Below are 54,229 nucleotides of genomic sequence, written 5' to 3' on the forward strand. Positions count from 1 at the left end.
GACCGCGGCGAGGCTGGCGAACATCGGGTCGACCGAGGGCAGGTTGCCGGTCGGCGCGGGCGCCTGCGACAGCCGCGTGGCCGCGCCGCCGTCGGGGAGCGCGTGCGCGACGAGGTGCGCGTCGCCCGGCGCGATCACCACCTCGCCAGGGCGGACGCGGCCATGCTCCTGCGCGATCAGGCTCGGGCGCTTGGCCGAGACGCCGACCTGCGCGGCGAAATAGGGCGAGAAGGACGGCGGCAGATGCTGGGTGACGAGGATCGGCTGGGTCACCGCCGCGGGCACCGCCGCGAGCAGCGAGGCCAGCGCGTGGATGCCGCCGGTGGAGGCGCCGATCGCGATCGCGTCGAAGGCGGGCGCGGCGGCGACGAGCGGCGCTGGCGCGATCACGCGGCGCGCCGGCTCGGGCAGGGCCGCCGGACCGGCGAGCACGTCGAGCCGCGCCAGCAGCGTATCACCGAAGCGGCTGGCGAAGGCGCCCGCGACCGGCTTGACCAGCGTGTCGGCGGCGCCGAGCGCGAGCGCGCGCATCGTCACCTCGGCGCCCTCGGCCGCGGCGCTCGACACGATCAGCACGCGCGCGCCCGCGCCGGCGACGAGCAGCTGCGGCAGCGCGTCGATCCCGCTCTGCCGCGGCATCTCGAGGTCGAGCAGGATCACGTCGACGCGCTGCGTCGCTAGGAAGGCGAGCGCGCGCGAGGCGTCGCCGACAGCGCCGGCCAGCTCGAACCGCCCGCTCGCCTCGACGTAGCGGCCGAGCGCGGCGCGCGCGACCGCGGAATCGTCGACGATCAGCACGCGCGGCACCGTGCCGCGTGGCGGGGCCAGAGAGGACGCGGACTGCGGCATGGCAGCGATCGGCCGGGGGGCGGCGGGTGCTGGCGTCAGGCGACGCCGACGATCTGGAGCTTGCTCTGCAGCGTCTCGCGATCGAACGGCTTCATGACATATTCGTCGGCGCCGGCCTCGATCGCCGCGCGGATGTGCGCCATGCCGTTCTCGGTGGTGCAGAACACCACCTTGGGCCGCGCCGGCAGCGACTCGTCGCCGAGCGCGCGGAGGAACTCCATGCCGCTCATCACGGGCATGTTCCAGTCGAGCAGGATCACGTCGGGGCAGGCGGCGCGGCAGGCGGTGAGCGCCTCGCGCCCGTCGCCCGCCTCGGAAACGGTGAAGTCGAGCGTCTCCAGGATGTGCCGGGCGACCTTGCGGATCACCTTGGAGTCATCGACGATCAGGCAAGTCTTCATCGGGCGGTCCTGCGATACCAAGCGTGGCCTGCTTGTGCGGCGCGAGGGGTAAGTTTGGCGTTAACGGCGACGGGAAAACTGTCGCGGCCGCCTCACCTCGGGGCGCGGCGCGGGGGCGCCACCGCCCTCCCCTCCCGCGCGCGATCGGTCCGCACGGTTCCCAGGCCGCTCAGCGCCTATCGGGTCCGGACCGGAGAGGTCCTCGATACCGTGCGAGGTGGTATGCGGGGAGGCCGGGCGCGCACCGCCTCCCCTCCCCCTCCGTCACCGCGCCCGTGCCCCCGGCCGGCGCCGCGGCGCGGCGTCCGACTGCCGCCGTACCAGCGTATGGTCGAGCACGAGGTCGGGCGCGCTTGCCGCGGCACCGTCGCGGCGCGCGCGCAGCATCTGCGTCAGCATCCGCACCGCGGCGCGGCTCATGTCCGCGATCGGCTGGTGGATCGTGGTGAGCTCGGGCCAGATCGTCGTCGCGAGCGTGCTGTCGTCGAAACCGACCACGGTGAGGTCGCCCGGCACGTCGAGGCCGCGCCGATGCGCCACCGCGACGCTCGCCGCCGCCATGTCGTCGTTGCTGGCGAAGATCGCGCTGGGCGGCTGGGCGAGGTCGAGCAGCTCCTCGGTCGCGTCGAGCCCCGAGCGATAGCTGAACAGCCCGCGCGCCACCAACGCCTCGTCCGCCGGCAGCCCGGCCGCCGCCAGCGCGTCGCGATAGCCTGCCAGCCGCTCCTCGCTCGCGGTGAGATTGGGGTTGCCCGTGATGAAGCCGACCCGCTGGTGCCCGAGCGCGAGCAGGTGCGCGGTCATCGCGTGCGCGGCGGCGCGATCGTCGATCGAGACCCGGCCGATGCCGTCGGGCGAGCTGCTGGTCGCCACCACCACGGTCGGCACCCTCGCGGCGAGCAGCACCTCCAACACCGGCGGCGAGTCGCACAGGGGCGGCGGCAGGATGATGCCGTCGACCCCCGAGGCGACTAGCCGCTCGGCGACCTCGGCCTCGTGCTCGCCGGGATCGCATTTCTGCACCACCAGCTGGATGTCGCCGCGCCCCGCCTCGTCGAGGCTGCCGAGCAGGAAGGCGCTGAGATACGCCTCGCTGGGATTGCTGTAGAGCAGCCCCAGCCGCACCTGCGACGCGCCCGCCAGGCTGCGCGCGGCGCGATTGGGCGCATAGTCGAGCCGCTGGATCGCCTCGCGCACCGCCGCGCGCGTCGCCTCGCGCACGTTGTTCTCGCCGTTGATCACGCGCGACACCGTCATGGTCGAGACGCCGGCGAGCTGTGCCACATGGGCGATCGTCGGCGCCCCGGTCTGGCGCGATCCGCTGCCGCGCGCCCTGCGGATGTCCCCACTCATGGCTGCGTTACGTACCAGTAAAAGCCGCCGCGGCTAGTCGCCGCGACGAAAATGCTGATAGCGTTCTCATCGCCGCGCTTCTATGTTCGTCGCCGTCGCGGGACCGCCGCCTGCTCGGCAGCGGCGGCCCGTCATGGGAGGGGAAGAATGGGGCGTTTCTCGCAGATCTCGCTGGCGCTGCTGCTCGCCGGCAGCGCCACTGCCGGCGTCGCGCAGGTCGCGCATCCCGCGCGCTGGCCCGCGGCCAAGAGCGTCGGCCTGGTCGACGCCGCGACCGAGGCCAAGGTCACCGCGCTGCTGCGGCGGATGACGGTGGAGGAGAAGGTCGGGCAGATGATCCAGGCCGACATCGGCTCGATCAAACCCGAGGACCTGCGCCGCTACCCGCTCGGCTCGATCCTGGCGGGGGGCAGCTCGCCGCCGCTGGGCGCGCCGGACCGCTCGCCCGCCGCCGCCTGGGTCGCCACCTCGCGCGCCTTCAACGCGGTGGCGCTGGAGAAGCGCGCCGGCCACGTCGCCGTCCCGCTGATGTTCGGCGTCGACGCGGTGCACGGCGACAACAACGTCGTCGGCGCGACACTCTTCCCGCACAACAGCGCGCTCGGCGCGACGCGCGATCCCGCGCTGATCCGCCGCATCGGCGCGGTCACCGCCGAGGAGACCGCCGCGGCGGGGATCGACTGGGCGTTCGGCCCGACGCTGGCGGTGCCGCAGGACGATCGCTGGGGCCGCGCGTACGAGGGCTATTCGGAGGACCCCGCGGTGGTCGCCTCCTACGCCGGCGCGATGGTCGAGGGGCTGCAGGGCGTGCCGGGCCAGCAGGGCATCCAGCGCGGCCATGTCGCCGCCAGCCCCAAGCATTTCCTCGGCGACGGCGGCACCAGGGACGGCGTCGACCAGGGCGACGCGCGGGTCGACGAGGACGTGCTGATCAAGGTCCACGCCGCGGGCTACCCGCCCGCGATCAACGCCGGCGCGATGACGGTGATGGCCAGCTTCTCGAGCTGGAACGGCCAGAAGATGCACGGCAACCGCTCGCTGCTGACCGACGTGCTCAAGGGCCGCATGGGTTTCGAGGGCTTCGTCGTCGGCGACTGGAACGGCCACGGCCAGGTGCCGGGCTGCACCAACACCGACTGCCCCGCCACTTTCGCCGCGGGACTGGACATGGCGATGGCGCCGGACAGCTGGAAGGGCATGTACGACACCACGCTCGCGGCGGTGAAGGCAGGCAAGCTGCCGATGACGCGGGTCGACGACGCGGTGCGCCGCATCCTGCGCGTCAAGATGAAGCTCGGGCTGTTCGACCCGGCGCGGCCGTGGGAGGCACGCGGCGCGACGGTCGGCTCTGCCGAGCATCGCGCGGTGGCGCGGGAGGCGGTCGCGAAGAGCCTGGTGCTGCTCAAGAACGACGGCGTGCTGCCGGTCAAGGCGAGCGCCGACATCCTGGTCGTCGGCGACGCCGCGGACGACATCGGCCGCCAGGCGGGCGGCTGGACATTGTCGTGGCAGGGCGACGGCAACACCAACGCCGATTTCCCCGGCGCGACCTCGATCTACGCCGGGATCGCCGCCGCGGCCAAGGCGGGTGGCGGCACCGCGACGCTGTCGCGCGACGGCAGCTTCGCGACGAAGCCCGACGTCGCGATCGTCGTCTTCGGCGAGCAGCCCTATGCCGAGATGCGCGGCGACGTGCGCACGCTCGAGTTCGAGGCCGGCGACAAACAGGCGCTCGGGCTGCTCAAGAAGCTGAAGGCCGCGGGCGTGCCGACCGTCTCGGTGTTCCTCTCGGGCCGGCCGCTGTGGGTCAACCCCGAGCTCAACCAGTCGGACGCCTTCGTCGCCGCCTGGTTCCCCGGTTCGGAGGGCGAGGGCGTCGCCGACGTGCTGGTCGGCGGTCAGCGCGACTTCCACGGCAAGCTCTCCTTCAGCTGGCCCAAGACCGCGGGGCAGTTCACGCTCAACCGCGGCGCGCCCGGCTATGACCCGCTGTTCTCCTTCGGCTACGGGCTGAGCTACGCCAGCGGCGGCAGCGTGCCGACGCTCAGCGAGGAGGCCGGGGTCGATGCCAGCCTGGCGAACACCAGCCTGTTCTTCGCGCGCGGGCGCGTGCCGGCGCCGTTCCAGCTGACGCTCGACCCGACGGTCACCCGCGCCGCGGTGGACAGCGCCACCGCGCAGGAGGGTGCGGTGCAGCTGAGCTGGCGCGGCGCCGGGAGCGCGCGGATCACCGGCCCGGCGCTGTCGCTGGTGCGCGAGACCAACGCCGACCTCAACCTCCAGCTCAGCTACCGCGTCGACAAGGCCGCCAGCGGCCCGGTGACGCTCGCCATGGGCGGCGGCAAGGTCGACGTCGCGCGCGCGCTCGACTCGGCCGCCGGCTGGCACGTGCTGCGCGTGCCGCTGAAATGCTTTCGCACCGCGGGCACCAACATGGAGGCGGTCGACGCGCCGGTGGCGGTAAGTGCGACCGCGCCGTTCGCGGTCGCGATCTCGGATATCCGTCTCGCCACCGACCCCGCCGGTGCGGTATGTCCCGGCGCATGACGATGGACCTGCCCAAGAACCCACCCAGCCGCCGCACCGTGGTCGCCGCGCTCGCCGCCGCGCCGCTCGCCGCTCCCACGCCCGCCTGGGCGCTCGCCGAGGCGGCGCCCGCCGCGTCGGGCGACATACCGGGCGCGACGATCCAGCTCTGGCCCGACGCCGCGCCGGGCGCGCCCGCGACGCTGCCGACGCCCAAGATCGAGCAGCGCTCGAAGGAGGCGGGCGTCAACGACCGCTGGGTCACCGGCGTCGCACGGCCGGGACTGACGGTGCGGCGGCCGGCGCGCGCCAACGGCGCCGCGGTGCTGCTGATCCCGGGCGGCGGCTACGGCTTCATCGCCTGGGACAATGAGGGCGAGGAACAGGCGCGCTGGCTCAACAAGCTGGGCGTCACCTGCTTCATCCTCTCCTATCGCCTGCCAGCGGAAGGCTGGGCCAATCGCGCGCTCGTGCCGCTGCAGGACGCGCAGCGCGCGGTGCGGCTGATCCGCGCGCGCGCCGGCGACCATGGCGTCGACCCGAAGCGGGTCGCGGTGCTCGGCTTCTCCGCGGGCGGGCATCTCGCCGGCAGCCTCGCGACGCGCCACGCCGAGCCCTGCTACGCGCCCGTCGACGCCGCCGATGACCTGTCGGCGCGGCCCGATCTCGCGGGGCTGATCTACCCGGTGGTGACGCTGGCCGAGCCGTTCACCCACGAGGGCTCGCGCGACAACCTGCTCGGCACGCCGTCGGGCGACGCGCAGCGCCGCGACGCCTCGGTCGAGCGCCGCGTCACCGCCGACACGCCGCCGGTCTTCCTCGTCCACGCCAGCGACGACGAGACCGTGCCGATCGCCAACAGCCTGGCCTTGTATCAGGCGCTGCTCGCGGCGAAGCGGCCGGCCGAGCTGCACGCCTTCGACCAGGGCGGCCACGGCTTCGGCACGCGCCTGCCCGACAGCGCGCCGGCGTCGGTGTGGCCCAGGCTGTTCGCCGCTTATGCGGCAAGGCAGCGGGTGTTTCCGACGACGGGGTGACGGCGCGCAGGGGGCGACCCGGTTGGGAACGGCCTCCACGACGGCAACATTCGTCATTCCTGCGAAGGCAGGAATCCAGACACGCTGAGCTTGCGACTAGAAGCGGGACGTTCTCGCGTCTGGATCCACGCCTGCGCGGGGATGACGAACGGTGAGGAGGCGGGAGCGGCAACTCCACACGGCCGCCACTCATCCTGCACTCGCCTGGTGCCCCCCTTCACATCTCCCCGCGCGCGCGCCGGATCGCGAACCAGCGCTTCACGTTGGCGTTATGCTGCTCCAGCGTGTCGGCGAAGACGTGCCCGCCGCTGCCGTCGGCGACGAAATAGAGCGCGCGCGACGGCGCCGGGTCGAGCACCGCGTCGATCGACGCTCGCCCGGGATTGGCGATCGGGCCGACCGGCAGCCCCGCCGAGGCATAGGTGTTGTAGCCGTTCCTCGCGTGGAGCTCGCTCTGGCGGATGCGGCGGCCGAGCGGGCGGCCCTGGGTGATCGGGTAGATCACGGTCGGGTCGGCCTGGAGCGGCATGCCCAGCCGCAGCCGGTTGGAATAGACCGCCGCCACCATGCGCCGCTCGGCGGGCTTGCCGGTCTCCTTCTCGACGATCGAGGCGAGCACCAGCGCCTGCCGCGGCGAGGTCACCGCCGTCGCCGGCCTGCGCCGCGCCCAGGCCGCGGCGATATAGTCGCGCATCGCGCGCTGCATCCGCGACAGCACCGCGGCGCGCGGCTCGCCGCGCTCGAAGGCATAGCCGTCCGGCAGCACCGAGCCCTCCGCGGGCACCGCGACGTCGCCGCTCAGCGCGTCGGCGCGCAGCAGCACGTCGCGCACCATCACCGCGGGCAGCCCCTCGGGGATCACCACCAGCCGCTGCACCACTTTGCCGCTCTGCAGCAGCGCCAGCACCTGCGACGCGCTGGCGCGCGCGGGGATGGCATATTCGCCCGCGCGGATCGGCGTGCCGCTGCCGAACAGCCGCGCCTGAAGGCGGAAGCGCTGCGCCGAGGCGATCACACCGGCGCGCTCGAGCGCCCTGGCCGCGCCAGCGAGCGAGCTACCCTCGGCGACGGTGACGGCGACGTCGCGCCGGAGCGGGCCGGCGCCCTTCCAGCCCTGCGCCACCCACACGCCCGCGCCGAACAGCAGCAGCGCGACGATCAGTCCCAGGCAGCCGAGCCGGCGCATGGCGTCCTACGTCAGATCGACGTCATCACCAGCGAGGCATTCGTCCCGCCGAAGCCGAAGCTGTTGTTGAGCACGGCGCGCACCTGGCGCTTCTTCGCGGTGTGCGGGACGAGATCGACTCCGGTGCAGCTCTCGCTCGGATTGTCGAGGTTGAGCGTCGGCGGCACGATCTGGTCGCGCAGCGCGAGGATGCAGAAGATGCTCTCCACCGCGCCGGCGCCACCCAGCAGATGGCCGATCGCCGACTTGGTCGAGCTCATCGACAGGCCGCCGATATCGTCGCCGAACAGCCGCCGCACCGCGCCGAGCTCGAGCTCGTCGCCGAGCGGGGTGGAGGTGCCGTGCGCGTTGATATAATCGATGTCGGCGAGGCTCAGCCCCGACTTGCGCAGCGCCATCTCCATCGAGCGGTACGCGCCCGACCCCTCCGGGTGCGGCGCGGTGACGTGATAGGCGTCGCCGGACAGGCCGTAGCCGATCACCTCGGCGTAGATCTTGGCGCCGCGCGCCTTGGCCCGCTCATATTCCTCGAGCACCACCACGCCCGCGCCCTCGCCCATGACGAAGCCGTCGCGGTCTCTGTCATAGGGCCGGCTCGCCCTCTCGGGCGTGTCGTTGAAGTTGGTCGACAGCGCGCGCGCCTGCGCGAAGCCGGCGATGCCGAGCGGGCAGATCGCGCCCTCCGCGCCCCCCGCCAGCATCACGTCGGCGTCGTCCATCGCGATCATCCGCGCCGCGTCGCCGATCGAGTGCGCGCCGGTCGAACAGGCGGTCACCACCGCGTGGTTGGGGCCCATCAGCCCGTATTTGATCGTGACCTGGCCGGTGATGAGGTTGATCAGCCGGCCGTGGACGAAATGCGGCGAGACGCGGCTCGGCCCCTTGTTCTCGCACACCAGCGACTCGCTGGCGATGCCCGGCAGGCCGCCGATGCCGGAGCCGATCGAGGCGCCGGCGCGGAAGCGCTCGGCCTCGCTCATCTCGGTTAGTCCGGCGTCCTCGAGCGCCTGGCTGGCGGCGTCGATGCCGTAGACGATGAAGGGGTCTACCTGGCGCTGGATCTTATGGTCCACCCGCTTCGACGCGTCGAAGCCATAATCGTGACCCGCCGGCTTCACCTCGCACGCGATGCGGCACTTCTGGTCCGACGCGTCGAAGCGCGTGATCGGCCCGGCGCCCGACTTGCCGGCGATCAGATTGGCCCAGACGGTCTCCACGTCGGCCCCGAGCGGGGTGACGAGGCCGAGACCGGTGACGACGACACGGCGCATAGACTTTCCTTCTCCCCCGGCGCCGCGTCACGCGTCGCGCCGCCGGTCCTTCCAAACGAAACGGCTCCCCACCCCCTGGCCGAGGACGGAGAGCCGCTCAAATCAGCTCGCGAGAGCGGGAGGACTCCCCCCGTTCCTCAGCCCTTGTGCTCGTCGATATAGGTGATCGCGTCCTTGACGGTCGAGATCTTCTCGGCAGCGTCGTCGGGGATCTCGACGCCGAACTCCTCCTCGAACGCCATCACCAGCTCGACGATGTCGAGGCTGTCCGCGCCCAGATCGTCGATGAAGCTGGCGTCTTCGGTGACCTTGTCGGCCTCGACGCCGAGATGCTCGACGACGATCTTCTTCACGCGGTCGGCGGTCTCGCTCATAGCTTTCCCTCTTTCAATTGGGGGGTAGGTTTCGAATTGCTGAACGCAGGTAGAACGGGCTCGGTCCCGTGGCAAGGGTGCGATTAACCCGCTCCACCCCCCTGCCACCCGCGGTTCGCCGCCCCAGCGGCTCAGACCATCGCCATCCCGCCGTTGACGTGCAGCGTCTGCCCGGTGACGTAGCCGGCCTCGCGCGACGCCAGATACACCACCGCCGCGGCGATGTCCTCGCCGCGGCCGAGGTCGCCCGCGGGGATGCGGCCGAGCAGCGCGCTCTTCTGCGCCTCGGGCAGCACGTCGGTCATGGCCGATCGGATGAAGCCCGGCGCGACGCAGTTCACCGTGATGTTGCGGCTGGCGAGCTCCTGCGCCAGCGCCTTGGACAGGCCGACCAGCCCGGCCTTGGAGGCGGCGTAGTTCGCCTGCCCGGGGTTGCCCGTCTGCCCCACCACCGAGGTGATCGAGATGACCCGCCCGAAGCGCGCCTTCATCATCGGCTTGGCGGCGGCACGGACCAGCCGGAACGCGGCCTCGAGGTTGACGCGGATGACCTGGTCCCACTCGTCGTCCTTCATCCGCATGGCGAGATTGTCGCGCGTGACGCCGGCGTTGTTGACGAGCACGTCGAGCTTGCCGCCCAGCGCCTCGACCGCGCGCGGCACCAGCGCGTCGACCGCGGCGGCGTCGGACAGGTCGCAGGCGAGCGCGACATGGTCACCGCCCAGCTCGGCGCGGAAGCGCTCGAGCTTGTCGGCGTTCGACCCCGACACCGCGAGGCGCGCGCCCTGCGCCGCGAGGCCCTCGGCGATGGCGGAGCCGATCCCGCCGGAGGCGCCGGTGACCAGCGCGGTCATGCCTGTGAGGTCGAACATGCTTCACTCCGTGTTATGGTTCACGCGAAGACGCGAAGACGCGAAGTCGGTGTGGCTGTTGACGATGCGGCGGAGCCCCTCCTTCAACGTGGCGCCGCCAAAATTGATAAGCAATCCTATGGGTCTGTTCGACAATCTGAGATAGGTCAGCAGCTGCTTCATATGAGCGGCATTGAGCCGCTCGACCGACTTGAGCTCGACCACCAACCGCCGCCCGATCAGATGGTCGACGCGAAAGGCGTCTTCGAACCTCATGCCGTCAAACGCGAAGGATATCGGAAGCTGCCGTTGCACCTCGTAGCCGAGCCGTGTCAGCGTCGCGGCGAGGACCGTCTCATAGACGCTCTCGAGTAGACCGGGCCCTAGCTCCCGATGCAAGCGGATCGCTACGTCAATCGTGTCCGCCGCGGCCCGCTCGACATCCACCATCTTCGCGCCTTCGCGTCTTCGCGTGAGATCTCACATCCTTCTTAGCAGCGCCTCGACGTCGTCCATCGACACCACGCTCACCGCCTCGACGTCGGGCGCGATGCGCTTGACCATCGGGCCGAGCACCTTGCCGCCGAACTCGACGAACTCGGTCACGCCGGCCGCGACCATCGCCAGCACCGACTCGCGCCAGCGCACGCGGCCCGTCACCTGCTCCACCAGCAGCCGGCGGATCGCGCCGGGGTCGGCCACCGCGGCGGCGTCGACGTTGGCGTAGACCGGCACCAGCGGCGCGCGCAGCTCGGCCTCGGCCAGCGCCGCCTCCATCGCGCGCGCGGCATCCTCCATCAGCGCGCAGTGGAACGGCGCCGAGACCGGCAGCAGCACCGCGCGCTTGGCGCCGAGTTCCTTGGCCAACGCCACCGCGCGCTCGACCGCGACGCGGTGGCCCGAGATCACCACCTGCGACGGGTCGTTGTCGTTCGCCACGGTGCACACGAGCGGTTCCCCGCCCTCGGCCAGGATCGAGTCGAGCGCGGCGCCCGCGATCGTCTCGGCCTTGGCGACGTCGGCGCCGAGCAGCGCCGCCATCGCCCCCTCGCCCACCGGCACCGCCGCCTGCATCGCGCGACCGCGCAGCCTCAGCAGCCGCGCCGTGGTGGCGAGGTCGAACGTCTCGGCCGCGCACAACGCGCTATATTCCCCGAGCGAGTGGCCGGCGACATAGTCGGCCTTGTCCGCCAGCGTGACGCCGCCCTCGCGTGTCAGCACGCGGAGCGTGGCCAGCGCGTTGGCCATGATCGCGGGCTGCGCGTTCTCGGTCAGCGTCAGCTCGTCGGCCGGCCCCTCGGCCATCAGCCGGCGCAGGTTCTGGCCGAGCGCCTCGTCGACCTCGCCGAACACCTCGCGCGCGACCGGCGAGGCGTCGGCGAGCGCGGCGCCCATGCCGACCGCCTGGCTGCCCTGACCGGGGAAGATGAACGCGCGCATCGTGCCTCTCCTTGGAAAGGCTGCGCTGCTAGGGCGGCGCCCGGTCACGGTCAACCGGCGGGGGACTTGCACGACCGGGCGTTCTGCGCCATAGCGCGCCCACTCGGGGCGGGAGGCTGTTGCTTCTCCCGCCCCTTGCTGTTGCACGACAGCCGGAGGGGCGTGGCACATGGGGTGCCCGTCAGCGATCGGCCAACATAGAGGTACATGCATGGCTCTGTACGAGCATGTGTTCCTTGCGCGCCAGGATCTGGCACAGGCGCAGGTGGACGCGCTGGCGGAGGCCGCGACCAAGGTCGTCACCGACCACGGCGGCACGATCGTCAAGACCGAGACGTGGGGGCTGCGCAGCCTCGCCTATCGCATCGCGAAGAACCGCAAGGCGCATTACGTGATGCTGGAGATCGACGCGCCGGGCGACACCGTCGCCGAGCTGGAGCGTCAGACCAGCATCAACGAGGACGTCATCCGCTACATGACCGTGCGCGTCGACGAGCACGAGCAGGGCCCGACCGTGATGATGCGCAAGCAGGAGCGCGACCGCGAGCGCCGCGGTGAGCGCGGCGAGCGGGGGGACCGCGGGGATCGCGGCGATCGGGGCGACCGTCCGCGTCGCGACCGCGAAGAGGAGAACGCATAATGGCGCGCCCGTTTTTCCGCCGCCGCAAGTCGTGCCCGTTCAGCGCGAAGGACGCGCCGCGGATCGACTATAAGGACGTCCGTCTGCTGCAGGGCTTCGTGTCCGAGCGCGGCAAGATCGTCCCGTCGCGCATCACCTCGGTGAGCGCCAAGAAGCAGCGCGAGCTGGCGCAGGCGATCAAGCGCGCCCGCCACCTGGGCCTGCTGCCCTACGTCGTGAAGTAAGGAGAAGAGCAGATGGACGTCATTCTGCTTGAGCGCGTCGAGAAGCTCGGCGGCATCGGCGACGTGGTGAAGGTGAAGGACGGGTTCGCCCGCAACTTCCTGCTGCCGCGCAAGAAGGCGCTGCGCGCCAACGAGGCCAACCGCAAGGTGTTCGAGGCCAATCGCGCGCGCATCGAGTCCGAGAACGCGTCGCGTCGCTCGGACGCGGAGAAGGAGGCCGGCTCGTTCAAGGACGCGCAGGTCACGCTGATCCGCCAGTCGTCGAACACCGGCCAGCTGTACGGCTCGGTCGCGGTGCGCGACCTGGTGGAGGCGCTCGAGGCCGACGGTCACAAGGTGACCAAGAGCCAGGTCGTGCTCGACCGTCCGATCAAGGCGATCGGCGTGTACGACGTGCGCGTGCAGCTCCACCCCGAGGTGGCGGTGACGGTGAAGGTCAACGTCGCTCGCTCGCCCGAGGAGGCCGAGATGCAGTCGCAGGGCGTCGACGTCATGGCGCAGGTGTTCGAGGAAGGCCGCGACCAGGGCGGCTTCACCGAGGACTATGACCCCAACGCCGAGCCGGGCGCGACCGCCGAGGCGCAGGACGAGCCGGCGCAGGGCTGACCCCGCGCCACCGTCCGAGGTGATACAGAAAGGCCCGCCTGGATCGATCCAGGCGGGCCTTTCCGTTGGGCGCCGCGGCGGGGGGTGGGGGAAGCGACGCCCGGGGGGCTCTCGGTTCAGGGCACCGTGACGACCGCGCCGACTACCGCGGCGAGCGGGACAAGTGCTAGAACTAGCGGCATAATCTTGCTCATGGTGCGACCTGTAGTGCTGGATCGCCGGTGAGAATGCGCGCGGGCCGAGAAGGTTTCCCGGGCCTGAACGAAAAAGCAGCGACGAAGCGTGTCCGCCTGCGACGAGCCGGCGCGCGCCGCGGAACGCGCGCCCGGCGGGCGGGTTGATCCAGCGAGGCGAGCGCCGCGCGTCCCGGTCGGGGGCGGCGAGTCGATAGTATCAGCGTGAGGATTGTGGGTCGTGCAGGCGGCGGATCGAGAGAAGAGAGAGCGGCTCAGCGCGCTCGGCAAGGCGCTGCGATCGAGCGTCACGGTGCCGACCGACACCTATATAACGCAGGACCTCCCGCTGCTGCTGACGCGGCTGTCGCAGGTGCCGGCGAGCGGGACGAAGCGGAAGGAATAGGCGCACACACCCTCACTCGACGGCGTCATCCTGAGCTTGTCTCAGGGTCCACCGGCCCGCAGGCGCCGCCTAGGTCGCTCACGCGGCATCGTGGATCCTGGAACGAGTTCAGGATGACGCCGCGGGAATGACGGAAACGCCCCGCGCCTCACCGCCGCGCGAACAGCTTCTCGATGTCGGTGAAGTCCAGCTTCACCCAGGTCGGGCGGCCGTGGTTGCACTGGCCCGAGTGCGGCGTCGCCTCCATCTCACGCAGGAGCGCGTTCATCTCGGCGGGCGACAGCACGCGCCCGGCGCGGACCGAGCCGTGGCACGCCATCGTCCCCGCCACCGCGTCGAGCCGCTCGCGCAGCGACAGCGCCTCGTCATAGGCGGCGAGCTCGTCGGCGAGATCGGTCACCAGCGCGGTCGGGTCGCCGCTGCCGAGCAGCGCGGGGGTGGCGCGCACCAGCATCGCGCGCGCGCCGAACCGCTCGAGCTCGAGCCCGAAGTCGGCGAGCTCGGCGGCGCGCGCCTCGAGCCGGTCGCAGGCGGGCTCGTCGAGCTCGACTACCTCGGGGATCAGCAGCGCCTGGCTCGCCACGCGCCCGCCCGCGAGCGCGGCGCGCATCCGCTCGAGCACCAGCCGCTCGTGCGCGGCATGCTGGTCGACCAGCACCAGCCCGTCCTGCGCCTCGGCGACGATATAGGTCTTGTTGACCTGCCCGCGCGCGGCGCCGAGCGGGAAGTCGTCGCGCTCGGGCGGGGGCGCCCAGTTCGCCTCGGCGCGCGCCTGCGGTGGCGGCGTCAGGAAGGTGGCGCGGCGGTCGCGCAGCAGCGTCGCAGCCGCGGGATCGTGGCCGCGCGGCGCCGCGTCGTAGCCGAACGACGGCGCCGCGACCGGCGCCACGGTCGGCTCGGCGTGCCACAGCGCGCCGATGTCGGCGGGCGCCGAGTGCGCGACGCGATGCCCCGCGGCGTCGAGCGCGCGGCGCAGTCCCGAGACGATCATGCCGCGTACCAGCGCGGGGTCGCGGAAGCGCACCTCGGTCTTGGCCGGGTGGACGTTGACGTCGACCTCGCTCGCGGGGACGTCGAGGAACAAGGCGACCACGGCGTGGCGGTCGCGCGGCATCATCTCGGCATAGGCGCCGCGGATCGCGCCGATCAGCAGCCGGTCGCGCACGGGCCGGCCGTTGACGAAGAGATATTGATGGTCCGCCACACCGCGGTGGAAGGTCGGCAGCCCGGCCACCCCGCCGAGCACGTGGCCGTCGCGCGCCAGGTCGACCGCCACCGAATTCTCCGCGAGCGCACGGTCGGTCAACGCGGCGACTCGCGCCGGTCGCCCCTCCGCCGCGGGCACCGCCAGCACGCGCCGGCCGTCATGCTCGACCGCGAAGGCGATGTCGGGGCGAGCCATCGCCAGCCGTTTCACCACATCGAGGCAGCTGGCATATTCCGAGCGCGGCGAGCGCAGGAACTTGCGCCGCGCCGGCACGCGCGCGAACAGGCCCTCCACCACCACGCGGGTGCCGGGCGGCAGCGCGGCGGGTCCGTCGCGCTCGACCGCGCCGTTGTCGACGGTGCGCGCCCATCCCTCGGCACCGCGCGGGCGGCTCTCGATCGTCAGCCGCGCCACCGAGGCGATCGAGGGCAGCGCCTCGCCGCGGAAACCCAGCGTCCGGACCGCCTCGATCGCGTCGTCGGGCAGCTTGGAGGTGGCGTGGCGCTCGAGCGCGAGCGCGATCTCGTCCGGCGTCATGCCGCAGCCGTCGTCCGCCACCTCGACGCGCTCGACGCCTCCCGCGGCGAGCACCACCGCGACCCGCGTGGCGCCCGCGTCGATCGCGTTCTCGACCAGCTCCTTCAACGCGCTGGCCGGTCTTTCCACCACTTCGCCCGCCGCGATGCGATTGACCAGATGCGAGGGGAGCCGGCGTATTGACACAGCGCAGCACCTAGCCCAAGCCGCCGCTTCCCGCGAGCCCGCAGATAGAATTGCACGCATGATTCACGGCGGCGGCGCGCGGATCGGATATAGACGAACATGGCCGGTCGCCCCGCCCGGCACGCTGAACAACGGACCCTTACGTCAATGGTATTCTCGCGCTTGTTCAAGATGACCTCGCACGACATGGCGATCGATCTCGGCACCGCGAACACGGTGGTGTACGTGCGCGGGCGCGGCATCGTCCTGAACGAGCCGTCGGTCGTCGCGGTCGAGACCATCAACGGTCAGAAGCGGGTCAAGGCGGTCGGCGAGGACGCCAAGCTGATGATGGGCAAGACCCCCGGCTCGATCGAGGCGATCCGGCCGCTGCGCGACGGCGTCATCGCCGACATCGACGTCGCCGAGCAGATGATCAAATATTTCATCGAGAAGGTGCACGGCCGCCGCCGCTTCATGCGGTGGCCCGAGATCGTGATCTGCGTTCCCTCGGGCTCGACCAAGGTGGAGCGCCGCGCGATCCGCGACGCCGCGCAGAACGCCGGCGCCAGCGCGGTCTATCTGATCGAGGAGCCGATGGCGGCGGCGATCGGCGCCGACATGCCCGTCACCGAGCCGGTCGGCTCGATGGTGGTCGATATCGGCGGCGGCACCACCGAGGTGGCGGTGCTGTCGCTGCGCGGTCTGGCCTACACCACCTCGGTGCGCGTCGGCGGCGACAAGATGGACGACGCGATCGTCAGCTACGTCCGCCGCAACCACAATCTGCTGATCGGTGAGGCCACCGCCGAGCGGATCAAGCAGGAGCTGGGCTGCGCCAAGCCGCCGATCGACGGTATCGGCAAGACGGTGCACATCAAGGGCCGCGACCTGGTCAACGGCGTGCCCAAGGAGATCCAGATCAACCAGGCGCAGATCGCCGAGGCGGTGAGCGAGCCGGTCGCCGCGATCGTCGACGGCGTGCGCATCGCGCTGGAGAATACCGCGCCCGAGCTGGCCGCCGACATCGTCGACCAGGGCATCGTGCTGACCGGGGGCGGCGCGCTGCTCCAGGGACTGGACGAGGTGCTGCGCGACGAGACCGGCCTGCCGGTGACGGTCGCCGACGACCCGCTGATCTGCGTCGCGATCGGGACGGGCCGCGCGCTCGAGGACCCGATGTTCCGCGCGGTTCTCCAGAACGGGTAAGCTCGAGGCGAGGAGATGACGGCAATGGCGCCGTCACGCGATCGGCGCCCGGGCTTCTCGCGGCGCGCACAATATAGCCTGTTCCTCACCTACATCCTCGGCATCGCCGGGGCGGTGGTCGGGGGCGTGCTGCTCGCGCTCTCGACCTTCAACCCGGTCGCGTTCAGCGCGCTGCGCGCGGCGGTGGCGGAGCTGACCGCCCCCCCCGCCGCCCTGCTCGCGGGCGCGGGCAGCCAGATCGCCTCGGTGCCCGACGCGATCGCCTCGCACTTCCAGGTCCGGGGCGAGAACCGCGCGCTGCGCGCGCGGCTCACCCAGGCGCGCGGCGCGCTGCTGGCGGGGCGCCAGGCGCAGATCGAGAACGTGCGGCTGCGCCGGTTGCTGGTGCTGCGCGACCGGCTGCCCGAGACGATCGCGGCGGCGCGGATCGTCAGCACCAGCGCGTCGAGCACGCGCCGCTTCGGCCTGCTCAACGCGGGCAGCTTCCAGGGCGTGGCGGACGGCCAGCCGGTGACGGGACCGGAGGGGCTGATCGGGCGCGTGCTCTACGCCGGCCCCGATACCGCGCGCGTGCTGCTGATCACCGATCCCGAGAGCGTGGTGCCGGTGCGCCGCACGCGCGACGGCCGCCCCGCGCTGGCGGCGGGGCGCGGCGACGGGCTGGTCGACGTGCGCACGATCGACACCGCCGACGGGCGCTTCCGCCCCGGCGACCTCTTCGTCACCTCGGGCACCGGCGGGATCTTCGTCCCCGGCGTGCCGGTCGCCCGGGTGCTGCGCGGCGGTACCGACAGCGCGCCGGCGCGGCCGTTCGCGCGCCCCGACTCGCTCGACGTCGCGCTGGTGCACCGCGCCTTCATGCCGCCGCCCCCCGCCCCGCCACCGCCCGCGCCCAGGCCCTCGCCGACGCCCACGCCCGAGCCGTGACGCTCCCGGCGCGCCCGCTGTTCGAGGAGCCGCTGCCGCCCGGCCGCGCGCGCCTGCTGCCCTGGGCGAGCGTGCTCGCGGGCTCGCTGGCGACGACGCTGCCGTGGAACGCCTCGCTCGGGCTGCTGCCGCCGCTGGGGCTGCTGATGATGCTGTCGTGGCGGCTGCTCGCACCGCTGTCGCTGCGGGTCTGGGCGCCGGCGCTGCTCGGCCTGTTCGACGACCTCGTCTCGGGCCAGCCGCTCGGCAGCGCGACGCTGCTGTGGACGCTCGCCTTCTTCCTGGTCGAGGCGCTGGAGGCGCGGTCGGGGGTGCGCGATTTCGCGCAGAGCTGGGCGATCGCCGCGGTGGCGATCGCGCTCGCGCTGGCGGGGGGACGGCTGTTCGCGAGCCCGCTCTCCGCCTATGTCGACGGCGTGCTCGTGATCCAGATCATCCTCTCCGTCCTCCTCTTCCCCGCCGCCGCCCGGCTGGTGGCGTGGATCGACCTCAAGCGGGCACGCTGATGGCGCGGCCGCCGCGCGTCATGACCGAGGCCGCGCAGGCCTACAGCTTCTCGCGCCGCGCCTGGCTGCTCGGCGCGGGACAGATCGGGCTGGGCGGGCTGCTGATCGGGCGGATGGGCTATCTCGCGATCACGCAGAACGAGCATTACAACCTGCTGTCCGAGCGCAACCGCGTGAGCATGACGATGATCCCGCCAAGGCGCGGCTGGATCGTCGACCGCCACGGCCAGCCGATCGCGAGCAACCGCACCGACTTCCGCGTCGACGTCATCCCCGACCGGCTCGAGGACAAGGACCGTACGCTGGCGCGGCTGCGCGCGCTGCTGGGGCTCGACGACGAGGAGGTGGCGCAGATCGAGGCCGAGCTGAAGCACTCGCCCGGCTTCCGCCCGGTCGAGATCGCCGAGAACATCGACTGGGATCGCTTCGCCGCGGTGCAGGTGCGCCAGCCCGAGCTGCCCGGCGTCGCGCCGTCGCGCGGCTTCGCGCGCCACTATCCGCAGGGCGCCGCGGTGGCGCATCTGATCGGCTACGTCGGCGCCGCGACCGCCGAACAATATAAGAAGGTGCGCGACCCGCTCTATCTCACCCCCGGCTTCAAGCTCGGCAAGGACGGGCTGGAGAAGACGATGGAGCCGCTGCTGCGCGGCACCGCGGGGGCCAAGCGGGTCGAGGTGACCGCGCGCGGCAAACTCGTCAAAGAGCTCGCCACCCGCCCCGACGTGCCCGGGCGCACGCTGCGGCTGACGATCGACGCCGGGCTGCAGGAATATGCGGCGCGGCGGCTCGGCACCAACTCGGGCTCGTGCGTGGTGTTCGACTGCACCAACGGCGAGATGCTCGCGATGGTGTCGATGCCCGCCTACGACCCCAACAGCTTCTCCGAGGGGATCAGCCAGCTCGAGTGGAAGATGCTCAGCGAGAACGACCACGTCCCGCTGATGAACAAGGTGACCCAGGGGCTGTACCCGCCGGGCTCGACGGTGAAGCCGATGAACGGGCTGGCGCTGCTCGCCGCGGGCGTCGACCCGCACGACCGCGTGTTCTGCTCGGGCGCGTTCCAGGTCGGCACCGGCGTGTGGCACTGCCACAAGCGCCACGGCCACGGCCCGCTCGATCTCAAGAACGCCATCATGCAGAGCTGCGACATCTATTTCTACGAGATGGCGCGGCGGGTCGGCTACGATAAGATCGCCCCCGTGGCGCGCGCGCTCGGCCTCGGGCAGAAGTTCGACCTGCCCTTCGCCACGCAGCGCTACGGCACCGTGCCCGACAGCGAGTGGAAGAAGCGCAAGTACAAGACCGAGTGGAAGGTCGCCGACGCGATCAACGCCTCGATCGGCCAGGGCTACGTGCTCGCCAACCCGCTCCAGCTGGCGGTGATGGCGAGCCGGCTCGGCTCGGGGCTGCAGCTCCAGCCCACGCTGATCCGCGACCCGTTCAAGCCGCGCGCCGAGCCGATGGCGATCGACCCCGAGCATTTCCGCCTGATCCGCGAGGCGATGTACGGCGTGGTCAACGCCGGGGGCACCGGCGGCGTGGCGCGGATGCTGGTGCCCGGCGTCGCGATCGCGGGCAAGACCGGCACCGCGCAGGTGCGCCACATCAGCCCGGCGGAGCGGCGCAGCGGCGTGCTCAAGAACGGGCAGCTGCCTTTCAAGCTGCGCGACCACGCCCTGTTCGTCTGCTTCGCGCCCTATGACAACCCGCGCTACGCCGCGGCGGTGGTGCTGGAGCACAACGGCCACACCGTGCGCAACCTCGACACGCCGATGATCGGGCGCGACATCATGACCTATCTGTTCGACCGCGAGCGCGCGCTGAAGAGCCTGGCCGAGGTCGAGCCGACCTGGGGCGGCGACATCCGCACGCGCATGGCGGCGGAGGCGGCGGCCTATCGCGCCGCGCACGCCCCGCCCCCGCCCCAGCCCGACCTCGACGACGTCGCCGCCACCGGCTCCGACGCGGTCGCCGCGGCGACCGACGCCTCCAACGCCACCGCCGAGGCGCAGGCGGCCGACACCGCCGCCGGGGGCGGCCCGGCGCGCAGCGGCTCGCCCGAGCCCGACAGCGAGAACGACCGTGGCGGTGACGCCGGGGCCGGGCGCGAGTGAGCGGCTTCGTCCCCGCCCCGCTCGCGGCGCTGCCGTGGCGCGTGCTGCTGCTGGTCGCGGGAATCGGCGGCTTCGGGCTGATCGTGCTTTACTCGGCCGCGGGGGGCAGCCTGACCCCCTGGGTGGTGCCGCAGGGCGCGCGCTTCCTCGTCTTCCTCGCGGGGTCGGTGGTGCTGTCGCGCGTGCCGCTCGACTGGTGGAAGCGCTCCGCCTTCTGGATCTACGCGGTGATCCTGGTGCTGCTGGTGCTGGTCGAGCTGCTGGGCGCGGTGCGCGGCGGCAGCCAGCGCTGGCTCGGCTTCGGGCCGCTGCGCATCCAGCCGTCCGAGCTGATGAAGCTGGCGATCGTGCTCGCCTGCGCGCGCTTCTACGCGCTGCTGCCCGCGACCGAGACGCGACGCTTCGCCGCACTGTGGCCCGCGGCGGTGCTGATCGGCCTGCCCGCCCTGATCGTCATGGCGCAGCCCGATTTGGGCACCGGGCTGATGATCTGTGCGGGCGGCGCGACCGTGATGTTCCTCGCCGGCATCCCGCTGCGGCTCTTCGTCGGCGGCGCGCTCGCCGCGGCGGTCGCGATCCCCGTCGCCTTCGAGTACGTGCTCCACGACTATCAGCGCCATCGCGTGCTGATCTTCCTCGATCCCGAGAGCGACCCGCTCGGCAGCGGCTATCATATCAGCCAGTCGAAGATCGCGATCGGATCGGGCGGAATCTTCGGCAAGGGCTTCCTCAACGGCACGCAGAGCCACCTCGACTATCTTCCCGAGGGCCACACCGACTTCGTCTTCGCGACGATGGCGGAGGAATGGGGGCTGGCGGGCGGCGCCTTCCTGATCATCGCCTTCCTGCTGGTGATCCGCTGGGGCGTGAACGTCGGCGTGCGCGCCGAGGATCGCTTCGCCAAGCTCGCCGCGGCGGGGCTCGCGACGACCATGTTCTTCTACATGGCGATCAACCTGATGATGGTGATGGGGCTGGCGCCGGTGGTCGGCATCCCGCTGCCGCTGGTGAGCTTCGGCGGCTCGGCGCAGATGACGGTGCTGATCTCGCTCGGCATCCTGATGGGGATCGATCGCTCGTCCAAGCTGCGCCAGCGCTGGTGAGCGGCTTTTCTCGCGGCGGTGCGAAAAAGGGGGTTTGCAAAGTTGGGGCGCGTTGGTAGAGGCGCGCTTCCCGATCGCGGGGCGGCACCAACCGCTTCTTTCCCGCCGGTCACGGACGCATAGCTCAGTTGGTAGAGCAGCTGACTCTTAATCAGCGGGTCCTTGGTTCGAGCCCAAGTGCGTCCACCAGTTTTTTCAACGGCTCCGCAGCGATGCGGGGCCGTTGTGCTATGGGCCGGGACATCACCGGCCCCTTTCGACGGAGACGACTCAGGCATGGCAGGCTTCAAGGCCCCCGACTTCAACGATCGCGCCGCGGCGGCGCGCGAGGCCAAGCAGAAGGCGCTCGAGCTGCTCAAGAACCGGCCCGCGCCGGATCCCGAGCAGGTGGCGGCGCGTGCCGCCGCGCGCGCGGCCAAGGAGGCGGCCGAGGAGGAGAAGCGCGCCGCGCACCGCGCCGCGATCGAGGCCAAGAAGGCCGCCAAGGAGGAGGCGCGCGCGCAGGCCGAGGCCGACGCCGCCGCGGCCGAGCAGGCGGCCGCCGAGGCCGCCGCCAAGCGCGCGGTGTCGCTGCCGACCGCGGCCGAGCTCAAGGCGGCGCGCGACGCGCGCTACGCCGCGCGCAAGGCGCGCCAGCGCAAGTGACGCGGCGCACGTGATCCAGCGCGAGCTGGTCGGGGTCGCCCAGGTCCCGGGCGGCGCGCCGCTGCGGCTGTTCCGCCGCGGCGCGGATCACATGATCGTGCTCGACCGCAACGAGCTGATGAGCACCCGGATGAGCGGCTCGGAGGAGGCGCTCGGCACGATGACGTGCGACCGGCTCGCCGGCCGCGCCGCGCCGCGACTGCTCGTCGGCGGCTATGGCATGGGCTTCACGCTGCGCGCGCTGCTCGGCCGGCTCGGCGCCGACGCCGAGATCCTCGTCGCCGAGCTGGTGCCGGGCATCATCGACTGGGCGCGCGGGCCGATGGCCGACCTGACCGCCGGCTGCCTCGACGACCCGCGCGTGACGCTCGAGATCGGCGACGTCGGCGCCGTGATCCGCCGCGCGCGACGCCGCTACGACGCGATCCTGCTCGACGTCGACAACGGCCCCGACGGGCTGACGCGCGAGGCCAATGACTCGCTCTATCACGCGCGCGGGCTCGACGACGCGCGCGCCGCGCTGGCGCCGGGCGGCGTGCTCGCCATCTGGTCGGCCGCTCCCGACCCCGCGTTCGCCCGGCGGCTGGCGCGCGCCGGCTTCGCGGTCGACGAGGTGAAGGTACGCGCGCGCTCCAACGGCAAGGGCGCCACCCACGTCATCTGGTTCGCGCGCTGACCCGATCGTGCGGGTCGGGCGGAACACCCGCGCCGGCCGCGACTTTACCGCTCCACCTGTAGCTGCCGCATAGAAGGAGACGTTATGGCCGCGAACGAGCTGGAGATCGACAACAACTCGCTGCTCGACAACATCGACGAGCGTCAGGTGGAGTTCACCGGCGAGGTCGACGGCGACGAATATGAGTTCGCGGTGCAATATGACGTGCTCGAGGCGCTGAGCGGCGACGCACCCGACGGTGACGCGATCGACACGTTCAACCGCTTCTCCGACGCGATCAGCGAGGCCGCGCTCGCGGCGCTGTCGCGCGGGAACGGCACAGGGACGATCGTCGTCAGCGAGAACGATTTGGAATAATTCGAGAAGTCAATGAGGCGGGTGGCGCAACAAGGTCATTGCGCGGCCCGCCGACTCCCGTCACTCTCCTGTCACAACGACAGCCGCACGACGGCGAGGAGAGGATCATGGACGTACCCAGCGCACTGGTGGTGGCGGTCGGCGGCATCGGCGCGATCGCCACGCTCGGCATGGTGGTGGTGCTCGCCCGCCGCGCTCCGGATACGCCGCGGCGCTGAAACGACGGATGGCGCGTCGCAACGAAGACACTTAAAAAGAGGATGCCTCCTCAGCGCCTTCCCTGAAAGGGGACGTGGCGCGCACAGCGCAACGGAGGGGCGTCGCCGGTGGCGCATCCATCGATGCTCGCCGACCAGGTCACCCCTCCGTCAGCCTTCGGCCTGCCACGTCCCCTCGCGGGGGAGGATGTAGGTCGGAAGAGGCTCGAACCTCATATGGCGGGAGCGCCGCCCCGGTCTACCGGCGCGGCGCCCTCCCCCACTCACCTCACGCGGTCGCGGCGTCGAAGCGGCGGCCCACCTCGTCCCAGTTCACCACGTCCCACCACGCCTTGAGATAGCCCGGCCGGTCGTTCTTGTAGGTGAGGTAATAAGCGTGCTCCCACACGTCGTTCCCCAGGATCGGCGTGCCGCGGTCGCTCACCACGTCCATCAGCGGGTTGTCCTGGTTCGGCGTCGAGGTCACCTTGAGCTGGCCGCTCTGGTCGACGATCACCCACGCCCAGCCCGAGCCGAACTGGCCCGCGCCCTTGGTGTTGAAGTCCTCCTTGAGCTTGTCGAGCCCGCCATAAGCGTCGATCGCCTCGGCCAGCTTGCCGCTCGGCCCGCCGGTGCTGCCGGGCTTGCCCATGATCTTCCAGAAGAAGTCGTGGTTCCAATAGCCACCGCCGTTGTTGCGCAGCAGCGGCGGCAGCGACGAGATCTGGCCCAGGATCTGCTCGATCGACTGGCCCTCCAGCTTCGAGTCCGCGGCGACGCCCTCGTTGAGCTTGTCGGTATAGGCCTTGTGGTGCTTGTCGTGGTGGAAGGTCATCGTCTCCTTGGAGATGACCGGCTCCAGCGCGTCATAGTCGTACGGCAGCGGCGGGAGTTCGAAAGCCATGGGATCCTCCTGTGGGTTCGCGTGCGCAACGCGACGCGCGCCCAAATGGCTCCCGCGCGATCGTTACGCAACCGCGCCGATCAGGTCGTGCCGGCGCAGCGCGTGGCGCAGCTGGTCGTAGCTGAGGCCCAGCGCCTCGGCGGTCGCGCGCTGGTTGAAGCGGTTGTCGGCGAGCGCCTTGGCGAGCAGCTCGCGCTCGAAGCGCGCGACCCGGCTCTTGAAGTCGGACGGGCCGACCTCGCAGGCGGCGACCTCGGTGTCGTCCGGCTCGGTGCGCGCCTCGCCCGCCGGCTCGGCCGCGGGCGGTGACGCGGGCGAGGAGGGCGCCGCGCTCGACGGTGACGGCCGCTGGGTGCCGGGCCGGTACGGTGAGGCGAAGGGATCGAACTCAACCTCGCCGATCGCGCCGCCGCGCTCCCAGCGGTAGACCGCGCGCTCGACGACGTTGCGCAGCTCGCGCACGTTCCCCGGCCAGCGATAGGAGCGCATCTGCTCCATCGCCTCGTCGGTGAAGCCCTCCCACTCGTCGCGGCCCAGCTCGGCGGCCATGCGCCGGCCGAAGAAGTCGGCGAGCACCGCGATGTCGCTCCGGCGCGCGCGCAGCGGCGGCAGCGTGACCACCTCGAACGAGAGCCGGTCGAGCAGGTCGGCGCGGAAGGTACCCGAGTCGACCCGGTCGGGCAGATGCTCGTTGGTCGCGGCGACGATGCGCACGTCGACGCGGCGCGGGCGCGAGGCGCCGATCCGAGTCACCTCGCCATATTCGACCGCGCGCAGCAGCCGCTCCTGCGCCCCCATCGACAGGGTGCCGAGCTCGTCGAGGAACAGGGTGCCGCCGTCCGCCTCCTCGAAGCGGCCGACGCGCGCCTTGGTCGCGCCGGTGAAGGAGCCCGCCTCATGGCCGAACAGCTCGGCCTCGATCAGCGTCTCTGGCAGCGCGGCGCAGTTCATCGTCACCAGCGGCTGGTCCCAGCGCGGGCTGAGATGGTGGAGTCGTTCCGCCACCAGCTCCTTGCCGGTGCCGCGCTCGCCGATCACCAGCACCGGCCGATCCAGCCCCGCGGCGCGGCTCGCGCGCTCCAGCGCGTCGAGGAAGACGCCCGACTGACCGACGACCTGGGTGGTGCGCTCCATGCGCCAACTTCTGGCGCATTATGCCAAGCGCTGGCAACCGTAGAAATCTTCCTACTCGCCTCCGGGGCCGCCCCGATGGCCGGGAATGGCGGAAAAGCTGGGGAAATCGGCGACCGCGGGCAGTTGGCACGCCTCCTGCAAAAGTCTCGGCAACCCAGGACGAAGGAGACACACCATGACCCGCACCGACCGTACCAGCAAGCTCGCCGCGCTCGCCCTCACCCTCGTCGTCAGCGCCACGATGGTGCTCGGCGCCGTCGGCCCGGCGACCGCGCTCGGCGGCGCGCCGGTCCACCGGGTGGCGTGACAGCCCGCGCGGCGCGGCACCCTCCCCGCCGCCCGCGCGATCCGCTACAAGGGACCGATTACGCAGGAGTCCTTATCGAGATGGGCATTTTCTCCCGCACCCGCGACATCGTCGCCGCCAACATGGCCGAGCTGCTCGAGCGAGCGGACGACCCGGCGAAGATGGTTCGCATGATCATCCTCGAGATGGAGGAGACGCTGGTCGAGGTGCGCGCGTCCGCCGCCCGCACCATCGCCGATCAGAAGGAGATGCGGCGGCACATCCAGAAGCTGGCCGAGATCGAGGCGAGCTGGACCGAGAAGGCCGAGCTGGCGCTGTCCAAGGACCGCGAGGACCTCGCCAAGGCCGCGCTGGTCGAGCGCGGCAAGGCGGCCGAGATGGGCGCGCAGCTGCGCGACGAGGTCGCCACGCTCGACGAGGCGCTGCGCTCGTCCGAGGAGGACATCGCCAAGCTGCAGAACAAGCTGCGCGAGGCACGGGCGAAGCAGAACGCGATCGCGACGCGGCTGGAGAGTGCCAACACCAAGGCCAAGCTGCGCGAGATGTGGAACGGGCCGAAGACGCACGAGGCGTTCAGTCGCTTCGAGGTGCTGGAGCGCCGCGCCGACGAGGCCGAGGGACGCGCCGAGGCGATGGGGCTCAGGCCCAAGTCGCTCGAGGACGAGTTCGACGCGCTGCGCTCGAGCGACAAGATCGACGCCGAGCTCGCCGCGCTCAAGGCCAAGCTGAACAGGGAGAATTGAGGTGGAAGACGTGTTTGTCCCGATGATCGCGATCACCTCGCTGTTCATCGGCCTGCCCTGGCTGATCCTCCACTATGTCACGCGGTGGAAGACCGCGCCGCGGATGACCGACGAGGACGAGCGGCTGCTCGACGAGATGTACAATCTCGCGCGCCGGCTCGAGGACCGCGTCAACACCGTCGAGCGGATCGTCGCCGCCGACAATCCCGACTTCCGCCCGGGCATGGCCGATTACCGCAACCAGCCCGACTATCGCCTCGACCAGCCCGCGTCGCGCTCGATCGATCGGAGGAACTGATGTCCGACAGTCGTACCAAATTCTACCTCGACCCGCAGAACGGCCAGTGGAAGGGCGTCTGCTCGGGGATCGCCGACTACACCGGGATCGACGTGGTCTGGGTGCGCGTGATCACCGTGCTGCTCACCATGGCGAGCGGCTTCTGGTGGACGATCCTCGCTTATGTGCTCATCGCCTGGATGGCGGAGCCCAAGCCCGCCGGCCTGTACCAGGACCGCGAGGACCAGAAATTCTGGCAGGGCGTGCGCTCCAACCCGAAGCGCTCCACCGCGGAGGTACGCGCCAAGTTCCGCGAGATCGACCGGCGGCTCGCCGACATCGAGCTCCATTACACCAGCCGCAACAGCGCGCTCGCGCGCGAGATCGACAGCCTGCGCTGACACGGCGCGAGAGGGAGGCTCGGACATGGACATGGGTTGGATGGTGCCGGTGGGGATCGTCACCGCGGTGAGCGCCTCGCACGCCTTCCGCACCTGGGTGCGCGCGCGCCACGGCTACCCGCTCGACGACGATCGCCGCGGGCGGCGGCGGCACGCGATGGCGGCGTCCCCCGGCGACGCGCCGGGGACGGATCGCACCGTCGGGCTGCTCGAGGCCGAGAACGAGCGGCTCACCGGGCAGGTCGGCCGGCTCGAGGAGCGGATCGCGGTGCTCGAGCGCTTCGCCACCGATCCCGCGGTCCGCACCGCGCGCGAGATCGAGGCGCTGCGCGACCGCTGAGCGCCGGATGGGGAGAGAGATCATGTGGTTGGAACGGCTCAACGGGTTCACGCTCTTCATGCTCGCCTTCGTGGTGGTGGGGCTGCCCGTGATCCTCGGCGTCGGCGGCGAGATGTTCCGGCGCTGGCTGATCCACAAGGAACGAATGGCGCAGGTGCTGACCGACGCCACCGCGGAGAAGGCCGCGCAATATGCGGCGCACACCGAGCGGCTCGAGGCGCGCGTGCGCGTGCTGGAGCGGATCGCGACCGACCGCGGCGCCGACGTCGCCGCGCAGATCGAGCAATTGCGCGACGACCGGCTCAACTGAGCGGCGTCGGCGAGGAGGAGAGAGTAACATGGGTCCGACCTCATTGATGATCGTGCTGATCGTGCTGATCGCGGTGCTTGGCCGAGTGATGCAGGAGCGCTATCGCGCGATGGCACGGCTCCACGCTGAGGAGAGCATACGCCACGCCGCCGGCGACGGCGGCCGCGCGCAGGACGAGGTGCGCCAGCTCAAGGAGCGCGTCGCGGTGCTCGAGCGCCTCATCACCGACAGCCACGGCCGCGCCGATCTGGAACGCCAGATCGAGCAGCTGCGCGACCGCTGACACCAACCCGCCACGGAGACGGCAGCCATGTCAGATCCCACCTTCTACCTCAGCATGGCCGCGACCGGTCTCGCCGGACTCGCGATGCTGATCTACGCCGCGCTCAACGGCTGGCGCGGCTGGCTCCAGCTCCAGCACGAGCAGCTCGGGCACGAGCGCGCCGGCCACGCCCCCGCGCCGCCCAGCGCCGGCGCGCGGATCGAGATCGCCGACCTCAAGGAGCGCATCCGCAAGCTCGAGGCGATCGCGGCCGGGGTGGACCTCTGAGCGGTGGACCTCTGGGCAGTTGCGGCGCGCGCGCGCGGCGGGTAGCCCGCGCGCGATGACCGACACCGCTCCCACGCTCGACGCGATCCGCGAGGAATATGAGTTCGTCGAGGGCGACGACCGCTACCGCCTGTTGGTCGAGCTGGGCCGCTCGCTCGAGCCCATGCCCGCGGCGCTCAAGACCGAGGCGACGCTGGTGCGGGGCTGCTCCGCCTCGGTCTGGGTCTATCCCACCGTGGCCGACGACGGCACGCTCCATTTCCTCGCCGACAGCAACGCCGCGATCACCAAGGGGATCATCGCGCTGGTGCTGCTGACGGTCCAGGATCGGCCGCCCGCCGAGATCCTCGCCACCGACGTGGAGGGCGCGCTGTCGCCGTTCGAGCTGAAGGCGCAGCTGAGCTCGAACCGCACCCAGGGTATCCCCAACATGATCGCGCTGATCCGCGAGACCGCGCGCCGCTACGTGGGGTAAGGCCCGCCTCCCCCTTCCGAGCCGCGCGCGTCCCATTCCGCGCCGCCGCGGCGCGCCACCGCGCACTGGTAAATTCCGGACGCGCCGCCTAGCGTGCGCCGATGCAGTTCCTCAAGCTCCTGTTCTGGTGCCTGATGGCGTTCCTCGCCGCGGTGTTCACCTTCGGCAACTGGACCAACGTCTCGATCCAGCTGTTCGGCGGCCTGGTGGCGGAGGTGAACCTGCCGCTGCTGCTGCTCACCACCTTCCTGCTCGGCTTCGTGCCGACGCTGGTCTATCAGCAATGGCTGCGCTTCCGCCTGCGCCAGCGGCTCACCGCCGCCGAGCGCGCGCTGGAGACCGAGCGCGCGCTCGCCGCGGCGCGCGCGGGCGAGCCGGCGGTGCCCGCCGTCGCCGCCCCGGTCACCCCGCCGCCGCCCGCCGCGGTGCCCAGCGCCGTGCCGCCGGGAGTCGCGTGATGACCAGCCGAATCTTCGTCGCGCTCGACACCCCCGATCTCGCGCGCGCGCAGGCGCTCGCCGCCAAGGTCCGCCACCATGTCGGCGGGATCAAGCTCGGGCTCGAGTTCTTCTGCGCCAACGGACCCGCCGGGGTGCGCGCGCTGGAGGAGGTCGGGCTGCCGGTGTTCCTCGACCTCAAGCTGCACGACATCCCCAACACGGTCGCCAAGGCGGTGCAGTCGCTCGCCCCGCTCGCCCCCGCGGTGCTCACGGTCCACGCCGCCGGGGGCCGCGCGATGCTGGAGGACGCCAAGGCCGCGGCGCATCCGGATACCCGGGTGGTCGCGGTGACGATGCTCACCAGCCTCGACGAGCGCGACCTCGTGCAGACCGGCGTGGGCGGCAGCGCGCACGACCATGTCCTGCGCCTCGCCGAGCTGGCGCGCGAGGCGGGGCTCGACGGCATCGTCTGCTCGGGCGCCGAGGTGGGCGCGGCCAAGGCGGCGTGGCCGGGCGGATTCTTCGTAGTGCCCGGCGTGCGCCCGGCGGACGGTCCGGCGGGCGACCAGAAGCGCGTGGTGACGCCGCGCCAGGCCGCCGACGACGGCGCCTCGATCCTGGTGATCGGCCGCCCGATTACCCAGGCCGAGGACCCCGACGCCGCCGCGCGGGCGATCGCCGCGACGCTATAGGACTTCCGGAGGCGGCACCAGGACTCGCAGCTATCTTGGCGTGAGACCGGCCCTCGTCCACTCCTGCCGTCATGCCGGACTTGGTCGGGGATCCACTGCTCCGCGAGAGTAAGGCGTTCGAGAGGTGCGGCACGGTGGATCCCGGACCAAGTCCGGGATGACGGCTGGGGGAGTCCGGGATGGCGGAAGACGTGTGCCTGCCGGCACAAAGGTCCGTCCGACACGACCAACACTCTCCGCGTCTCCGCCCGCCAGGTGGCAAACCCGCGCCGTCGCCCCTATGTCGCCGCCTCCACCGACCGAGTCGCTCATGCCCGTCACCGCCAAGATCTGCGGCCTCTCCGCGCCGGACACGCTCGACGCCGCGCTCGCCGGCGGGGCGAGCCACGTCGGCTTCGTCTTCTTCCCGCCGTCGCCGCGCCACCTCACGCCCGACCGTGCCGCCGCGCTCGCCGCGCGCGCGAGCGACCGCGCGCGCCGCGTCGGCGTCTTCGTCGACCCCGACGACACGCTCGTCGCGGAGGCCGTCGCCGCGGCGCGGCTCGACGCGATCCAGCTCCACAAGGTGACGCCCGCGCGCGCCGCGGCGCTGCGCCGGCACGCGGCGGTCGAGACCTGGGTCGCGCTCGCGGTGAAGACCGCCGCCGACCTCGCCGCCGCGCCCGCCTATCTCGGTGCCGCGGATCGCCTGCTCTACGACGCCAAGACCTCCGACGACGCCGCGCTGCCCGGCGGCATGGGCGTCCGCTTCGACTGGCGCCTGCTCGACGGCGCGCGGCACCCGCTCCCCTGGGCGCTCTCGGGCGGGCTCGACGCGGGCAACGTCGCGGAGGCCGCGGCGCGCACCGGCGCGCGGCTGGTCGACGTCTCCTCGGGCGTGGAGCGCGCCCCCGGCGTCAAGGACGTGGACAAGATCGCCACCTTCCTGCAACGGGTCGCCCAGCTATGACCGACACGCTCACCCCCGCCCCCGATCCCGCGGCGCGCGCCAACAGCCTGCGCCAGCAGCCCGACACGCGCGGCCATTTCGGCGATTACGGCGGCCGCTACGTCGCCGAGACGCTGATGCCGCTGATCCTTGAGCTCGACCGCGCCTATCGCTCGGCCAGGCAGGACCCGGCGTTCAAGGCGCAGTTCGACGACCTGCTGGAGCATTATGTCGGTCGCCCCTCGCCGCTCTACTACGCCGAGCGGCTGACCGAGACGCTGCGCCAGAGCGCTGCGCCGGAGATGGGCGCGCAGGTGTGGTTCAAGCGCGACGAACTCAACCACACCGGCGCGCACAAGATCAACAATTGCGTCGGCCAGATCCTGCTCGCGATCCGCATGGGCAAGACGCGGATCATCGCCGAGACCGGCGCGGGCCAGCACGGCGTCGCCACCGCCACGGTCTGCGCGCGCTTCGGCCTGCCCTGCGTGATCTACATGGGCGCCAAGGACGTCGAGCGGCAGCAGCCCAACGTCTTCCGCATGAAACTGCTCGGCGCCGAGGTGCGCGCGGTGGAGAGCGGCGCGCGCACGCTGAAGGACGCGATGAACGAGGCGCTGCGCGACTGGGTCGCCAACGTCCACGACACCTTCTACATCATCGGCACCGCCGCCGGCCCGCATCCCTATCCGGAGCTGGTGCGCGACTTCCAGAGCGTGATCGGGCGCGAGGCGCGCGCGCAGCTGCTCGACCGCACCGGCCGCCTGCCCGACCTGCTCGTCGCCGCGATCGGCGGCGGGTCGAACGCGATCGGGCTGTTCCACCCCTTCCTCGACGATGACGTCGCGATGCTCGGCGTCGAGGCCGCGGGCGAGGGGCTCGAGGCCAAGCACGCCGCCAGCCTCGCGGGCGGCTTCCCCGGCGTGCTCCACGGCAACAAGACCTATCTGCTCCAGGACGACGACGGCCAGATCGCCGAGGCGCACTCGATCTCGGCCGGGCTCGACTATCCCGGCATCGGCCCCGAGCACGCCTGGCTCAAGGACATCGGCCGCGTCGACTATACCGCGGTGACCGACCGTGAGGCGCTCGACGCCTTCCAGCTGCTGTGCCGCACCGAGGGGATCATCCCCGCGCTCGAGCCGTCGCACGCGATCGCCGCGGTGGCGCAGCGCGCGAAGGACATGCCGGCGGACCGCATCATCCTCGCCAATCTCTGCGGGCGCGGCGACAAGGACATCTTCACCGTCGCCGAGGCGCTGGGAGTAAGCATGTGACCCGGCTCGCCGACGCCTTCGCCAAGGGTCGCGCCGCGCTGGTGTGCTTCGTCACCGCGGGCGACCCCGACGCGGCCGCCACCCCCGCGATCCTCGACGCGCTGGTCGCGGGCGGCGCCGACGTGATCGAGCTGGGTATGCCCTTCACCGACCCGATGGCGGACGGGCCCGCGATCCAGGCCGCCAACATCCGCTCGCTCGCCGCGGGCACGCGCACCGCCGACATATTGCGGATCGCGACCGACTTCCGCGCGCGTCACCCGGACGTGCCGCTGGTGCTCATGGGCTATGCCAACCCGATGCTGCGGCGCGGGCCCGCGTGGTTCGCCGCGGCGCTGCGCGACGCGGGCGTGGACGGGGTGATCTGCGTCGACGTCCCCGCCGAGGAGGACGAGGCGCTGGGGCCCTCGCTCCGCGACGCCGGCGTGGCGATGATCCGCCTCGCCACGCCCACCACGGTCGGCGAGCGGATCGGCGAGGTGCTCGCCGGCGCGGACGGCTTCCTCTACTATGTCTCGGTCGCGGGCATCACCGGCAAGCAGCAGGCGGTGCAGGCGTCGATCGAGGAGGCGGTGGCGCGGCTCAAGGCGGCGACCGACCTGCCCGTCGCGGTCGGCTTCGGCGTGCGCACCCCCGAGCAGGCGGGCGCGATCGCGCGCGTCGCCGACGGCGTGGTGGTCGGCTCGGCGATCGTCGAGCTGGTCGCGCGGCACGGCGCGGCCGCGGCGGGGCCGGTCACCGCTTATGTCCAATCGCTCGCCGCGGCCATCGCGGCCACCGTCGAGGCAAGAGAGATCACCGCATGAGCTGGCTCAGCAACGTCCGCAACGCGATCGGCGGCTTCGTCCCCGGCGCCAAGACCCAGGCGGCCGACACGCTCTGGCACAAGTGCAAGGGCTGCGGCACGATGGTGTTCACCAAGGAGCTGGAGGAGAACCAGTTCGTCTGCCCGAACTGCGACCACCACGAGCGCATCGGGCCCAAGCAGCGCTTCGCCTATCTGCTCGACGAGGGCAGCGCCGAGGTGCTGGCGCCGCCGCGCGCCGCCGAGGACCCGCTCAAGTTCCGCGACTCGAAGCGCTACGCCGACCGGCTCAAGGCGGCGCGCGCCAGCACCGGCGAGCAGGACGCCTTCGTCAACGCGCGCGGCACGATCCACGGCCAGCGCGTGGTGATCGGCGTGCAGGACTTCGCCTTCATGGGCGGCTCGATGGGCCAGGCGGTGGGCGAGGCGTTCGTCCAGGGCGTCGAGGCCGCGATCAAGGACCGCGCGCCCTTCATCGTCTTCACCGCCAGCGGCGGCGCGCGCATGCAGGAGGGTATCCTCAGCCTGATGCAGATGCCGCGCAGCACCGTGGCGATCCAGCTGCTCCACGACGCCGGCCTGCCCTATATCGTCGTGCTCACCGACCCGACCTCGGGCGGCGTCATGGCGGCCTATGCGATGCTGGGCGACGTGCAGATCGCCGAGCCCAAGGCGACGCTCGCCTTCACCGGGCGGCGCGTGATCGAGAACACGATCCGCGAGAAGCTGCCCGAGGACTTCCAGACGAGCGAATATTATCTCGAGCACGGGCTGATCGACATGGTGGTCCACCGCCGCGAGCTGCGCGACCGGCTCGCCACCGTGATCGGCTATCTCTGCGGCGAGCGCCGCGCCGCCTGAGGCGACGCGCCCCTGCCCGATGGCCGACCACGCCGTCTCCGCCGACCCGTGCGTCCAGGCGCAGCTCGACCGGCTGTGGGCGCTCTCGCCGGGCGCCGACGTGCTCGGGCTCGACCGGGTCACGCGGCTGCTGGCGCGGCTCGGCGACCCGCAGCGTCGGCTGCCGCCGGTGTTCCACGTCGCCGGCACCAACGGCAAGGGCTCGACCTGCGCCTATCTGCGCGCCGCGCTGGAGGCCGCGGGGCACCGCGTCCACGTTTATACCAGCCCGCATCTCGTCCGCTTCAACGAGCGGATCCGCCTGGCCGGGCGGCTGATCGACGACGCCGCGCTCGCCTTGCTGCTGGAGGAAGTGCTCGACGCCGGCGGCGACGTGGGCGCGAGCTTCTTCGAGGTGACCACCGCCGCCGCCTTCCTGGCCTTCGCGCGCACCCCGGCGGACGCCTGCGTGATCGAGGTCGGGCTCGGCGGCCGGCTCGACGCGACCAACGTGCTGCCCGCGCCGGTGGCCTGCGGCATCGCCGCGCTGGGGATCGACCATCAGGCGTTCCTCGGCGACACGCTGGCGCAGATCGCGGCGGAGAAAGCGGGGATCGCCAAGCCGGGCGCGCCGCTCGTCACCATGTCATATCCGCCCGAGGCGGCGGTGCCGGTGGCGCGCGCCGCCGCGGCGGTGGGAGCGCGGCTGCTGGTCGAGGGGGAGGCGTGGCACCGTCGCGTGACCGAGCGGGCGGTCGAGCTCGGCGACCGTCGCGGCACCGTGTCGCTCCCTCTGCCCGCACTGCCCGGCGCGCACCAGGCCGACAATCTGGCGCTCGCGGCGGCGATGCTGCGCGCGCAGGACGTGGTGGCGGTCGACGACGCCGCGCTCGCCGCCGCGGCAGGCGGCGCGCGCTGGCCCGCGCGGCTGCAGCGGCTCTCCCCCGGGCCGCTCACCGCGCAGCTCACGGGCCCGCTCGGCGCGACCCCGGTGTGGCTCGACGGCGGGCACAATGAGTCCGCCGGACTGGCGCTCGGCGCCGCGATCGACCGGGTCGCCGGCGCGGGGGAGGCGCGCTCGCTCGCGGTGGTGCTGGGGATGCTCGCGAACAAGGACCCGCGCGGCCTGCTCGCGCCGATCGCGCACCGGGTCGGGCTGGTCGTCGCGCTGCCGGTGCCCGGCCACGCGCATCACGACCCCGCCGATCTCGCCGCGCTGGCGCGCGCGCTCGGCGTTCCCGCGAGCGCGACCGCCGCCTCGATCCGGGCGGCGATCGCGGCGGTCGCCCGCGCCGAGCCAGCACCGCGCGCGCTGCTGGTGCTCGGCTCGCTCTACCTCGCCGGTGAGGTGTTGAGCGCGAACGATGAGCTGCCCGACTGACCCGCAATTATGCGATTGACTATCAATAGCGCGTGAACGACCTTGGCGACGAACGAGGAGTCGCCCGTATGCCCGAGCTGTCCGCCGCCACCACCCTCCAGGCCCTGCCCTATGCCCTGCCCGAGTGCGGCAACGCGCGCGTGCTGCTGTTCGCGATGCGCCGGATGGGGGCGCACGGGCTCGCCGACGCGCGCGCGGCGCACGCGCTCTTCTCGGCGTTCGGCGAGGCGTTCCGACGGCCGCTCACGCTGATCCGCGCGCTGATGGCGGACATGGCCGCCAGTGCCGCCGCGCCGATCGCGATCGCGCCGTGCTGCTGCGCGCGCATGACGCCGTCCGAGCAGGTGCTGCTGTCGATCGTCGCGCGGGTGGAGGTGCGGGTCGAGAGCGCGCGGCTGCTGATGCAGGACCTGCTCGGCCAGCGCCACGTCGACGGCGTGCTCGCCAGCGCCGCCGCGGTCGCCGCGGCCTTCGCCGACGAGGGGCGACCCGTGTCGCTGTGACGGCGAGGACGAGCGTCTGGAGAGAGGCTCAGGCGGCCCCCGCGGCTCCTCATGTGATCGCCTTCTGATCGTCATCCCCGCGCCGGCCGGGATTCATAAACGCGGTCGCTGGCGATCGAGCCGTCACGGCTGCGGCCCTGGATCCCCGCCCGCGCGTCGATGACGAGGAGAAGGAGGACGGGCCTCCGCCCCCTACGCCATCCGCCCGTCGCGCGCGTCGCCCGGCCCCTCCGTCCCGGCACTGCCGACCGAGCGGTCGATCAGCCCCGAGCGCCCCATCCAGAAGAACAGCAGCACGCCGGGCAGCGCCAGCGCCACCGTCAGCCAGTAGAAGCCGACATAGCCGAAGCGCTCGACCAGCGAGCCCGCGGTGGTGCCCGTGACGACCCGCCCGACGATGCTCGACGCCGCCGAGATCAGCGCATATTGCGCCGCGGTGAAGCGCAGGTCGCAGAGTGCCGAGAAATAGGCGACCACGGTCACCCCGCCGATCCCCGAGGCGACGTTCTCGAAGACCATGGCGCCGGCCAGGCCGATGTTGCTGTGCCCCGCCGCGGCGAGCAGCGCGAAGCTGACGTTGGACACCGCCATCAGCACGAGGCTGAGCAGCACCGACCGCTTCATGCCCAGCCGCGCGTAGAGCCAGCCGCCGATGAAGATGCCGATCAGGAAAGCCCAGAAGCCGACGCCGACGTCGTACAGCGCGATCTCGTCGTTGCTGAAGCCGAGCGAGTCGAGCAGCAGCCGCAGCACCAATTGCCCCAGCGTGTCGCCGATCTTGTGGATCAGGATGAACAGCAGGATCACGACCGCGCCGGGCCGCCGGAAGAATTCGGTGAACGGCTGCCACGTCGCCGCGAGCGCCTCGCCGATGCCGCGGCGGCGCACCGGGTCGCGGTGGCGCCGCGGCTCGCCCACCACGAGCGCGGCGAGCATCGCCGGCAGCGCGAGCGTGGCGCAGGCACAATAGGCCGCGGTCCAGCCGTAGCGCGCCGCCACCACCAGCGCGAGCGAGGCCGCGCCCGCCGAGCCGATGCGCCAGCCATATTGGCTCATCCCCGAGCCGACCCCGAGCTGACGGGGCTCCAATATCTCGATGCGATAGGCGTCGATGACGATGTCATAGGTGGCCCCGGCGACACCGACGAGCACCGCCGCGACCGCGGTCGCGGCGATGCTTGCTCTCGGGTCGGCGAAGGCGAGGTGCACGACCGCGGCGATCACCAGCGCGCCCGCGAACAGCAGCCACGACACGCGCTGGCCGAGCCGCCCGATCACCGGCAGCCGCACGCCGTCCACCACCCAGGCCCAGAGGAACTTGAGATTATAGGCGAGGAAGGCGAGGCTGAAGGCGGTGACGGTCTTCTTGTCGATGCCGTCCTGCGCCAGCCGCGTCGTCAGCGTCGCGGCGATCATCGCGTAGGGGAAGCCCGAGGACACGCCGAGCGCGAAGGCGGCGATCGGGCCTCGCTCGACATAGGGCCTGATCCCGTCCCGCCAGGTCTTGCCGTCCGCGCGCGTCGCCATCAATCCGATCCGCTCCGTCCTCTGTCCCGGCGATGGTTCGCGCCGTACAGCGAGCGCTAGACGATCCCCGCCGCGAGCGGAAGGCGCGGCAGGCGCGTCGCTGCGGCAGAGCGGTGCGGGTGGTGGATGGGGCGGCGGGGCGGGCGCGAGGTGAGTTCACGCGAAGACGCCACGACGCGAAGGGCTTTCTCACGCGGAGGCGCGGGGACGCGGAGATATCGGACTCGCCGCTGAGCGGCTCTGACCGTCTACGCGCTGTTCTGACGCGCGAGGCGCGCCAAAGGCGCGACACCTCCGCGTCTACGCGCCTCCGCGTGAACGAACCTTCTTCGCGTCTTCGCGTCTTCGCGTCTTCACGTGAACCATTGTTCGAGCCGGAGGTGCGGCGCGTCGTCATGCAAGAGCCGCCGCGGCCCGCATGCACGACGTAGTTCACGCGAAGACGCGAAGACGCGAAGAGGCTTCTCACGCAGAGGCGCGGAGGCGCAGAGATGTCGGTCTCACCGCGGAGCGGCTCTGACCGTCGAGGCTGTTCTGACGCGCGAGGCGCGCCAAGGACGCGACACCTCCGCGTCTCCGCGCCTCCGCGTGAACGACCCTTCCTCGCGTCTTCGCGTCTTCGCGTGAACCACTATTCGAGCCGGAGGCGCGGCACCCGTCGAGCGATGCTCGAGCCGCTCCGACTCCCTCGATCTGTCCTACACTCGTGCCGTCGTGGCAGAACGGGCGCATGCCGATCCATGCTCTCTCCGATCCTGTCACGCCCGCCCGCGAGCGACCGACGTCGTGCTGGGGCGACTCAACATTCGTCTCCGCCAGAACCGTCCCTGGCACCGGTCAGCGCGACGCGGATAAACAACAATAGCTCACATTATGACTAACTTACAGGCAGATGCTCGCGACCAACCTACACTCCCAGCGAATGTTGAGTCTCCCGCGCGATACGCGCCAGCGACTCAACATTCGCAACATTCGCGCGCGCTCAGGCGGTCGCCGCGCCACTCGGGTCGAACAGCTGGAAGCCGCCCGGCAGCCGCCGCGGGCGCTTGCCCGCGACGCTCTGCTCGATCGCGGTGATGGCGGCGAGCAGGTCGCGCTGGGCATAGGGCTTGGCGAGGAAGCCGCTCGCCAGCGTCGCCGCCTCGTCGGGGCAGGCGCCGGTGACGAACAGCACCGCCACGCCGCGCGCGCGCGCGGCGCGCGCCACGTCCAACCCGCTGCCGTCGGTCAGCGTGACGTCGACCAGCACCAGGTCGACCGGCGCGTCCGCGGCGAGCACCGCCAGCGCGTCGGCGACCCGGTCGACCGTCGCGACGATGCTATACCCCTGGTCGGTGAGCAGATGCTCGGCGTCGAACGCCACCAGCGGCTCGTCCTCGACCAGGAGCAGCCGCTCGAGAACCCGCTGTTTGCGCCCGAAGACCATGTGCTCTTCCCGTCGTTACGCGAGCACAACGCGCCGGCGCGCGCGCGGGTGCAAATAAATGCCGCTAAGTGCGCGACGATCGGCTAAGCGGCCGCGATGGTCGACCACCCTCCCGAACAGCGCCCGGAGCGACGCGCCGAGCATCGTATCGCCAAGCTGCTCGCGCGCGCCGGGGTCGCCTCGCGGCGCGAGATCGAGCGGATGATCGCCGAGGGCCGGGTCGCGCGCGACGGCGTCGCGATCGACACGCCCGCGACCCTGCTCGCCTCGCTCCACGGCGTCACCGTGGACGGGCAGCCGGTCGCCGCGCCCGCGCCGGCGCGGCTGTTCCTGTTCCACAAGCCCGCCGGCGTGCTCACCACCGAGCGCGACTTCAGCGGGCGCCCGACGATCTACGACCGCCTGCCCAAGGACCTGCCGCGCGTGGTGCCGGTGGGGCGGCTCGACCTCAACACCGAGGGGCTGCTGCTGCTCACCACCGACGGCGAGTTCAAGCGCGAGCTCGAGCTGCCCGCGACCGGCGTCGAGCGCAGCTATCGCGCGCGCGCCTATGGCGCGGTTACCCAGGCGCAGCTCGAGGAGCTGATCCACGGCGTCGAGGTCGAGGGCGTGCGCTACGGCGCGATCGACGCCAACCTCGAGCGCCGCACCGGTGCCAACGTGTGGATCGAGATGACGCTGCGCGAGGGCAAGAACCGCGAGGTGCGCCGCGTGCTCGAGCATCTCGGGCTGCGCGTCGGGCGGCTGATCCGGACGCGCTACGGCCCGTTCGTGCTCGGCGACCTGCCGGTGGGCGGGGTGGGCGAGGTGCGCGCCGCCGACCTCGCGGGCTTCCGCCAGACGCTGCGCTCGCCCGCGGCGACGCGGCTGCCGGTCGAGCCGGTGGCGGTGCGGGACCAGCGCGCGGGACGCGCGCGGGCGGCGGGCTCCGCCGCGGGCGAGGCACCGCGCGCCCCGCGCACGACGCGTCCGGCGGGAGGATCGAGCGAGCGGTCCGGTCCCGCCCGGCCCCCGCGACCTTCCGCGAGCCCGGGGGAGCGCGCGGGCACCGCGCGCGGCGCGCGGCCCGCGGTACCGGGCGCGGCACGCCCCGCCCGGTCGCCTGCCGCGGCGGGTCAGCACGCGCGGGTGCGCGACGGCGGCGCCGCGGCCGAGCGCCCGGCCCGCCCCGATGGCCAGCGCGCTCGCCCCGCCCCCTCGCGCGCCGGCGCATCCCCCGATCGCCCGGCTCGTGCCGGCGACGACGCGAGGATTCGCCGCGCGCCGACGCGGGGCAGCGGGCCGTCGGCGCGCGCCCCGGCCGACGCCGACGCGGCGCCGCCGACCCGCCCCGAGCGGCCCAAGCGCCAGCCCGGCTGGGCCAAGCCCAAGCCGCGCTCGGGGCCGCCGCGCAAGGGGCGGCGGTGAGGATCGTCGCCGGCAGCTGGCGCGGCCGCCCGCTCGTCGCCCCCGCGGGCGAGACCACGCGCCCCACCGCCGATCGCACGCGCGAGGCGTTGTTCTCGATGCTGGCGAGCCGGGTCGGCAGTTTCGAGGGACTGGCGGTGGCAGACCTGTTCGCCGGCTCGGGCGCGCTCGGGCTCGAGGCGCTGTCGCGCGGGGCGCGCTCCTGCCTGTTCGTCGAGCAGGACAAGGCCGCGCTCGACTCGCTGCGCGCCAACGTGGCGACGCTCGGCGCGACCGGCGCGGACGTACGCCCCGGCTCGGTGCTCGCGCTCGGCCCGGCGTCGGCGGCGCTCGACGTGGTGATGATGGACCCGCCCTATGGCACCGGCGCGGGCGCGGTCGCGGCGGACAAGCTCGCGCGGCTCGGCTGGATCGGCCCCGCCACCTGGGTCACGGTCGAGACCGCGCGGGGCGAGGCGGTGACCGCGACCGGGTTCGAGACGGTGGTAGAGCGGGTCTACGGCCGCGCCCAGGTCACGCTGCTGCGGCTCGGCTGAGCGCGAGTCACGGTCCCTCGACCGGCACCGCGTCGACGTGGCGCGCGGGTCGCATAACTAGGAGCGCGACGAGGCTCAGCAGCGACATGGCGGCGAGATAGACGCCCACCGGCGCGAGCCCGCCGCGCTGCGCCAGCGTCTGCGCCGCGATCGGGGTGAGCCCGCCGCCGATGATGCCCGCCATGTTGAAGGCGAGGCTCACCCCGGTGTAGCGCACCCGCGCCGGGAACAGCCCGGGCAGCCACGCGCCGAGCGGTCCGTAGACGAAGCCCATGACGAACAAGGCGAAGGCGAGTGTCGCGAACACCGCCAGCGGCGCGCCCGAGCCGAGCCCCGGCACCAGCGCGAAGCCGGCGACCACCGCGCCGACGCAGCCCCAGCGCAGCACGTGCGCGGGCGAACGCCGGTCGCTCCACTCGCCCGACAGCGCGATGCCGAGCGCCATGAACAGGATCGCGCCGAGCTGGAGCGCGAGGAACAGCTGGCGGTCGAAGCCGCGCGTCACCGCATAGCCGAGCGCGAAGGCGGTCGCGACATAATAGACCGCGAAGCACGCCACCGCGCCGAGCGTCCCGCCGAGCGTGGCGCGCCAATGGTGACGCAGCAGCTCGCCGAGGGGGACGGCGGGCGGCGGCCCTTCCTCGATCATCCGCGCGAAGGCGGGTGTCTCCGCGATCGTGAGCCGCACCCACAGGCCCAGCGCGATCAGCACCGAGGAGAGCAGGAACGGCAGCCGCCAGCCCCAGGCCATGAAGGCATCGCGGTCCATCGTCGCGCCGAGCAGCAGGAACAGCCCGTTGGCGGCGACGAAGCCGACCGGCGCTCCGAGCTGGGGCACCATGCCGTAGCGTCCGCGCCGGCCCGGCGGCGCGTTCTCCACCGCGAGCAGCGCCGCCCCGCCCCACTCGCCGCCCAGCCCGAAGCCCTGCCCGAAGCGCAGCAGGCACAGCAGCAGCGGCGCGACATAGCCGGCCTGCGCGAAGGTGGGCAGGAAGGCGATCGCCAGGGTCGAGCCGCCCATCAGCAGCAGGCTCGCGATCAGCGTCGACTTGCGCCCGACGCGGTCGCCGAAATGGCCGAACGCCCAAGCGCCGATCGGCCGCGCGAAGAAGGCGACCGCGAGGCTGCCATAGGCCGCGAGCAGCTCCACCGCCGGGTCGCCGGTGGGGAAGAACAGCGGCCCGAACACCAGCGAGGCGGCGGTGGCGTAGATGTAGAAGTCGTAGAACTCGACCGAGGTGCCGACCAGGCTGGCGAGCAGGATGCGGCGGTGCGAGCCGGTCGCGGGCAGGGACGCTGACATGGGCGCGGTCATCGAGCCGCGGCCCGCGCCGCGTCAACCGGGAAAGTTTGCCGCACGGTCACGAAAGGCTCTGCGACCGACACACGACAGCAATGTTGCGCGGCTATGTCGATGCTGGCGGTGCCGCTCCCCCTGTGTGGCGCCGTGGTGATCGGACACTCCCCCTCGTCCGATCCTTCCCTGGACTACGGGGCGGCTCGCGAGGGCCGCCCCGGCTTTTCCGCGCCGCCCGGCTTTCCCGCTAGGGCCGGCAGCCGGCGATCGCGGATAGCAGAAGGCGCGGATGGCAGAAGGGGCCTAGACCGACCCTCTCGGGCGTCATCCTAACTCGTGTCAGGATCCACCGGCTCCCCGGCGCCGTCGTCGATGAGGATGCGGCGGGTCGGATCTTCTCGAGCGAGCCGAGATGGTGGCAGCGGACGACGGCGCCTTCCCGCGCCGCCGCCCCATCCGGCTCACGCCAGCCCGGCGATCCGCACCAGCGCGCGCAGCAGCCAGTAGAGCGCGCCCGACAGCAGCATCGCCACGGGGAGCGTCAGCAGCCACGCCGCGGCGAGCTGGACCAGCGTGCGGCGCTGCAGCCCCTGCCCGCTCGCCACCGACGCGCCCGCCACGCCCGAGGAGAGGATGTGCGTCGTCGACACCGGCAGACCGAAGCGGTCGGCGGCCAGGATCGTGCCCGCCGCGACCAGCTCGGCCGAGGCGCCCATGCCGTAGGTCATGTGCTGCTTGCCGATCTTCTCGCCGACGGTGACGACGATCCGCTTCCAGCCGATCATCGTGCCGAGCCCAAGCGCCAGCGCCACCGCCACCTTGACCCACAGCGGGATGAAGCGCGTCCCGCGCTCGAGCCGCTTCTGATAGTCGCCCAGCGCGTCCTTCTCGCGCTCGCTCAGCCGTGACGAATCGTCGGCGACGATCATCCGCGTCGCGTCGAGCACCAGATACATGTCGTTCCGCACGTTGGGCGCGGCCTGGGCGGGGACGTTGCTGAGCGCGCCATAGCCGGCGACCCGCTGCGCCAGGTCCACCGACACCGCCACCACCGCGCCATAGGCCTGGGGCGAGACCGCGTGGCGCCGCTGCAGCGCATCCTTCAGCACGGGGCGCGCGCGCTCAAGCGGCACCGCGGCGGCGCCGTGGCGCGCCAGCGTGGCGCTCGCGCCCGCGGCGCTGGCGAGGAACGCGGGGGTCTCGCCCGCGGGCAGCGTGCGGTTGAGCGCGTAGGCGGTCGGCGCGCAGCCGATCAGGATGAGCATGATCAGCCCCATGCCCTTCTGGCCGTCGTTCGAGCCGTGGCTGAACGACACCGCGGTGCACGTGAACACCAGCAGCGCGCGGATGCCGAGCGGCGGCGGGGCGTCACCCTCGGGTGCCTGCATCAGCTTCGGCGAGCGCGCGACGCGGCGCAGTACCAGCAGCAGCAGCGCCGCCGCGGTGAAGCCGATCAGCGGCGCCATCCAGAGCCCCGTGAGCACCTTCGTCGCCTGGCTCCAATCGACCCCGGCGGTGCCGCCCGCGCCCGAGGTGAGCAACTGGTTGGCGAGCCCGACGCCCAGCACCGAGCCGATCAGCGTGTGGCTCGAGCTGTTGGGCAGGCCGACGTACCAGGTCGCCAGGTTCCAGATCACCGCGGCGAGCAGCAGCGCGAAGATCATCGCGAAGCCCGCGCCCGATCCGACGTTGAGGATCAGGTCGACCGGCAGCAGGGTGATGATCGAATAGGCCACCGCCCCGGAGGAGAGCAGCACGCCGAGGAAGTTGAAGAAGCCCGACCACACCACCGCGAGGTTGGCGGGCAGCGAGTTGGTGTAGATCACCGTCGCGACCGCGTTGGCGGTGTCGTGGAAGCCGTTGACGAACTCGAAGCCGAGCGCGATCAGCAGCGCCAGCCCGAGGAACAGGAACACGCCGACGGCGAGCTGCTCGCCCACCTGCTGCGTGTCGATGACGATGCTGATTCCGGCATAGACCAGCCCCGCCGCGGCGAGCAGCAGGAAGAGGAGCCGCGCGCCGGGATGGACCGGCGCGTCGAACCGACGCGCGGCGACGGGCGACGGCGGCGGCTCGCTGGCCGCGAGAACGGTGGTTGCCATGGTAGCACTGCCATCCTCTTCAAACGTGACACTTTGATGACGCCCGATGTCCCATCATGGGCCGGTTTCAGGAGCTGGAGCGAGAGATGATGACCGAAGGTGAGGGTCACGCTCTCGTGAGATCCCGCGGCGCGAGCGCCGTCGCGCCGGGCGTCACGCGACATCCTCGGTGCCGCGCACGCCGCGCCGATCGCCAGGATGTTCCCGCCAGATCATGGCGCTGACACGTCGCGCGCTTGCTCCGCGGCGCGTCGTTCCCTACCTGTTCGGGGGTGACCGAGCCAGCCAACGCCCTCCACGACGCTCCCTATCTCGCCGGGCTCAACCCGCCGCAGCGCGACGCGGTGCTCACCACCGACGGGCCGGTGCTCGTCCTCGCCGGCGCGGGTACCGGCAAGACCGCGGCGCTGACCGCACGGCTGGCGCACCTGCTGTGGACGCGTAGGGCCTATCCGTCCGAGATCCTGAGCGTCACCTTCACCAACAAGGCCGCGCGCGAGATGCGCGAGCGCGTCGGTCGCCTCGTCGGCGACGCGGTGGAGGGGATGCCGTGGCTCGGCACCTTCCACGCGATCGGCGCCAAGATGCTGCGCCGCCACGCCGAGCTGGTGGGGCTGCAGAGCAATTTCACGATCCTCGACACCGACGACCAGCTCCGCCTGCTCAAGCAGCTGATCGTCGCCGCCGACCTCGACGAGAAGCGCTTCCCCGCGCGCAGCCTGGCCGGGCTGATCGACGAGTGGAAGAACAAGGGTCTCACCCCGGCCGAGATCGACGCGGGCGAGAGCGAGCGCTACGGCAACGGCCGCGGCGGCGAACTGTACCAGCAGTACCAGGACCGGCTGCGTGCGGTGAACGCCTGCGACTTCGGCGACCTGCTGCTCCACGTGCTGACGATCCTGAAACGCGAGCGCGCGGTGCTGGAACACTATCAGCAGCGCTTCCGCTATATCATGGTCGACGAGTATCAGGACACCAACTCGGTCCAGTATCTCTGGCTGCGGCTGCTCGCGCAGGAGCGCCGCAACATCTGCTGCGTCGGCGACGACGACCAGTCGATCTACTCCTGGCGCGGCGCGCAGGTGGAGAACATCCTGAAGTTCGAGAAGGATTTCCCCGGCGCCAAGGTCATCCGGCTGGAGCAGAACTATCGCTCCACCCCGCATATCCTCGCCGCCGCCTCGGGCGTGATCGCCAACAACGGCGGGCGGCTCGGCAAGGAATTGTGGACCGAGCTCGACGCCGGCGAGAAGGTGCGCGTGCTCGGCGTGTGGGACGGGCCAGAGGAGGCGCGGCGGGTCGGCGAGGAGATCGAGGCGGCGCAGCGGGACGGCACCAGCCTCGACCATGTCGCCATCCTGGTCCGCGCGCAGCACCAGACCCGCGAGTTCGAGGATCGCTTCATCGCGATCGGCCTGCCCTATCGCATCGTCGGCGGCTTCCGCTTCTACGAGCGCGCCGAGATCCGCGACGCGCTCGCGTACCTGCGCGTCGTCCACCAGCCCGCCGACGACCTCGCCTTCGAGCGGATCGTCAACACGCCCAAGCGCGGTCTGGGCGACAAGGCCATCGCCAAGCTCCACCAGCTCGCGCGCGCCGAGCGGCTGCCGCTGTCGCTCGCGGCGGCGCGCATCCTCGACAGCGACGAGCTCACCCCGCAGGCGCGCAAGGCGCTCGGCCGCTTCGTCGGCGATATCGCGCGGTGGCGCGACATGGCCAATGACCTGCCCCACGCCGAGCTGGCCCGCCAGATCCTCGACGAGAGCGGCTATACCGCGATGTGGCAGGCGGAGAAGTCGGCCGAGGCGGCGGGGCGGCTCGAGAACCTCACCGAGCTGGTGCGCGCGATGGAGGAATATGAGAGCCTCACGGCCTTCCTCGAGCATGTCAGCCTCGTCATGGACAATGAGGCGACGCGCGAGGACCCCAAGGTGACGATCATGACGATCCACGCCGCCAAGGGGCTGGAGTTCGACACCGTCTTCCTCGCCGGCTGGGAGGAAGGCTTGTTCCCCTCGCAGCGCGCGCTCGACGAGGGCGGCACGCGCAGCCTCGAGGAGGAGCGCCGCCTCGCCTATGTCGCGATCACGCGCGCGCGCCGCCGCGCCACCATCCTCCACGCCGCCAACCGCCGCATCTACGGGCAGTGGACCAGCTCGCTGCCGTCGCGCTTCGTCGCCGAGCTGCCCGACGCGCACGTCGAGAGCGAGACCAGCATGTCGGGCGGCGAGAGCCTGTGGCGCGCCAATTGGAGCGAGCGCGCCGACCCGTTCGCCGACGTCGCGCGCGGCACCGGGCGCGGCCCGGGCTGGCAGCGCGCCGCGGGCACGCTGGGGGCACAGGGCGGCACCAAGCCCGGCGGCGAGTGGACCAGCCGCACCTTCTCGCGCGAGCCGGTGCGCGTGGTCGAGAGCCGCGCCTCGGCGGTGAGCCTCGGCAACAAGGGACGCGACGACCTCGCGCTCGGCCAGCGCGTGTTCCACCAGAAGTTCGGTTACGGCACCATCGCCGAGATCGAGGGCAACAAGCTCGAGATCGACTTCGAGCAGGCCGGGCGCAAGCGCGTGATGGACAGTTTCGTCAGCGCGGGCTGAGACGTTCGCGGGGCGCCCGCGTTGTCGGCGAGGGAGATGCGCCATGTCCGAGACCGCCGCGAAGACCGATCCCCGACTGTGGGAGAAGGTGAAGGACGAGATCACCGCGGGCGGCAAGGGCGGCGAGAAGGGGCAGTGGTCAGCGCGAAAGGCGCAGATGGCCGTGGCCGAGTACAAGAAGCGCGGCGGTGGCTACACGGGCGGCAAGGACGAGGACAATTCGCTCCACCAGTGGAGCGAGGAGGAGTGGGGCACCAGGTCGGGCGCGAAGAGCGGCGTTACCGGCGAGCGCTACCTGCCGAAGAAGGCGCGGGCGGCGCTGTCAGACGAGGAATATGCGCGCACCACCGCGAAGAAGCGGGCGGACATGAGGAAGGGCAAGCAATTCTCGTCACAGCCCGACGACGTGGCGGAGAAGACGCGGCCGTATCGCGAGCATCGCTCCAAGGCGGAACTCTACGCCGAGGCCAGGAAGCGCAACATTGCGGGGCGGTCGAGGATGAGCAAGGACCAGCTGGTGAAAGCGCTGGCGGGGTAGCCGGGACACTCGGCCCGCATGTGCGCCGCGATGCCCGCCGCTATTCGCGCAGCTGTACCGCCCCACTCGCCCATAATGCCCACCAGATGATCGCGGGCTGCAGCAGCAGGCGCGGCGCGTGGTACCAGATCGGCAGGCCGGTACCGCTGCCGAGGTCGAGCATCGCGTGGTAGATGTTGGCCGGCCACACGCAGAGCGCGTAGGCGGCGAGCGCCCAGCCGGCGAAGCGGCGGGTGGCGCGCGGCATCAGCAGCGCCGCGCCGGCGAGCTCGATGACGCCGGTGACCGCCACCACCGCGATCGGCAGCGGGATCGCGGGCGGTACGATCGCCGCCATCGCGTCGCTGAACAGGAAGTGCGCGACGCCGCCGAGCGCGTAGAACAGCGCGAGCGCCCACCGGCCCCAACGCCGCGCGATGCTCTCGCGCTGGCGCTTGAAGCCGTAGGAAGCGTAGCGATCGACCGGCAAGCCGGTCAGACCTCCACGGCCAGGAGCGTCACGCCCTCATACTTCTCCTCGCCCGGCACGAACAGCTCGCTCGGCTTGAAGCGTCGCGGCGTGATCCGCAGCCCGGTCAGACCGGCGAGCTTGAAGGCGCCGATCTTGGGCTCCTTCGGCGGCTGGCCATCGCGCTCGAGCGTGAGCGCGTCGAGGTAGATCTCGCCGTGCTTGGTATAGAGGATATGCGGCGCGAGCGTCACCTCGCCGCGATTGTAGGTCGCGGCGACCGCCTGCTGCTTGACGATCGCCTCGAAGACGACCGGGACAGTGTCGGGGACGGCACTAGGCTTGTTCATCGTCTGAGCATTCATCACGCCGCCCCTAGCCGATTGCGCTGCGTCGCAGCAAGAACCTCCGGCAATCGGCTACGTTCCCGGCATAGCACGCGAACACCGCTCACCGCGGCATCAGCTTCTGGGCGAAATAGGTCATCTGCAGCGCCTGCAGCCGCGCGCCCTGCGCGATGTCCGCGTCGCCCGAGTGGCCGCCCGCGGTGTCCTCGTAGAACAGATAGGGCAGCCCATATTCCTTGAGTCGCGCCGCGAACTTGCGCGCGTGCTGGGGGCCGACGCGGTCGTCCTTGGTGGTCGTCCAGATATAGGGCTCGGGGTAGCGCACGCCCTTGCGGAGGTTCTGATAGGGCGAGATCGTGGCGAGGAAGGCGCGCTCCTCGGGCACGCTGACCGAGCCGTACTCGTCGACCCAGGACGCGCCCGCCGCGATCTGCTCGTAGCGCAGCATGTCGAGCAGCGGCACCTGGATCGTCACCGCCTGCCACAGCTCGGGATGCTGGTTGAACTCCACCCCCATCAGCAGCCCGCCGTTCGAGCCGCCGTAGATGCCGAGCTTGGGCGGACTGGTCAGCCGGCGCGCGATCAGGTCCCTCGCGACCGCGGCGAAATCGTCGTAGATGACCTGTCGCTTGGTCTTGCGACCGGCGTCGTGCCACGCCGGGCCGAACTCTCCCCCGCCGCGGATGTTGGCGAGCACATAGGCGCCGCCGCGCTCGAGCCACAATTTGCCGACCGCGGCGATGTAGCTCGGCAGCATCGGCAGCTCGAACCCGCCGTACGCCGTCATGATCGTAGGCGTGGTACCGTCGCGCCTCGCGTCGCGCCGGTGGACGACGAAATAGGGCACCTTGGTGCCATCGCTCGACGTCGCCTCGAACTGTTCGGCGACCAGTCCGTCGGCGTCGAACTTGGCGGGCAGCGCCTTGATCGGCTGCGGCGCCGCGGGGCTGGAGGCGTCGAGGCGCGCCAGCGTCGTCGGCGTGAGGAAGCCGGTGGTGGACAGATAGGCGAGGTCGTTGCGGTCGGACGTGCCGGCGATGCCGAAGCTGGCATTGTCGGGCAACGCCAACGGACGCGCCGCCCAGCCCTCGCGCCCCGGCGTGTAGACCACGACCCGACCGCGGACATTATCGGTATATTGCAGCAGCAGGTGGTGGCGCGTGGTGTCGACGCCGGTGACCGCCTGACGCGCGCTCGGCGCGAACACCAAGGTCGGCGTCGTCCTTCCCGCCTCGAGATCGGACAAGGCCACCGCGCCGACCCCGCCCGCGGGCACCTTGCCCCAGGCGTCACTGGTCTCGAAGATCACGCGGCCGTCGATCATCCCCGCCGGCGAGGTGCGCTGCGGCAGGTCGAGCGCGCGGATCCCCTGCGGCGTCCACAGCGCCTTGTCGCCGCCGAAGAAGGTGCGGCGACGCTCGATGAAGACCGCGCGATGGCCCGCGCCGTCGGTGATCGTGCTGGCGTAGGTGCCGAGCTGGTCGGCGGCGTCGCCGCGAAACACCTCCTGCGCCTGGTCGAGCGACTGCCCGCGCCGGAGCAGCTTGACCACGAAGGGATAGCTCGACGCGGTCATCGTCCCCGCGCCCCAGTCGCGACTGACCATCAGCGTGTCCCGGTCGATCCAGGTCGCACCCTGTTTCGAGGTCGGCAGCACGAACCCGTCCGCGACGAACGTACCCGCGGCGAGGTCGAACTCGCGATAGGTCACCGCGTCCTCGCCGCCCTCGGACAGAGCGACGAGGCAGCGGGTCTCCTCCGGCTGGAGGCAGGTGAGCCCCTTGTAGACCCATTTACGCGACTCGGTGCGGCTGAGCGCGTCGAGGTCGAGCAGCGTCTGCCAGCGCGGCTCGGGCCGGGCATAATCCTCGACGCTGGTCCAGCGCAGGATGCCCTGCGGGTGATCGGTGTCGCGCCAGAAGTTCACGATCCGACCCATCAGCTGGCCTGGCATCGGGATCCGGTCCTTGGCGGCGGCGATCGCCAGCGCCTCGGCGTGGAAGGCCTGGTAGCGCGGGTCGCTCTCCAGCCGCGGCAGCGTGCGCTCGTTCTCCGCCTCGACCCAGGCGAGCGCCTTCGCGCCGTCCTTGTCCTCGAGCCAGATATAGGGATCGTCGGTCATCGCGCCGCTCTGGGCGAGCGCCGCCGACGCCGCAAGCGCCGCGGCGAGCGCCGCCCCGATGGCCACCCGGCCCGGTCCCGTCATCCTCATCGCTGCGACCTCTCTTCCTACCGACCTTCTTGCGGCGCGTTGCGGCGCGGAACAAGCGGGAAGGTCGCGAGTCGGGCAGACGACGATGACCGCGGCTGACCCGATCCGACGCCTCGCCCCGGGCGCGCATGCTCCCGCCCCCGATGGCCTGCCCGTGCCGCGCCGCTTCGCCGCGGTGGCGGCGCTGTGCTTCGGCACCGCCCTCGTGATCATCGACGGCGGCGTCGCCAATGTCGCGCTGCCGACGATCGCGCGCGACCTGCACGTCGACTCCTCGGCGGTGGTGGCGATCGTCACCGTCTATCAGCTGATGCTGGTCATGCTGCTGCTGCCCTTCGCCGGCCTGGGCGAACGCATCGGGCTGAAACGCATGTACCAGCTCGGCCAGCTGATCTTCACCGTGGCGACGCTGCTCTGCTTCTTCGCGAAGAGCCTGCCCTTCCTGCTCGTGGTGCGCACGGCGCAGGCGGTCGGCGCGGCGGGCGCGCTGGCGGTGGCCTCGGCGCTGATCCGCCAGACCTATCCGAGCGCGCAGCTGGGGCGCGGGCTCGGGATCAACTCGGTGGTGGTGTCGAGCTCGGCGGCGGCGGCGCCGACGATCGGCGGGCTGGTGCTCGCGGTCGCACCCTGGCCCTGGGTGTTCGCGAGCGCGATCCCCTTCGCGCTCGCCTCGCTGCTGCTCGGCCGCGCGCTGCCCGACCCCGCGCCGCGCGACCGCCGCTTCGACGTGCTCGGCGCGGTGATGTGCGCGGCCATGTTCGGGCTGGTGATCGGCGGCGCGGAGAGCGCGGTGCACGGCGACAGCCCCGTGGTGTCCGCCGCGATCGTGCTGCTCGGCCTCGCCGTCGGACGGGTCTATGTCCGTCGCGAGCGCGTGACCGCCGACCCGATCCTGCCGGTCGACCTGCTGGCGCGGCCGGTGATCGCGCTCTCCACGCTCGGCGGCTTCACCGCCTTCGTCGCCTCGATGACCCTGCTGCTGTCGACCCCATTCCGGCTGACCCACGAATATGGCTTCACCGCCGCCGCGGTGGGCGCCGCGATCGCGCCCTGGCCGCTGACCAACATGATCGTCGCGCCGCTGACCGGCTGGCTCTCCGACCGCGTCCCAGCCGGGCTGCTCGGTGGGATCGGCATGGCGATCTCGACCGTCGCGCTGGTGCTGATCGCGCTGATGCCCGCCGACCCGAGCTACGTCGACGTGGCCTGGCGCATGGCGCTGTGCGGATCGGGGTTCGGGACCTTCCTGCCGCCCAACGCGCGGCTGATCATCGGCTCGGCGCCACGCGCACGGGCGGCCGCGGCCGGCGGGCTGGTGAGCACGGTGCGGCTGGTGGGGCAGACCACTGGCGCGACCCTGGTAGCAGCGTTGCTCGCGATGGGCGTCGGGTCCGGTGCGGTGCCGCCGCTGGTCTCCGCCGGGCTGGCGCTGGTGGCGGGCGCGTGCAGCCTCGCGCGGCTGCGCCCGTCGGTACGCGACGCTCGCGGCAGCGAGGCGGAGGCGGTGCAGCCGGCGCCGGTGCGGTGAGCCTCGCCCGTGTTCCTGCCGCCGCAGGAACACGGAGGTCGCGGGCGGCGTATCGGTGACCGGACCAGGAGATCGCCGGCTTCTTCGCCCCCTCCCCCGAAGGATCGGGGCTGACCGCGATCCCCCGGAGCTATCCTCGCATTCCCACCCAGGCCAGCCACAGCCAGCCCGCGATCAGCAGCGTGCCGCCGATCGGGGTCACCGCGCCGAGCCAGCGCGGCAGGCCGAGCGCCATCAGGTACAAGGTCCCCGCGAACAGCGCACCGCCGGCGAGGAACAGCCACGCCGGCCCCCTCGCTTCCAGCCGCAGCGCGACCAGCGCCGCGACGGCGTGGACCAGCTGATAGTGGCTCCCGGTCCTGAGCCATTCCACCGCCGCCCCGCTCGCGCCGTGCGCGCCGAACGCGCCCGCGCCCACCGCCAGCGCGCCCGACAGCGCGGCCAGGACCACCAGCCAGTTCACTCGCGCTGCCCCCCGCCCCACGGCGCCTGCTCGGCGACGAGCGCGCGCGCGGCGCGGATATCCCCCGCCTCGATCTGGATGCGCAGCCGCTCGCGGTCGCGCGCGCGATACATCTGCTCGGCGCGATCGATCTCGGCGGGGGAGATGCCCAGCCCCTCCATCGCCTGACGCGCCATGCGGATCGCGGACTCGAGCACCTCACGCACCACCGCGCGCGCCGGACCGGGTTTGAGCCGCACCAGCGCGCGCCGATCGAACGCGCGGACGTAGAGGGCGGCGCGCGGGAAGGCCTCGTGCACCGCCTCGAGCTGGCCGAGGTCGAGCTGGTCGCCGTCCATGCAGAACAGGAGGAGCTCGGCCTCGGCCGCGCCGGCCTGGCGCAGCAGGTCGAGCCGCGTGCCGTCGCCGTAATAGACCTTGGAGCCGAACTCCTCGGCGATGTCGATCATCTCGATGTCGGTGTCGATCAGCGTGACCGGTATGTCCTGCATCATCAGCATCTGCCCGACCGTCTGGCCGAAGCGGCCGTAACCGACGATGATCGCGTTGGCGCCGTCCGCCTTGGGCCCGTCGCGCGCGCCGTCCCCGACGATCGGCTCCTCGCGGAAGCGGCGCGTGAACATCATCAGGAAGGGCGTGGTCGCCATCGACAGCGTGATGATCGCGCCGAACAGGCTCGCCGCCTCGGGTGCGATCAGATAGGCGGTCTGCGCCTGGGCGAGCAGCACGAAGCCGAACTCGCCGCCCTGGCTCAGCAGCAGCCCGAGCGCGAGCGCCTGCCGCCACGTCATGCGGAAGACGAGGCCCAGGGCAGTGATGATCCCCGCCTTGGCGACGATCAGCGCGACCGCCATCGCCACCACGAAGAAGGGCCGCTCGGCGATCGCGTGGAGGTCGAGCATCATGCCCACCGCGAGGAAGAACAGCCCGAGCAGGATCGAGCGGAACGGCTCGACGTCGGTCTCCAGCTCGTGGCGGTACGGGCTGTCCGCCAGCATCACCCCCGCGACGAAGGCGCCGAGCGCGGTGGAGAGCCCCAGCCACTCCATCAGCGCCGCCGCGGCGATCACGGTGAACAGCGCGGCGAAGACGAACATCTCGCGCTCGCCGAGGTTGCCGATGCCGCGGAACAGCGGGCGCAGCACGAAGCGGCCGACCGCGACCAGCCCCGCGATCGCCAGCACGGTGTAGAGCACCAGCACCCAGCCCGGCGGCCCGGCCGCGGCCGCGGGGTTGCGGCTCATCGCGGCGATGATCGTGATCATCGGGATGATCGACAGGTCCTGGAACAGCAGGATCGAGAAGGCGCGCTCGCCGAACGGGGTACGCAGCCGCCCCGACGACTGCAGCATCGGCAGCACCTGCGCGGTCGAGGACAAGGCCAGCGGCATGCCCACCGCCAAGGCCGCGGCGAGCGAGAACTTGGCCGCGAGCGCGAGGATCGCGGCGATGGCGATGCCGCAGCCGACGACCTGGATCGCGCCCAGCCCGAGAATATCCTCCTTGAGCCGCCACAGCCGCGTCGGGCTCAACTCCAGGCCGACGATGAACAGCAGCAAGGTGATGCCGAGCTCGGCGAAGCCCAGCTTGGTCTCGGCGTCGCCGACCAGCCCCAGCAGTTGCGGGCCGACCAGCGCGCCGGCGACGAGGAAGCCCAGCGTCGCGCCCAGCCCCAGCCGGCGGAACAGCAGCACGAAGACCAGCCCCGCGCCCAGCAGGATGGTGCCATCGCGGACCAGCGAGCCGTCGGCGGCATGCTCCATCACGCCGTAACCGTCGCGGCGGCGCGCGTCCCGTCGGCGCGCGCCCGTGCCGCGGCCTCGGCGGCGGCCTCGAAGGCGAGCCGGATCGAGGGGTGGCGCGCGGTCAATCTCAGCCCCGGCGCGAAGATCGCGATGCCGGGCCAATCGGGCACGTCACCCGTGCCGGCGAGCCAGGCGGTGAGCGAGTCGCGCGCCGCCGCCAGTTCCTCGGGCGTGCGGCCGATCGCGTGCCGCGCCAGCAGCGTCGAGGAGGCCTGGCCGAGCAGGCAGGCACGCACCTGCGTGCCCAGCGCCGCCACCCGCCCGTCCCCGTCGAGCGCGACGTCCACCGTGACGCGGCTGCCGCAGATCGGGGAGCGCTTCTCGGCCGTGCCCGCGGGCTCGGCGAGCCGCTCGGGATAAGGGTTACCGATCGCCAGCGCGCTGATCTCGGGCGTGTACAGGTCGAGGCTCATGACTCTCCATTCCCTCTGGCCGCGCGTGGGGGAACGCGCGGCGCGAAGACGGGCTCGCCGCGTCGCCGGCGATCGACGAAGTCGGCGATCGACGCGCTGGTCGCGCTGAGCAGCGGGTAGGTGCGCGCCTGGGTCAGCCACGCCGGCCGATGCGATGGCCCGCCGCCCGTCGTGTCGAGCACGAGGATGAGTAGAAGATAGGCGAGGCTCGCCAGGATCAACCCCTTGAGCGCGCCGAAGCCGAAGCCCAGCGCGCGGTCGATCGGCCCGAGCACCGAGGTGCGCGTGCGCCGCGCGAC

The 54,229-nt window shown here is 71.9% G+C and carries 59 protein-coding genes and 1 tRNA gene (2 of these 60 cut by a window edge); 37 read left to right on the top strand and 23 right to left on the bottom strand.

The window, feature by feature from the left end:
* From KZ813_RS03285 to KZ813_RS03295, 3 genes are all read right to left on the bottom strand, one after another.
* A protein-coding gene (locus tag KZ813_RS03285) for a chemotaxis protein CheB (protein ID WP_219753551.1) crosses the window boundary here: on the bottom strand, positions 1 to 849 show its 5' portion. 222 nt of this gene lie to the left of the window's left edge; the window shows 849 of its 1,071 coding nt (coding positions 1-849); it begins with the start codon at positions 847 to 849; its stop codon lies beyond the left edge, outside the window.
* Positions 850 to 884: 35 nt separating this feature from the next.
* Positions 885 to 1,250: a response regulator gene (locus KZ813_RS03290; RefSeq protein WP_219753552.1), complete on the bottom strand. Its 366-nt coding sequence runs from the start codon at positions 1,248 to 1,250 to the stop codon at positions 885 to 887.
* 264 nt (positions 1,251 to 1,514) lie between these two features.
* Entirely contained in the window at positions 1,515 to 2,603 is a 1,089-nt protein-coding gene (locus tag KZ813_RS03295) for a LacI family DNA-binding transcriptional regulator (RefSeq protein ID WP_219753553.1), read from the bottom strand.
* A gap of 147 nt (positions 2,604 to 2,750) precedes the next feature.
* On the opposite strand from KZ813_RS03295, the gene KZ813_RS03300 reads away from it, so the two are divergent.
* Positions 2,751 to 5,150 carry a glycoside hydrolase family 3 protein gene (locus KZ813_RS03300; protein WP_219753554.1) on the top strand — a complete coding sequence of 800 codons (2,400 nt, stop codon included), beginning with the start codon at positions 2,751 to 2,753 and terminating at the stop codon, positions 5,148 to 5,150.
* Positions 5,151 to 5,152: 2 nt separating this feature from the next.
* Positions 5,153 to 6,166 (top strand): alpha/beta hydrolase, encoded by a 1,014-nt coding sequence (locus tag KZ813_RS03305; protein ID WP_373369252.1) that lies wholly within the window; start codon positions 5,153 to 5,155, stop codon positions 6,164 to 6,166.
* A 217-nt stretch (positions 6,167 to 6,383) separates the two neighbouring features.
* Here KZ813_RS03305 and mltG read toward each other — a convergent pair whose 3' ends face one another.
* From mltG to fabD, 6 genes are all read right to left on the bottom strand, one after another.
* Entirely contained in the window at positions 6,384 to 7,352 is a 969-nt protein-coding gene (gene mltG / locus KZ813_RS03310; protein WP_219753556.1) for an endolytic transglycosylase MltG, read from the bottom strand.
* An 11-nt stretch (positions 7,353 to 7,363) separates the two neighbouring features.
* On the bottom strand, positions 7,364 to 8,623 hold the full coding sequence (fabF, locus tag KZ813_RS03315) for a beta-ketoacyl-ACP synthase II (RefSeq protein ID WP_219753557.1): 1,260 nt from the start codon (positions 8,621 to 8,623) through the stop codon (positions 7,364 to 7,366).
* A gap of 137 nt (positions 8,624 to 8,760) precedes the next feature.
* A complete protein-coding gene (locus KZ813_RS03320; RefSeq protein WP_028056834.1) occupies positions 8,761 to 8,997 on the bottom strand; it encodes an acyl carrier protein in 237 nt (78 codons plus the stop codon).
* A gap of 131 nt (positions 8,998 to 9,128) precedes the next feature.
* Positions 9,129 to 9,869, bottom strand: a complete 741-nt coding sequence (gene fabG / locus KZ813_RS03325) for a 3-oxoacyl-[acyl-carrier-protein] reductase (RefSeq protein WP_219753558.1) — start codon at positions 9,867 to 9,869, stop codon at positions 9,129 to 9,131.
* A gap of 3 nt (positions 9,870 to 9,872) precedes the next feature.
* Positions 9,873 to 10,298 (bottom strand): GxxExxY protein, encoded by a 426-nt coding sequence (locus KZ813_RS03330; RefSeq protein ID WP_219753559.1) that lies wholly within the window; start codon positions 10,296 to 10,298, stop codon positions 9,873 to 9,875.
* 30 nt (positions 10,299 to 10,328) lie between these two features.
* Positions 10,329 to 11,288, bottom strand: a complete 960-nt coding sequence (gene fabD, locus KZ813_RS03335; RefSeq protein WP_219753560.1) for an ACP S-malonyltransferase — start codon at positions 11,286 to 11,288, stop codon at positions 10,329 to 10,331.
* Positions 11,289 to 11,499: 211 nt separating this feature from the next.
* On the opposite strand from fabD, the gene rpsF reads away from it, so the two are divergent.
* From rpsF to KZ813_RS03355, 4 genes are all read left to right on the top strand, one after another.
* Positions 11,500 to 11,928, top strand: coding sequence for a 30S ribosomal protein S6 (gene rpsF / locus KZ813_RS03340; RefSeq protein WP_219753561.1), 429 nt, complete (start codon positions 11,500 to 11,502; stop codon positions 11,926 to 11,928).
* Positions 11,928 to 12,152, top strand: coding sequence for a 30S ribosomal protein S18 (gene rpsR, locus KZ813_RS03345; protein ID WP_007403456.1), 225 nt, complete (start codon positions 11,928 to 11,930; stop codon positions 12,150 to 12,152). Before rpsF ends, rpsR begins: the two co-directional genes overlap by 1 nt.
* Positions 12,153 to 12,164: 12 nt before the next feature.
* On the top strand, positions 12,165 to 12,758 hold the full coding sequence (gene rplI / locus KZ813_RS03350; protein ID WP_219753562.1) for a 50S ribosomal protein L9: 594 nt from the start codon (positions 12,165 to 12,167) through the stop codon (positions 12,756 to 12,758).
* A gap of 414 nt (positions 12,759 to 13,172) precedes the next feature.
* Positions 13,173 to 13,337, top strand: a complete 165-nt coding sequence (locus tag KZ813_RS03355) for a hypothetical protein (RefSeq protein WP_219753563.1) — start codon at positions 13,173 to 13,175, stop codon at positions 13,335 to 13,337.
* Positions 13,338 to 13,485: 148 nt separating this feature from the next.
* Here the strand turns inward: KZ813_RS03355 and mutL are convergent, their stop codons facing one another.
* A complete protein-coding gene (gene mutL / locus KZ813_RS03360; protein WP_219753564.1) occupies positions 13,486 to 15,267 on the bottom strand; it encodes a DNA mismatch repair endonuclease MutL in 1,782 nt (593 codons plus the stop codon).
* Between the two features lie 147 nt (positions 15,268 to 15,414).
* On the opposite strand from mutL, the gene KZ813_RS03365 reads away from it, so the two are divergent.
* From KZ813_RS03365 to KZ813_RS03405, 9 genes are all read left to right on the top strand, one after another.
* Positions 15,415 to 16,455, top strand: a complete 1,041-nt coding sequence (locus KZ813_RS03365; protein ID WP_246616620.1) for a rod shape-determining protein — start codon at positions 15,415 to 15,417, stop codon at positions 16,453 to 16,455.
* 24 nt (positions 16,456 to 16,479) lie between these two features.
* Entirely contained in the window at positions 16,480 to 17,382 is a 903-nt protein-coding gene (gene mreC, locus KZ813_RS03370; RefSeq protein WP_219753565.1) for a rod shape-determining protein MreC, read from the top strand.
* Positions 17,379 to 17,888, top strand: coding sequence for a rod shape-determining protein MreD (gene mreD, locus KZ813_RS03375; RefSeq protein WP_219753566.1), 510 nt, complete (start codon positions 17,379 to 17,381; stop codon positions 17,886 to 17,888). Before mreC ends, mreD begins: the two co-directional genes overlap by 4 nt.
* The gene (gene mrdA / locus KZ813_RS03380; protein ID WP_219753567.1) at positions 17,888 to 20,002 is read left to right on the top strand and encodes a penicillin-binding protein 2; all 2,115 of its coding nucleotides are present in this window, start codon (positions 17,888 to 17,890) and stop codon (positions 20,000 to 20,002) included. The genes mreD and mrdA overlap by 1 nt, the downstream gene beginning before the upstream one ends.
* Positions 19,999 to 21,105, top strand: coding sequence for a rod shape-determining protein RodA (gene rodA, locus KZ813_RS03385; protein WP_219753568.1), 1,107 nt, complete (start codon positions 19,999 to 20,001; stop codon positions 21,103 to 21,105). Before mrdA ends, rodA begins: the two co-directional genes overlap by 4 nt.
* 113 nt (positions 21,106 to 21,218) lie before the next feature.
* A tRNA-Lys gene (locus KZ813_RS03390) sits at positions 21,219 to 21,294 on the top strand.
* Positions 21,295 to 21,381: 87 nt separating this feature from the next.
* On the top strand, positions 21,382 to 21,750 hold the full coding sequence (locus KZ813_RS03395; RefSeq protein WP_219753569.1) for a DUF6481 family protein: 369 nt from the start codon (positions 21,382 to 21,384) through the stop codon (positions 21,748 to 21,750).
* A 10-nt stretch (positions 21,751 to 21,760) separates the two neighbouring features.
* On the top strand, positions 21,761 to 22,426 hold the full coding sequence (locus KZ813_RS03400; RefSeq protein WP_219753570.1) for a spermidine synthase: 666 nt from the start codon (positions 21,761 to 21,763) through the stop codon (positions 22,424 to 22,426).
* 84 nt (positions 22,427 to 22,510) lie between these two features.
* Complete coding sequence (locus KZ813_RS03405) at positions 22,511 to 22,783, top strand: DUF1488 family protein (RefSeq protein WP_219753571.1); 273 nt, start codon at positions 22,511 to 22,513, stop codon at positions 22,781 to 22,783.
* A gap of 486 nt (positions 22,784 to 23,269) precedes the next feature.
* On the opposite strand, the gene KZ813_RS03410 is transcribed toward KZ813_RS03405, so the two are convergent.
* Both KZ813_RS03410 and pspF read right to left on the bottom strand, forming a co-directional pair.
* Positions 23,270 to 23,884, bottom strand: coding sequence for a superoxide dismutase (locus KZ813_RS03410; protein WP_219753572.1), 615 nt, complete (start codon positions 23,882 to 23,884; stop codon positions 23,270 to 23,272).
* 63 nt (positions 23,885 to 23,947) lie between these two features.
* On the bottom strand, positions 23,948 to 25,018 hold the full coding sequence (gene pspF / locus KZ813_RS03415; protein ID WP_219753573.1) for a phage shock protein operon transcriptional activator: 1,071 nt from the start codon (positions 25,016 to 25,018) through the stop codon (positions 23,948 to 23,950).
* A gap of 175 nt (positions 25,019 to 25,193) precedes the next feature.
* Between pspF and KZ813_RS20015 the strand changes: the two genes are divergently transcribed.
* From KZ813_RS20015 to KZ813_RS03495, 17 genes are all read left to right on the top strand, one after another.
* Positions 25,194 to 25,325, top strand: a complete 132-nt coding sequence (locus KZ813_RS20015) for a hypothetical protein (RefSeq protein ID WP_258046375.1) — start codon at positions 25,194 to 25,196, stop codon at positions 25,323 to 25,325.
* 80 nt (positions 25,326 to 25,405) lie between these two features.
* Positions 25,406 to 26,068 carry a phage shock protein PspA gene (gene pspA, locus KZ813_RS03420; RefSeq protein WP_219753574.1) on the top strand — a complete coding sequence of 221 codons (663 nt, stop codon included), beginning with the start codon at positions 25,406 to 25,408 and terminating at the stop codon, positions 26,066 to 26,068.
* A gap of 1 nt (position 26,069) precedes the next feature.
* Positions 26,070 to 26,366 carry an envelope stress response membrane protein PspB gene (pspB, locus tag KZ813_RS03425; protein ID WP_219753575.1) on the top strand — a complete coding sequence of 99 codons (297 nt, stop codon included), beginning with the start codon at positions 26,070 to 26,072 and terminating at the stop codon, positions 26,364 to 26,366.
* Positions 26,366 to 26,746 carry an envelope stress response membrane protein PspC gene (gene pspC, locus KZ813_RS03430; RefSeq protein ID WP_219746801.1) on the top strand — a complete coding sequence of 127 codons (381 nt, stop codon included), beginning with the start codon at positions 26,366 to 26,368 and terminating at the stop codon, positions 26,744 to 26,746. The genes pspB and pspC overlap by 1 nt, the downstream gene beginning before the upstream one ends.
* Before the next feature lie 31 nt (positions 26,747 to 26,777).
* Positions 26,778 to 27,086 carry a hypothetical protein gene (locus KZ813_RS03435; protein WP_219753834.1) on the top strand — a complete coding sequence of 103 codons (309 nt, stop codon included), beginning with the start codon at positions 26,778 to 26,780 and terminating at the stop codon, positions 27,084 to 27,086.
* Between the two features lie 22 nt (positions 27,087 to 27,108).
* Entirely contained in the window at positions 27,109 to 27,396 is a 288-nt protein-coding gene (locus KZ813_RS03440) for a hypothetical protein (protein WP_219753576.1), read from the top strand.
* A 28-nt stretch (positions 27,397 to 27,424) separates the two neighbouring features.
* Entirely contained in the window at positions 27,425 to 27,679 is a 255-nt protein-coding gene (locus KZ813_RS03445; RefSeq protein ID WP_258046376.1) for a hypothetical protein, read from the top strand.
* A gap of 27 nt (positions 27,680 to 27,706) precedes the next feature.
* Positions 27,707 to 27,946, top strand: coding sequence for a hypothetical protein (locus tag KZ813_RS03450; RefSeq protein ID WP_219753577.1), 240 nt, complete (start codon positions 27,707 to 27,709; stop codon positions 27,944 to 27,946).
* A 55-nt stretch (positions 27,947 to 28,001) separates the two neighbouring features.
* Entirely contained in the window at positions 28,002 to 28,421 is a 420-nt protein-coding gene (locus KZ813_RS03455) for a SufE family protein (protein ID WP_219753578.1), read from the top strand.
* A 101-nt stretch (positions 28,422 to 28,522) separates the two neighbouring features.
* The gene (locus tag KZ813_RS03460) at positions 28,523 to 28,879 is read left to right on the top strand and encodes a hypothetical protein (protein ID WP_258046377.1); all 357 of its coding nucleotides are present in this window, start codon (positions 28,523 to 28,525) and stop codon (positions 28,877 to 28,879) included.
* Complete coding sequence (pyrF, locus tag KZ813_RS03465) at positions 28,879 to 29,553, top strand: orotidine-5'-phosphate decarboxylase (protein ID WP_219753579.1); 675 nt, start codon at positions 28,879 to 28,881, stop codon at positions 29,551 to 29,553. Before KZ813_RS03460 ends, pyrF begins: the two co-directional genes overlap by 1 nt.
* Positions 29,554 to 29,863: 310 nt before the next feature.
* The gene (locus KZ813_RS03470) at positions 29,864 to 30,502 is read left to right on the top strand and encodes a phosphoribosylanthranilate isomerase (protein ID WP_219753580.1); all 639 of its coding nucleotides are present in this window, start codon (positions 29,864 to 29,866) and stop codon (positions 30,500 to 30,502) included.
* The gene (gene trpB / locus KZ813_RS03475; protein ID WP_219753581.1) at positions 30,499 to 31,758 is read left to right on the top strand and encodes a tryptophan synthase subunit beta; all 1,260 of its coding nucleotides are present in this window, start codon (positions 30,499 to 30,501) and stop codon (positions 31,756 to 31,758) included. Before KZ813_RS03470 ends, trpB begins: the two co-directional genes overlap by 4 nt.
* Positions 31,755 to 32,564 carry a tryptophan synthase subunit alpha gene (gene trpA / locus KZ813_RS03480; RefSeq protein WP_219753582.1) on the top strand — a complete coding sequence of 270 codons (810 nt, stop codon included), beginning with the start codon at positions 31,755 to 31,757 and terminating at the stop codon, positions 32,562 to 32,564. Before trpB ends, trpA begins: the two co-directional genes overlap by 4 nt.
* Positions 32,561 to 33,424, top strand: a complete 864-nt coding sequence (accD, locus tag KZ813_RS03485) for an acetyl-CoA carboxylase, carboxyltransferase subunit beta (protein WP_219753583.1) — start codon at positions 32,561 to 32,563, stop codon at positions 33,422 to 33,424. The genes trpA and accD overlap by 4 nt, the downstream gene beginning before the upstream one ends.
* 19 nt (positions 33,425 to 33,443) lie before the next feature.
* Positions 33,444 to 34,784, top strand: coding sequence for a bifunctional folylpolyglutamate synthase/dihydrofolate synthase (locus KZ813_RS03490; RefSeq protein ID WP_219753584.1), 1,341 nt, complete (start codon positions 33,444 to 33,446; stop codon positions 34,782 to 34,784).
* A 68-nt stretch (positions 34,785 to 34,852) separates the two neighbouring features.
* On the top strand, positions 34,853 to 35,287 hold the full coding sequence (locus KZ813_RS03495) for a DUF6628 family protein (protein ID WP_219753585.1): 435 nt from the start codon (positions 34,853 to 34,855) through the stop codon (positions 35,285 to 35,287).
* A gap of 192 nt (positions 35,288 to 35,479) precedes the next feature.
* Here the strand turns inward: KZ813_RS03495 and KZ813_RS03500 are convergent, their stop codons facing one another.
* Complete coding sequence (locus tag KZ813_RS03500; RefSeq protein WP_219753586.1) at positions 35,480 to 36,814, bottom strand: AmpG family muropeptide MFS transporter; 1,335 nt, start codon at positions 36,812 to 36,814, stop codon at positions 35,480 to 35,482.
* Between the two features lie 982 nt (positions 36,815 to 37,796).
* Positions 37,797 to 38,240, bottom strand: coding sequence for a response regulator (locus KZ813_RS03505; RefSeq protein ID WP_219753587.1), 444 nt, complete (start codon positions 38,238 to 38,240; stop codon positions 37,797 to 37,799).
* A gap of 96 nt (positions 38,241 to 38,336) precedes the next feature.
* Here KZ813_RS03505 and KZ813_RS03510 point away from each other — a divergent pair, with 96 nt between their 5' ends.
* Together KZ813_RS03510 and rsmD are read left to right on the top strand one after the other, a co-directional pair.
* The gene (locus KZ813_RS03510) at positions 38,337 to 39,647 is read left to right on the top strand and encodes a pseudouridine synthase (RefSeq protein ID WP_219753588.1); all 1,311 of its coding nucleotides are present in this window, start codon (positions 38,337 to 38,339) and stop codon (positions 39,645 to 39,647) included.
* On the top strand, positions 39,644 to 40,183 hold the full coding sequence (gene rsmD, locus KZ813_RS03515) for a 16S rRNA (guanine(966)-N(2))-methyltransferase RsmD (protein ID WP_219753589.1): 540 nt from the start codon (positions 39,644 to 39,646) through the stop codon (positions 40,181 to 40,183). The genes KZ813_RS03510 and rsmD overlap by 4 nt, the downstream gene beginning before the upstream one ends.
* Positions 40,184 to 40,190: 7 nt before the next feature.
* On the opposite strand, the gene KZ813_RS03520 is transcribed toward rsmD, so the two are convergent.
* Both KZ813_RS03520 and KZ813_RS03525 read right to left on the bottom strand, forming a co-directional pair.
* On the bottom strand, positions 40,191 to 41,486 hold the full coding sequence (locus KZ813_RS03520; protein ID WP_219753590.1) for an MFS transporter: 1,296 nt from the start codon (positions 41,484 to 41,486) through the stop codon (positions 40,191 to 40,193).
* Between the two features lie 455 nt (positions 41,487 to 41,941).
* The gene (locus KZ813_RS03525; RefSeq protein WP_219753591.1) at positions 41,942 to 43,582 is read right to left on the bottom strand and encodes an inorganic phosphate transporter; all 1,641 of its coding nucleotides are present in this window, start codon (positions 43,580 to 43,582) and stop codon (positions 41,942 to 41,944) included.
* A 272-nt stretch (positions 43,583 to 43,854) separates the two neighbouring features.
* Between KZ813_RS03525 and KZ813_RS03530 the strand changes: the two genes are divergently transcribed.
* Positions 43,855 to 46,176, top strand: a complete 2,322-nt coding sequence (locus KZ813_RS03530; protein ID WP_219753592.1) for an ATP-dependent helicase — start codon at positions 43,855 to 43,857, stop codon at positions 46,174 to 46,176.
* Between the two features lie 43 nt (positions 46,177 to 46,219).
* Positions 46,220 to 46,714, top strand: coding sequence for a DUF5872 domain-containing protein (locus KZ813_RS03535; RefSeq protein WP_219753593.1), 495 nt, complete (start codon positions 46,220 to 46,222; stop codon positions 46,712 to 46,714).
* Between the two features lie 40 nt (positions 46,715 to 46,754).
* Here KZ813_RS03535 and KZ813_RS03540 read toward each other — a convergent pair whose 3' ends face one another.
* The 3 genes from KZ813_RS03540 to KZ813_RS03550 form a co-directional block, all read right to left on the bottom strand.
* Positions 46,755 to 47,183, bottom strand: a complete 429-nt coding sequence (locus tag KZ813_RS03540) for a DoxX family protein (RefSeq protein WP_258046379.1) — start codon at positions 47,181 to 47,183, stop codon at positions 46,755 to 46,757.
* A 5-nt stretch (positions 47,184 to 47,188) separates the two neighbouring features.
* Positions 47,189 to 47,527 carry a WYL domain-containing protein gene (locus tag KZ813_RS03545; protein WP_258046380.1) on the bottom strand — a complete coding sequence of 113 codons (339 nt, stop codon included), beginning with the start codon at positions 47,525 to 47,527 and terminating at the stop codon, positions 47,189 to 47,191.
* 85 nt (positions 47,528 to 47,612) lie between these two features.
* On the bottom strand, positions 47,613 to 49,715 hold the full coding sequence (locus KZ813_RS03550; RefSeq protein WP_219753838.1) for a prolyl oligopeptidase family serine peptidase: 2,103 nt from the start codon (positions 49,713 to 49,715) through the stop codon (positions 47,613 to 47,615).
* 91 nt (positions 49,716 to 49,806) lie between these two features.
* Between KZ813_RS03550 and KZ813_RS03555 the strand changes: the two genes are divergently transcribed.
* On the top strand, positions 49,807 to 51,249 hold the full coding sequence (locus KZ813_RS03555) for an MFS transporter (protein ID WP_219753594.1): 1,443 nt from the start codon (positions 49,807 to 49,809) through the stop codon (positions 51,247 to 51,249).
* A gap of 130 nt (positions 51,250 to 51,379) precedes the next feature.
* Here the strand turns inward: KZ813_RS03555 and KZ813_RS03560 are convergent, their stop codons facing one another.
* The 4 genes in view from KZ813_RS03560 to KZ813_RS03575 are tightly spaced (each overlapping or abutting the next) and all read right to left on the bottom strand, a layout consistent with a single transcriptional unit that may run on beyond the window.
* Positions 51,380 to 51,712 (bottom strand): DUF423 domain-containing protein, encoded by a 333-nt coding sequence (locus KZ813_RS03560; RefSeq protein WP_219753595.1) that lies wholly within the window; start codon positions 51,710 to 51,712, stop codon positions 51,380 to 51,382.
* The gene (locus KZ813_RS03565) at positions 51,709 to 53,475 is read right to left on the bottom strand and encodes a cation:proton antiporter domain-containing protein (RefSeq protein WP_219753839.1); all 1,767 of its coding nucleotides are present in this window, start codon (positions 53,473 to 53,475) and stop codon (positions 51,709 to 51,711) included. Before KZ813_RS03565 ends, KZ813_RS03560 begins: the two co-directional genes overlap by 4 nt.
* Complete coding sequence (locus tag KZ813_RS03570; RefSeq protein WP_219753596.1) at positions 53,475 to 53,930, bottom strand: iron-sulfur cluster assembly scaffold protein; 456 nt, start codon at positions 53,928 to 53,930, stop codon at positions 53,475 to 53,477. Before KZ813_RS03570 ends, KZ813_RS03565 begins: the two co-directional genes overlap by 1 nt.
* A protein-coding gene (locus KZ813_RS03575; RefSeq protein WP_219753597.1) for a CvpA family protein crosses the window boundary here: on the bottom strand, positions 53,927 to 54,229 show its 3' portion. It continues 258 nt past the right edge of the window; 303 of the gene's 561 nt are visible here — the last part of the coding sequence; its start codon lies beyond the right edge, outside the window; its stop codon occupies positions 53,927 to 53,929. The genes KZ813_RS03570 and KZ813_RS03575 overlap by 4 nt, the downstream gene beginning before the upstream one ends.

The organism is Sphingomonas folli, assembly GCF_019429525.1.
Lineage (GTDB): Bacteria > Pseudomonadota > Alphaproteobacteria > Sphingomonadales > Sphingomonadaceae > Sphingomonas > Sphingomonas folii.

What these genes read in the sequence shown, in the direction of transcription:
- KZ813_RS03290 (WP_219753552.1), bottom strand. Translation starts at nt 1,250, where the DNA reads ATGAAGACTTGCCTGATCGTCGATGACTCCAAGGTGATCCGCAAGGTC.
- KZ813_RS03295 (WP_219753553.1), bottom strand. Translation starts at nt 2,603, where the DNA reads ATGAGTGGGGACATCCGCAGGGCGCGCGGCAGCGGATCGCGCCAGACC.
- KZ813_RS03300 (WP_219753554.1), top strand. Translation starts at nt 2,751, where the DNA reads ATGGGGCGTTTCTCGCAGATCTCGCTGGCGCTGCTGCTCGCCGGCAGC.
- KZ813_RS03305 (WP_373369252.1), top strand. Translation starts at nt 5,153, where the DNA reads ATGGACCTGCCCAAGAACCCACCCAGCCGCCGCACCGTGGTCGCCGCG.
- mltG (WP_219753556.1), bottom strand. Translation starts at nt 7,352, where the DNA reads ATGCGCCGGCTCGGCTGCCTGGGACTGATCGTCGCGCTGCTGCTGTTC.
- fabF (WP_219753557.1), bottom strand. Translation starts at nt 8,623, where the DNA reads ATGCGCCGTGTCGTCGTCACCGGTCTCGGCCTCGTCACCCCGCTCGGG.
- KZ813_RS03320 (WP_028056834.1), bottom strand. Translation starts at nt 8,997, where the DNA reads ATGAGCGAGACCGCCGACCGCGTGAAGAAGATCGTCGTCGAGCATCTC.
- fabG (WP_219753558.1), bottom strand. Translation starts at nt 9,869, where the DNA reads ATGTTCGACCTCACAGGCATGACCGCGCTGGTCACCGGCGCCTCCGGC.
- KZ813_RS03330 (WP_219753559.1), bottom strand. Translation starts at nt 10,298, where the DNA reads ATGGTGGATGTCGAGCGGGCCGCGGCGGACACGATTGACGTAGCGATC.
- fabD (WP_219753560.1), bottom strand. Translation starts at nt 11,288, where the DNA reads ATGCGCGCGTTCATCTTCCCCGGTCAGGGCAGCCAGGCGGTCGGCATG.
- rpsF (WP_219753561.1), top strand. Translation starts at nt 11,500, where the DNA reads ATGGCTCTGTACGAGCATGTGTTCCTTGCGCGCCAGGATCTGGCACAG.
- rpsR (WP_007403456.1), top strand. Translation starts at nt 11,928, where the DNA reads ATGGCGCGCCCGTTTTTCCGCCGCCGCAAGTCGTGCCCGTTCAGCGCG.
- rplI (WP_219753562.1), top strand. Translation starts at nt 12,165, where the DNA reads ATGGACGTCATTCTGCTTGAGCGCGTCGAGAAGCTCGGCGGCATCGGC.
- KZ813_RS03365 (WP_246616620.1), top strand. Translation starts at nt 15,415, where the DNA reads ATGGTATTCTCGCGCTTGTTCAAGATGACCTCGCACGACATGGCGATC.
- mreC (WP_219753565.1), top strand. Translation starts at nt 16,480, where the DNA reads ATGGCGCCGTCACGCGATCGGCGCCCGGGCTTCTCGCGGCGCGCACAA.
- mrdA (WP_219753567.1), top strand. Translation starts at nt 17,888, where the DNA reads ATGGCGCGGCCGCCGCGCGTCATGACCGAGGCCGCGCAGGCCTACAGC.
- KZ813_RS03395 (WP_219753569.1), top strand. Translation starts at nt 21,382, where the DNA reads ATGGCAGGCTTCAAGGCCCCCGACTTCAACGATCGCGCCGCGGCGGCG.
- KZ813_RS03405 (WP_219753571.1), top strand. Translation starts at nt 22,511, where the DNA reads ATGGCCGCGAACGAGCTGGAGATCGACAACAACTCGCTGCTCGACAAC.
- KZ813_RS03410 (WP_219753572.1), bottom strand. Translation starts at nt 23,884, where the DNA reads ATGGCTTTCGAACTCCCGCCGCTGCCGTACGACTATGACGCGCTGGAG.
- pspF (WP_219753573.1), bottom strand. Translation starts at nt 25,018, where the DNA reads ATGGAGCGCACCACCCAGGTCGTCGGTCAGTCGGGCGTCTTCCTCGAC.
- KZ813_RS20015 (WP_258046375.1), top strand. Translation starts at nt 25,194, where the DNA reads ATGACCCGCACCGACCGTACCAGCAAGCTCGCCGCGCTCGCCCTCACC.
- pspA (WP_219753574.1), top strand. Translation starts at nt 25,406, where the DNA reads ATGGGCATTTTCTCCCGCACCCGCGACATCGTCGCCGCCAACATGGCC.
- pspC (WP_219746801.1), top strand. Translation starts at nt 26,366, where the DNA reads ATGTCCGACAGTCGTACCAAATTCTACCTCGACCCGCAGAACGGCCAG.
- KZ813_RS03435 (WP_219753834.1), top strand. Translation starts at nt 26,778, where the DNA reads ATGGGTTGGATGGTGCCGGTGGGGATCGTCACCGCGGTGAGCGCCTCG.
- KZ813_RS03440 (WP_219753576.1), top strand. Translation starts at nt 27,109, where the DNA reads ATGTGGTTGGAACGGCTCAACGGGTTCACGCTCTTCATGCTCGCCTTC.
- KZ813_RS03445 (WP_258046376.1), top strand. Translation starts at nt 27,425, where the DNA reads ATGGGTCCGACCTCATTGATGATCGTGCTGATCGTGCTGATCGCGGTG.
- KZ813_RS03450 (WP_219753577.1), top strand. Translation starts at nt 27,707, where the DNA reads ATGTCAGATCCCACCTTCTACCTCAGCATGGCCGCGACCGGTCTCGCC.
- KZ813_RS03455 (WP_219753578.1), top strand. Translation starts at nt 28,002, where the DNA reads ATGACCGACACCGCTCCCACGCTCGACGCGATCCGCGAGGAATATGAG.
- KZ813_RS03460 (WP_258046377.1), top strand. Translation starts at nt 28,523, where the DNA reads ATGCAGTTCCTCAAGCTCCTGTTCTGGTGCCTGATGGCGTTCCTCGCC.
- pyrF (WP_219753579.1), top strand. Translation starts at nt 28,879, where the DNA reads ATGACCAGCCGAATCTTCGTCGCGCTCGACACCCCCGATCTCGCGCGC.
- KZ813_RS03470 (WP_219753580.1), top strand. Translation starts at nt 29,864, where the DNA reads ATGCCCGTCACCGCCAAGATCTGCGGCCTCTCCGCGCCGGACACGCTC.
- trpB (WP_219753581.1), top strand. Translation starts at nt 30,499, where the DNA reads ATGACCGACACGCTCACCCCCGCCCCCGATCCCGCGGCGCGCGCCAAC.
- accD (WP_219753583.1), top strand. Translation starts at nt 32,561, where the DNA reads ATGAGCTGGCTCAGCAACGTCCGCAACGCGATCGGCGGCTTCGTCCCC.
- KZ813_RS03490 (WP_219753584.1), top strand. Translation starts at nt 33,444, where the DNA reads ATGGCCGACCACGCCGTCTCCGCCGACCCGTGCGTCCAGGCGCAGCTC.
- KZ813_RS03495 (WP_219753585.1), top strand. Translation starts at nt 34,853, where the DNA reads ATGCCCGAGCTGTCCGCCGCCACCACCCTCCAGGCCCTGCCCTATGCC.
- KZ813_RS03500 (WP_219753586.1), bottom strand. Translation starts at nt 36,814, where the DNA reads ATGGCGACGCGCGCGGACGGCAAGACCTGGCGGGACGGGATCAGGCCC.
- KZ813_RS03505 (WP_219753587.1), bottom strand. Translation starts at nt 38,240, where the DNA reads ATGGTCTTCGGGCGCAAACAGCGGGTTCTCGAGCGGCTGCTCCTGGTC.
- KZ813_RS03510 (WP_219753588.1), top strand. Translation starts at nt 38,337, where the DNA reads ATGGTCGACCACCCTCCCGAACAGCGCCCGGAGCGACGCGCCGAGCAT.
- KZ813_RS03520 (WP_219753590.1), bottom strand. Translation starts at nt 41,486, where the DNA reads ATGTCAGCGTCCCTGCCCGCGACCGGCTCGCACCGCCGCATCCTGCTC.
- KZ813_RS03525 (WP_219753591.1), bottom strand. Translation starts at nt 43,582, where the DNA reads ATGGCAACCACCGTTCTCGCGGCCAGCGAGCCGCCGCCGTCGCCCGTC.
- KZ813_RS03535 (WP_219753593.1), top strand. Translation starts at nt 46,220, where the DNA reads ATGTCCGAGACCGCCGCGAAGACCGATCCCCGACTGTGGGAGAAGGTG.
- KZ813_RS03545 (WP_258046380.1), bottom strand. Translation starts at nt 47,527, where the DNA reads ATGAATGCTCAGACGATGAACAAGCCTAGTGCCGTCCCCGACACTGTC.
- KZ813_RS03550 (WP_219753838.1), bottom strand. Translation starts at nt 49,715, where the DNA reads ATGACGGGACCGGGCCGGGTGGCCATCGGGGCGGCGCTCGCCGCGGCG.
- KZ813_RS03555 (WP_219753594.1), top strand. Translation starts at nt 49,807, where the DNA reads ATGACCGCGGCTGACCCGATCCGACGCCTCGCCCCGGGCGCGCATGCT.
- KZ813_RS03565 (WP_219753839.1), bottom strand. Translation starts at nt 53,475, where the DNA reads ATGGAGCATGCCGCCGACGGCTCGCTGGTCCGCGATGGCACCATCCTG.
- KZ813_RS03570 (WP_219753596.1), bottom strand. Translation starts at nt 53,930, where the DNA reads ATGAGCCTCGACCTGTACACGCCCGAGATCAGCGCGCTGGCGATCGGT.